54 protein-coding genes, 1 tRNA gene and 1 pseudogene (1 of these 56 only partly in view) are annotated in these 55,674 nt (G+C 69.7%); 34 read left to right on the forward strand and 22 right to left on the reverse strand.

All coding sequences use genetic code 11. The features are described 5' to 3' along the window. Positions 1 to 124, forward strand: partial view of an amidase gene (locus tag MKK88_RS30350; protein ID WP_244006845.1) — the 3' end only. It extends 1,268 nt beyond the left edge of the window; 124 of the gene's 1,392 nt are visible here — the last part of the coding sequence; the start codon falls outside the window, past its left edge; the stop codon is at positions 122 to 124. Positions 125 to 165: 41 nt separating this feature from the next. Here MKK88_RS30350 and MKK88_RS30355 read toward each other — a convergent pair whose 3' ends face one another. After that, on the reverse strand, positions 166 to 870 hold the full coding sequence (locus tag MKK88_RS30355; protein ID WP_244006847.1) for a sigma-70 family RNA polymerase sigma factor: 705 nt from the start codon (positions 868 to 870) through the stop codon (positions 166 to 168). A 203-nt stretch (positions 871 to 1,073) separates the two neighbouring features. Here MKK88_RS30355 and nthA point away from each other — a divergent pair, with 203 nt between their 5' ends. The 3 genes from nthA to MKK88_RS30370 are packed head-to-tail and all read left to right on the forward strand — an operon-like array spanning position 1,074 to position 2,712. After that, positions 1,074 to 1,736, forward strand: coding sequence for a nitrile hydratase subunit alpha (gene nthA, locus MKK88_RS30360; protein WP_244006849.1), 663 nt, complete (start codon positions 1,074 to 1,076; stop codon positions 1,734 to 1,736). Further along, positions 1,733 to 2,392, forward strand: a complete 660-nt coding sequence (gene nthB, locus MKK88_RS30365; protein WP_244006851.1) for a nitrile hydratase subunit beta — start codon at positions 1,733 to 1,735, stop codon at positions 2,390 to 2,392. The genes nthA and nthB overlap by 4 nt, the downstream gene beginning before the upstream one ends. Continuing rightward, on the forward strand, positions 2,389 to 2,712 hold the full coding sequence (locus MKK88_RS30370; protein WP_244006853.1) for a nitrile hydratase accessory protein: 324 nt from the start codon (positions 2,389 to 2,391) through the stop codon (positions 2,710 to 2,712). Before nthB ends, MKK88_RS30370 begins: the two co-directional genes overlap by 4 nt. Here MKK88_RS30370 and MKK88_RS30375 read toward each other — a convergent pair. Both MKK88_RS30375 and MKK88_RS30380 read right to left on the reverse strand, forming a co-directional pair. Further along, entirely contained in the window at positions 2,700 to 3,575 is an 876-nt protein-coding gene (locus MKK88_RS30375; RefSeq protein ID WP_244006855.1) for an MBL fold metallo-hydrolase, read from the reverse strand. The two genes, MKK88_RS30370 and MKK88_RS30375, sit on opposite strands and share 13 nt — an antisense overlap. A 55-nt stretch (positions 3,576 to 3,630) precedes the next feature. Next, complete coding sequence (locus MKK88_RS30380; protein ID WP_244006857.1) at positions 3,631 to 4,641, reverse strand: SDR family oxidoreductase; 1,011 nt, start codon at positions 4,639 to 4,641, stop codon at positions 3,631 to 3,633. A 184-nt stretch (positions 4,642 to 4,825) separates the two neighbouring features. Here MKK88_RS30380 and MKK88_RS30385 point away from each other — a divergent pair, with 184 nt between their 5' ends. The 5 genes from MKK88_RS30385 (at position 4,826) to MKK88_RS30405 (ending at position 12,407) form a co-directional block, all read left to right on the forward strand. Beyond that, positions 4,826 to 5,083, forward strand: a complete 258-nt coding sequence (locus tag MKK88_RS30385) for a hypothetical protein (protein WP_244006859.1) — start codon at positions 4,826 to 4,828, stop codon at positions 5,081 to 5,083. Between the two features lie 143 nt (positions 5,084 to 5,226). After that, entirely contained in the window at positions 5,227 to 8,640 is a 3,414-nt protein-coding gene (locus MKK88_RS30390; protein ID WP_244006861.1) for an acyl-[ACP]--phospholipid O-acyltransferase, read from the forward strand. Positions 8,641 to 8,794: 154 nt separating this feature from the next. Then, complete coding sequence (locus MKK88_RS30395) at positions 8,795 to 9,007, forward strand: hypothetical protein (RefSeq protein ID WP_244006862.1); 213 nt, start codon at positions 8,795 to 8,797, stop codon at positions 9,005 to 9,007. A gap of 81 nt (positions 9,008 to 9,088) precedes the next feature. Beyond that, the gene (pbpC, locus tag MKK88_RS30400) at positions 9,089 to 11,221 is read left to right on the forward strand and encodes a penicillin-binding protein 1C (RefSeq protein ID WP_409566732.1); all 2,133 of its coding nucleotides are present in this window, start codon (positions 9,089 to 9,091) and stop codon (positions 11,219 to 11,221) included. Positions 11,222 to 11,363: 142 nt separating this feature from the next. Beyond that, positions 11,364 to 12,407, forward strand: coding sequence for a cytochrome-c peroxidase (locus MKK88_RS30405; protein ID WP_244006868.1), 1,044 nt, complete (start codon positions 11,364 to 11,366; stop codon positions 12,405 to 12,407). A 10-nt stretch (positions 12,408 to 12,417) separates the two neighbouring features. On the opposite strand, the gene MKK88_RS30410 is transcribed toward MKK88_RS30405, so the two are convergent. Together MKK88_RS30410 and MKK88_RS30415 are read right to left on the reverse strand one after the other, a co-directional pair. Then, a complete protein-coding gene (locus MKK88_RS30410) occupies positions 12,418 to 12,861 on the reverse strand; it encodes a hypothetical protein (protein ID WP_244006870.1) in 444 nt (147 codons plus the stop codon). After that, complete coding sequence (locus tag MKK88_RS30415) at positions 12,858 to 13,691, reverse strand: ArsA-related P-loop ATPase (protein WP_244006872.1); 834 nt, start codon at positions 13,689 to 13,691, stop codon at positions 12,858 to 12,860. The genes MKK88_RS30410 and MKK88_RS30415 overlap by 4 nt, the downstream gene beginning before the upstream one ends. Before the next feature lie 964 nt (positions 13,692 to 14,655). On the opposite strand from MKK88_RS30415, the gene MKK88_RS30420 reads away from it, so the two are divergent. After that, positions 14,656 to 15,708 (forward strand): hypothetical protein, encoded by a 1,053-nt coding sequence (locus MKK88_RS30420; protein ID WP_244006874.1) that lies wholly within the window; start codon positions 14,656 to 14,658, stop codon positions 15,706 to 15,708. A 22-nt stretch (positions 15,709 to 15,730) separates the two neighbouring features. On the opposite strand, the gene MKK88_RS30425 is transcribed toward MKK88_RS30420, so the two are convergent. Then, positions 15,731 to 16,435 (reverse strand): MarC family protein, encoded by a 705-nt coding sequence (locus tag MKK88_RS30425; RefSeq protein WP_244006875.1) that lies wholly within the window; start codon positions 16,433 to 16,435, stop codon positions 15,731 to 15,733. A gap of 76 nt (positions 16,436 to 16,511) precedes the next feature. After that, on the reverse strand, positions 16,512 to 17,246 hold the full coding sequence (locus tag MKK88_RS30430; protein WP_244006881.1) for a methyltransferase domain-containing protein: 735 nt from the start codon (positions 17,244 to 17,246) through the stop codon (positions 16,512 to 16,514). A gap of 153 nt (positions 17,247 to 17,399) precedes the next feature. On the opposite strand from MKK88_RS30430, the gene gloB reads away from it, so the two are divergent. From gloB to lpdA, 11 genes are all read left to right on the forward strand, one after another. After that, a complete protein-coding gene (gloB, locus tag MKK88_RS30435; protein ID WP_244006888.1) occupies positions 17,400 to 18,176 on the forward strand; it encodes a hydroxyacylglutathione hydrolase in 777 nt (258 codons plus the stop codon). Between the two features lie 356 nt (positions 18,177 to 18,532). After that, the gene (locus tag MKK88_RS30440; protein ID WP_202131183.1) at positions 18,533 to 19,102 is read left to right on the forward strand and encodes a TetR family transcriptional regulator; all 570 of its coding nucleotides are present in this window, start codon (positions 18,533 to 18,535) and stop codon (positions 19,100 to 19,102) included. A gap of 398 nt (positions 19,103 to 19,500) precedes the next feature. Continuing rightward, on the forward strand, positions 19,501 to 20,463 hold the full coding sequence (gene mdh / locus MKK88_RS30445; RefSeq protein WP_244006895.1) for a malate dehydrogenase: 963 nt from the start codon (positions 19,501 to 19,503) through the stop codon (positions 20,461 to 20,463). Between the two features lie 113 nt (positions 20,464 to 20,576). After that, the gene (gene sucC / locus MKK88_RS30450; protein WP_244006897.1) at positions 20,577 to 21,773 is read left to right on the forward strand and encodes an ADP-forming succinate--CoA ligase subunit beta; all 1,197 of its coding nucleotides are present in this window, start codon (positions 20,577 to 20,579) and stop codon (positions 21,771 to 21,773) included. A gap of 2 nt (positions 21,774 to 21,775) precedes the next feature. Continuing rightward, complete coding sequence (sucD, locus tag MKK88_RS30455; protein WP_244006903.1) at positions 21,776 to 22,660, forward strand: succinate--CoA ligase subunit alpha; 885 nt, start codon at positions 21,776 to 21,778, stop codon at positions 22,658 to 22,660. 171 nt (positions 22,661 to 22,831) lie between these two features. Then, on the forward strand, positions 22,832 to 25,822 hold the full coding sequence (locus MKK88_RS30460; protein WP_244006905.1) for a 2-oxoglutarate dehydrogenase E1 component: 2,991 nt from the start codon (positions 22,832 to 22,834) through the stop codon (positions 25,820 to 25,822). 94 nt (positions 25,823 to 25,916) lie between these two features. Continuing rightward, the gene (gene odhB / locus MKK88_RS30465) at positions 25,917 to 27,230 is read left to right on the forward strand and encodes a 2-oxoglutarate dehydrogenase complex dihydrolipoyllysine-residue succinyltransferase (protein WP_244006907.1); all 1,314 of its coding nucleotides are present in this window, start codon (positions 25,917 to 25,919) and stop codon (positions 27,228 to 27,230) included. Between the two features lie 102 nt (positions 27,231 to 27,332). Beyond that, complete coding sequence (locus MKK88_RS34350; RefSeq protein WP_409566735.1) at positions 27,333 to 27,530, forward strand: DUF4160 domain-containing protein; 198 nt, start codon at positions 27,333 to 27,335, stop codon at positions 27,528 to 27,530. Next, positions 27,527 to 27,841 carry a DUF2442 domain-containing protein gene (locus tag MKK88_RS34175; protein WP_244006909.1) on the forward strand — a complete coding sequence of 105 codons (315 nt, stop codon included), beginning with the start codon at positions 27,527 to 27,529 and terminating at the stop codon, positions 27,839 to 27,841. The genes MKK88_RS34350 and MKK88_RS34175 overlap by 4 nt, the downstream gene beginning before the upstream one ends. Further along, complete coding sequence (locus MKK88_RS30475; RefSeq protein WP_244006910.1) at positions 27,838 to 28,599, forward strand: SDR family oxidoreductase; 762 nt, start codon at positions 27,838 to 27,840, stop codon at positions 28,597 to 28,599. Before MKK88_RS34175 ends, MKK88_RS30475 begins: the two co-directional genes overlap by 4 nt. 61 nt (positions 28,600 to 28,660) lie before the next feature. After that, positions 28,661 to 30,064 (forward strand): dihydrolipoyl dehydrogenase, encoded by a 1,404-nt coding sequence (gene lpdA, locus MKK88_RS30480; protein WP_244006912.1) that lies wholly within the window; start codon positions 28,661 to 28,663, stop codon positions 30,062 to 30,064. 112 nt (positions 30,065 to 30,176) lie between these two features. Here the strand turns inward: lpdA and MKK88_RS30485 are convergent, their stop codons facing one another. Together MKK88_RS30485 and MKK88_RS30490 are read right to left on the reverse strand one after the other, a co-directional pair. Beyond that, complete coding sequence (locus tag MKK88_RS30485; RefSeq protein WP_244006918.1) at positions 30,177 to 31,034, reverse strand: response regulator; 858 nt, start codon at positions 31,032 to 31,034, stop codon at positions 30,177 to 30,179. Between the two features lie 154 nt (positions 31,035 to 31,188). After that, positions 31,189 to 32,157 carry a tyrosine recombinase XerC gene (locus MKK88_RS30490; RefSeq protein WP_244006920.1) on the reverse strand — a complete coding sequence of 323 codons (969 nt, stop codon included), beginning with the start codon at positions 32,155 to 32,157 and terminating at the stop codon, positions 31,189 to 31,191. A gap of 99 nt (positions 32,158 to 32,256) precedes the next feature. Between MKK88_RS30490 and MKK88_RS30495 the strand changes: the two genes are divergently transcribed. After that, complete coding sequence (locus MKK88_RS30495) at positions 32,257 to 32,577, forward strand: YnfA family protein (protein WP_244006922.1); 321 nt, start codon at positions 32,257 to 32,259, stop codon at positions 32,575 to 32,577. 1 nt (position 32,578) lies between these two features. Here the strand turns inward: MKK88_RS30495 and MKK88_RS30500 are convergent, their stop codons facing one another. Next, positions 32,579 to 33,151: a peroxidase-related enzyme gene (locus MKK88_RS30500; protein WP_244006924.1), complete on the reverse strand. Its 573-nt coding sequence runs from the start codon at positions 33,149 to 33,151 to the stop codon at positions 32,579 to 32,581. A gap of 102 nt (positions 33,152 to 33,253) precedes the next feature. Here MKK88_RS30500 and ruvC point away from each other — a divergent pair, with 102 nt between their 5' ends. Then, entirely contained in the window at positions 33,254 to 33,877 is a 624-nt protein-coding gene (gene ruvC / locus MKK88_RS30505; RefSeq protein ID WP_244007009.1) for a crossover junction endodeoxyribonuclease RuvC, read from the forward strand. Between the two features lie 17 nt (positions 33,878 to 33,894). On the opposite strand, the gene MKK88_RS30510 is transcribed toward ruvC, so the two are convergent. Continuing rightward, positions 33,895 to 33,978: transfer RNA gene (locus tag MKK88_RS30510), tRNA-Tyr, on the reverse strand. A 221-nt stretch (positions 33,979 to 34,199) separates the two neighbouring features. Between MKK88_RS30510 and MKK88_RS30515 the strand changes: the two genes are divergently transcribed. The 4 genes from MKK88_RS30515 (at position 34,200) to MKK88_RS30530 (ending at position 37,447) form a co-directional block, all read left to right on the forward strand. Then, positions 34,200 to 36,053, forward strand: a complete 1,854-nt coding sequence (locus MKK88_RS30515; RefSeq protein ID WP_244006926.1) for a DEAD/DEAH box helicase — start codon at positions 34,200 to 34,202, stop codon at positions 36,051 to 36,053. 28 nt (positions 36,054 to 36,081) lie between these two features. Continuing rightward, a complete protein-coding gene (locus MKK88_RS30520) occupies positions 36,082 to 36,420 on the forward strand; it encodes a hypothetical protein (protein ID WP_244006932.1) in 339 nt (112 codons plus the stop codon). Positions 36,421 to 36,776: 356 nt separating this feature from the next. Then, a complete protein-coding gene (locus MKK88_RS30525; RefSeq protein ID WP_244006934.1) occupies positions 36,777 to 36,920 on the forward strand; it encodes a hypothetical protein in 144 nt (47 codons plus the stop codon). Positions 36,921 to 37,033: 113 nt separating this feature from the next. After that, positions 37,034 to 37,447 (forward strand): DUF3597 domain-containing protein, encoded by a 414-nt coding sequence (locus MKK88_RS30530; protein WP_244006937.1) that lies wholly within the window; start codon positions 37,034 to 37,036, stop codon positions 37,445 to 37,447. A gap of 40 nt (positions 37,448 to 37,487) precedes the next feature. Here the strand turns inward: MKK88_RS30530 and MKK88_RS30535 are convergent, their stop codons facing one another. Together MKK88_RS30535 and MKK88_RS30540 are read right to left on the reverse strand one after the other, a co-directional pair. Further along, positions 37,488 to 38,531, reverse strand: a complete 1,044-nt coding sequence (locus MKK88_RS30535; RefSeq protein WP_244007011.1) for a polyamine ABC transporter substrate-binding protein — start codon at positions 38,529 to 38,531, stop codon at positions 37,488 to 37,490. 68 nt (positions 38,532 to 38,599) lie between these two features. Then, the gene (locus MKK88_RS30540; protein WP_244006939.1) at positions 38,600 to 38,956 is read right to left on the reverse strand and encodes a RidA family protein; all 357 of its coding nucleotides are present in this window, start codon (positions 38,954 to 38,956) and stop codon (positions 38,600 to 38,602) included. A gap of 182 nt (positions 38,957 to 39,138) precedes the next feature. On the opposite strand from MKK88_RS30540, the gene MKK88_RS30545 reads away from it, so the two are divergent. Then, complete coding sequence (locus tag MKK88_RS30545) at positions 39,139 to 39,402, forward strand: GlsB/YeaQ/YmgE family stress response membrane protein (RefSeq protein ID WP_238291999.1); 264 nt, start codon at positions 39,139 to 39,141, stop codon at positions 39,400 to 39,402. A gap of 78 nt (positions 39,403 to 39,480) precedes the next feature. Here MKK88_RS30545 and MKK88_RS30550 read toward each other — a convergent pair whose 3' ends face one another. The 3 genes from MKK88_RS30550 to rpsO all read right to left on the reverse strand — a co-directional run bounded on the left by MKK88_RS30550 (position 39,481) and on the right by rpsO (position 42,568). Next, positions 39,481 to 39,702 carry a YgaP-like transmembrane domain gene (locus MKK88_RS30550; RefSeq protein ID WP_244006940.1) on the reverse strand — a complete coding sequence of 74 codons (222 nt, stop codon included), beginning with the start codon at positions 39,700 to 39,702 and terminating at the stop codon, positions 39,481 to 39,483. A gap of 171 nt (positions 39,703 to 39,873) precedes the next feature. Next, positions 39,874 to 42,093 (reverse strand): polyribonucleotide nucleotidyltransferase, encoded by a 2,220-nt coding sequence (gene pnp, locus MKK88_RS30555; RefSeq protein ID WP_244006942.1) that lies wholly within the window; start codon positions 42,091 to 42,093, stop codon positions 39,874 to 39,876. A 205-nt stretch (positions 42,094 to 42,298) separates the two neighbouring features. Further along, entirely contained in the window at positions 42,299 to 42,568 is a 270-nt protein-coding gene (gene rpsO / locus MKK88_RS30560) for a 30S ribosomal protein S15 (protein ID WP_010685305.1), read from the reverse strand. Positions 42,569 to 42,882: 314 nt separating this feature from the next. On the opposite strand from rpsO, the gene MKK88_RS30565 reads away from it, so the two are divergent. From MKK88_RS30565 to MKK88_RS30575, 3 genes are all read left to right on the forward strand, one after another. Then, complete coding sequence (locus tag MKK88_RS30565; protein ID WP_244006943.1) at positions 42,883 to 44,883, forward strand: hypothetical protein; 2,001 nt, start codon at positions 42,883 to 42,885, stop codon at positions 44,881 to 44,883. Further along, entirely contained in the window at positions 44,876 to 45,550 is a 675-nt protein-coding gene (locus tag MKK88_RS30570; protein ID WP_244006945.1) for a hypothetical protein, read from the forward strand. The genes MKK88_RS30565 and MKK88_RS30570 overlap by 8 nt, the downstream gene beginning before the upstream one ends. A gap of 97 nt (positions 45,551 to 45,647) precedes the next feature. Next, positions 45,648 to 47,042, forward strand: a complete 1,395-nt coding sequence (locus MKK88_RS30575; protein WP_244006952.1) for an amino acid permease — start codon at positions 45,648 to 45,650, stop codon at positions 47,040 to 47,042. Here the strand turns inward: MKK88_RS30575 and MKK88_RS30580 are convergent. The 6 genes from MKK88_RS30580 to MKK88_RS30605 form a co-directional block, all read right to left on the reverse strand. Further along, the gene (locus tag MKK88_RS30580; protein ID WP_244006954.1) at positions 47,035 to 47,445 is read right to left on the reverse strand and encodes a flagellar basal body rod protein FlgC; all 411 of its coding nucleotides are present in this window, start codon (positions 47,443 to 47,445) and stop codon (positions 47,035 to 47,037) included. The two genes, MKK88_RS30575 and MKK88_RS30580, sit on opposite strands and share 8 nt — an antisense overlap. Positions 47,446 to 47,625: 180 nt before the next feature. After that, positions 47,626 to 47,808: a hypothetical protein gene (locus MKK88_RS30585; RefSeq protein ID WP_244006961.1), complete on the reverse strand. Its 183-nt coding sequence runs from the start codon at positions 47,806 to 47,808 to the stop codon at positions 47,626 to 47,628. 254 nt (positions 47,809 to 48,062) lie between these two features. Further along, positions 48,063 to 48,371: a DUF1778 domain-containing protein gene (locus MKK88_RS30590; RefSeq protein ID WP_244006963.1), complete on the reverse strand. Its 309-nt coding sequence runs from the start codon at positions 48,369 to 48,371 to the stop codon at positions 48,063 to 48,065. A 177-nt stretch (positions 48,372 to 48,548) separates the two neighbouring features. Further along, positions 48,549 to 49,409: a formyltransferase family protein gene (locus MKK88_RS30595; RefSeq protein WP_244006965.1), complete on the reverse strand. Its 861-nt coding sequence runs from the start codon at positions 49,407 to 49,409 to the stop codon at positions 48,549 to 48,551. Beyond that, positions 49,409 to 50,176 (reverse strand): SDR family NAD(P)-dependent oxidoreductase, encoded by a 768-nt coding sequence (locus tag MKK88_RS30600; protein WP_244006973.1) that lies wholly within the window; start codon positions 50,174 to 50,176, stop codon positions 49,409 to 49,411. Before MKK88_RS30600 ends, MKK88_RS30595 begins: the two co-directional genes overlap by 1 nt. Before the next feature lie 123 nt (positions 50,177 to 50,299). After that, positions 50,300 to 51,607, reverse strand: coding sequence for a capsule biosynthesis protein (locus MKK88_RS30605; protein ID WP_244006975.1), 1,308 nt, complete (start codon positions 51,605 to 51,607; stop codon positions 50,300 to 50,302). A 373-nt stretch (positions 51,608 to 51,980) separates the two neighbouring features. Between MKK88_RS30605 and MKK88_RS30610 the strand changes: the two genes are divergently transcribed. The 3 genes and pseudogenes from MKK88_RS30610 to MKK88_RS30620 form a co-directional block, all read left to right on the forward strand. Further along, on the forward strand, positions 51,981 to 53,477 hold the full coding sequence (locus MKK88_RS30610) for a capsular biosynthesis protein (RefSeq protein ID WP_244006977.1): 1,497 nt from the start codon (positions 51,981 to 51,983) through the stop codon (positions 53,475 to 53,477). A gap of 174 nt (positions 53,478 to 53,651) precedes the next feature. Beyond that, positions 53,652 to 55,142, forward strand: a complete 1,491-nt coding sequence (locus MKK88_RS30615) for an LTA synthase family protein (protein WP_244006979.1) — start codon at positions 53,652 to 53,654, stop codon at positions 55,140 to 55,142. 184 nt (positions 55,143 to 55,326) lie between these two features. Then, positions 55,327 to 55,674: pseudogene (locus tag MKK88_RS30620) on the forward strand (sugar transporter); the annotation flags it as partial.

A 55,674-nucleotide genomic window follows, 5' to 3' on the forward strand; every position in this document is an offset into this window, starting at 1 on the left:
GGCCGACGGCCTGCCGCTCTCGCTGCAGATCGTCTGCCGCGGCTACGACGAGGCGATGGCGCTGCGGATCGGGCAAGCCTACCAGCAGGCCACCGATTGGCACCTGCGCCGGCCGCCGATGTAAGGGCCTGATCCGATTGACGGATCGGGCCGACGGCATCGCCCTCAGGCGGCCGGGACCTGCCCGGCCACCACCGTGCCGAGGGTCCCGAGCAGGGAGGACCGGGCCCGGCTCACCCGGCTCTTGACCGTGCCGACCTGGCAGCCGAGCTTGCTCGCCGCCTCCTCGTAGGTGTGGCCCTCGGCGCCGACCAGCAGCAGCGCCTGCCGCTGCGCCGCCGGCAGGCCTTCGAGGCGCGCCCATACGACCTTGAGGGTGCTGGCATCCTCCTGATCGGCGAGGCTCGTCATCTGGCCCGCATGGGTCCCGTCGACATCCTCGATCTCGCGGCGGGTCTTGCGCAGCTCCGAATAGAACTGGTTGCGCAGGATCGTGAACAGCCACGCCGTGAAGTTCGTGCCGGGACGGAACCGCTCCTGGTTGGCCCAGGCCTTGACGAAGGTCTCCTGAACGAGGTCGTCGGCGCGGGTGACGTCCCCCACCAGCGACAGCGCGAAGGTGCGCAGGGCCGGCAGCGCCTTGATGATGTCGCCGCGGAAGTCGAACGGCACGGTCTGGCCATGGGCGGCAACCGCGATCTCGAACCGCGCGACCAGATCGTTCAGTTGCGTCGGTAGCGGCTCCTGCTCGACGAGCTTGAAGTAGTCGCGGATGGGCAGAGCGAGGTGCTGGCCGATGGCCGTGGCGTAGCCTTTGGCCGTCCGGTTGCCCTCGGCCTCGGTCCGAGGCTTCGCGGCGTCTTCGATCATGAACGTGTCCTGATCTCGAAACTTGTATACTGGAACTGCTCTAACGTCCGTACCGGTGCAAATATGAACCGATACCAAACGCTCCCAGCGGAATTGGGAGACAGGGGCAACGTGGTCATAACGGCCGAGGTTAATCCATCCGACCTTCGGGGCTGGAAGGGACCTGTCCGGCGGTGCAGACTGCGCATCGTGAGGAGAGCGCGATGAGCCACGACCACGCGGAGCACGACCACGCGCACCACGATCATGTGCATCACGGCAGCGAACTCTCGCCGGTCGAGGCGCGGGTGCGGGCGCTGGAATCGCTGCTGACCGAGAAGGGCTATGTCGATCCCGCCGCCCTCGACGCGCTGGTCGAACTCTACGAGACCAAGGTCGGCCCGCATCTGGGCGCCCGGGTGGTGGCCCGGGCCTGGGTCGATCCGGTGTTCCGATCGCGGCTGCTGACGGACGCCACGCCGGCGATCGCCGAGCTCGGGATCGGCGGCCGCGGCGGCGAGCACATGGTTGTGGTCGAGAACACCCCGGAGACGCACAACCTCGTCGTCTGCACCCTGTGCTCCTGCTATCCCTGGCCGGTGCTCGGCCTGCCGCCGGTCTGGTACAAGGCGCCGCCCTACCGGGCCCGGGCGGTGATCGACCCGCGCGGCGTGCTCGCCGAGTTCGGTGTGACCCTCCCGGAGACCACCCGCATCACGGTGTGGGATTCGACCGCCGAGACCCGCTACATGGTCCTGCCGATGCGCCCCGCGGGCACCGAGGGCTTCTCCGAAGAGGCTTTGGCCCCCCTCGTCACGCGCGATTCCATGATCGGCACCGGGCTTGCCACGGCGCTGCCGATCGAACCCGCGGAGATGCCGGTATGAACGGGGCCCAGGATCTCGGCGGCGCGCACGGCTTCGGGCCGGTGGCGCCGGAGCCGGACGAGCCGGTGTTCCACGCCGCCTGGGAACGGCGCGTCTTCGCGATGGCGCTCGCCATGGGCTATACCGGCGCCTGGAACCTCGACGGCAGCCGCGCCGCCCGCGAGTCGCTGCCGCCGTCGGAGTATCTCGCGTCGAGCTATTACGCGATCTGGCTCAAGGCTCTGGAGAAACAGGTCGCCGCCACCGGGCTGGCGACGCCCGCCGAGATGGAGGCCGGCCGGGCCATGGAGCCGGCCAAGCCGGTGGGGCGGATCCTGGCTCGCGAAGGCCTGGAGGAGCGCTTCCGGGCCGGCTTCCCGAGCAGCCGCGCGACCGACGCCCCGGCCCGCTTCGCGCTCGGCGATGCGGTCCTGGCCCGCAACATCCACCCGACCACCCACACGCGGCTGCCGCGCTACGTCCGCGGCAAGCGCGGACGGATCGTGCGGGTCGACGGGGCTTTCGTGTTTCCCGACACCAACGCCTATCAGGCGGGCGAGAACCCGGTCTGGCTCTACACGGTCGCGTTCACCGCGCAGGAATTGTGGGGCGAGAGCGGCGATCCCGGCGGGACCGTCACGGTGGCGGCCTTCGAACCCTATCTGGAGCCTGCGTGACCCAGCCGTCGCCGAGCCCGTTCGCGGCCCCGTGGGAGGCCCAGGTCTTCGCCCTGGTGGTGAGCCTGCGTGAGGCCGGGCTGTTCACGTGGTCGGAATGGGCGGAGCGCCTCGGCCAGGGGATCCGCCCGGCGGATGCCCCCGAGCGCGCCGCCGATTACGGCGCATGGCTCGCCACCCTGGAGGGGATTTTGGCCGAACGCGGCGTGGCCGGAGCCGACAGCGTCGCGGCGCGCACGGAGGCGTTCCAGCGGGCTGCCGCGGCGACGCCGCACGGCGAGCCGATCCGCCTCGAGAACGACCCGCTCTACCGGCCCTGAACCCGCAGGCTCTCGAGCGGCACCGGGGCGGCGTGCGCGCGCCCGGCCATCAGCTGATCGAGGAGCGCCAGCACCTCCGGCCGCCCGCAATTGGCGGCCGGCTCGAACGGCGTCCAGGTCTGCACGAAATCGAGGCGCTCGAACACGTCCCGGTAGCGGCGCAACTCGCTCGGGGTGAGCGGCACGCCGCGCACGAAGGCCTTGTGGGCCGAGATCGTGGTGGCGCGGCGGACATCCGCCGGGTCGAGCTCGAATTTCAGCGCGTCACCGCAGAAGCAGATTTTCCGCGCCCGGTCGTACAGAACCGTGTGGCCGTCGAAATGGCCCGCCGTGCGGTGCAGCTCCAGGCCCGGCAGCGGCTCCAAGAAATCGTCGTAGGGCCAGCTCACCTGCAGCGCCGCGCTCCACGTGAAGTCGGCCGCGGGCAGGCAGAGCTCCGGGTCGAACCGATCCTGCAGCTGCGTCAGCGCCCCGTAGGAATGGGGATGCGAGGCCGAGAGCACCGTCATCCCGCCGAGCCGTTCGATCTGATCGAGGGCGGCCTCGCTGAAGACCGGGCAGGCCTCGAACCCCATGTTCCCGTGCCCAGTCTGGATCAGGTAGCCGGACGGCCCGATGCCCGAGACCGGCTCGTTCCAGAACCGCCAGACGCCCGGCTCCAGCTCCTGCCAGTGACACGGGAAGGCGTCCTGCGCCTCCCGGGTGGTGCGGAAGCGCCAGCCGTCCTGCGGCACGACGTGACGGGCGTCGAGGCACATGGGACAAGCGGCCGGCGCCTCGAAATGGCGCTGCCAGAACCCGCAATTGTCGCAGGTATAGGCGGGCAGCTTCAGGGCGCCCGCGAAGGGCAGATAGCCGGGCATTTCTTCGGACCTTCTTCGGGGCGGCTGTAGCAGGCTGTGCGATCGGGCGCAGCCGTCAAGTCCGATGAGGCAGCCGGCGCGCGGAGCGGGCGGCATGGACGGTGCCGGCGAGGCCGATCAGCGCGAGCCCCGCGAGACCGCCGACCACGAGATCCCGGGTACGGCTCGTGACGAACTCGGCCCGGCTCGCCTTGGTCCGCCCGGAGAACCGGCCGTCGATCCCGACGGGGCCGGGTACGGGCTCGAACAGGTTCCCCTTCATCTCGGGAATGGTCTCGTCGGAGAGCTGGGCCGACCACATGGAGGCGGCCTTGCGGTCGGCGAGGGCCGGCGCCAGAGCCTGCGCGGCCGCCATCATCATCGACGAGCGCCCGACCCAGACCTCCCGGCGCGGGTTCTCGACGGCGTACACGATCGCCTCGGCGCAGAGCTGCGGATCGAAGACCGGGTCCGGGGCGTATTGCCGGTGCCCGGTCCGGTTGCGCGCCCAGTTGAACTGGGGGGTGTTGACCGCCGGAAGGTAGATCACGCTGAGGCTGACATTGACGCGGTCGTGCAGCAATTCGCAGCGCAGGGCGTCGGTGAAGCCCGAGACCGCGAACTTCGCCGCGCAGTAGGGCGCCTGCAGCGGGGCGGCCCGGACCGCAAGGCCGGACGAGACCTGGATGATCGCGCCCCGGTTGCGCCGCTTCATGAAGCGCAGCGCCGCCAGCGTCCCGTAGACCTGGCTCAGATACGTGGTCTCGGTGACCCGCCGGTACTCGTCCGGGGTGATCTGGTCGGCCGGGTTCACCACGGTCGACATGGCGTTGTTCACCCAGGCGCGGATCGGGCCGAGCTCCCGTTCCACGCGCTCGGCGGCGGCATCGACCGCCTTCGGGTCGGCGACGTCGGCGCTGATCGCCAGCACCGGCTGGCCATAGGCCGACAGCGCCCGCTCGGTGGCTGAGAGACGGTTCTGATCGCGCGCAATCACCGCCACCGACCATCCGCGCTCGGCCAGCGCGTGCGCCGTCGCCAGCCCGATACCGGCCGTACCGCCGGTCACGACCGCAACCCGAGCCATATGCACCTCACACCGTCGCCAAAGATCCGAACGGCAACCCGGGTCGCGGCGGTCGGTTGCGATGCGGCATCGGGCCGGAACGTCACGGGGGGTATCGATTTCCCTGTCCCGCGACGCAACGACCGAGTCCGGCGACTGTTAACTCCGTAGGCTGCGTCATGCCGAACCACCGAGGGTCGAAGTCATGCGCTCCGGACGACATTTCTCCCTGCCGATCGATCCCTGGCCCCAGGCCTCGCTCGCCGAGCGCACGGCGGTCGGGATGGTGCTGACCTTCCTGCTGCTCGTGCCGGCCTGCGCAGCCGGTGCTGTGCTGTTCGTGATCTCGATGATCGCGACGCACATCTACTGGTCCTACGACCTCGGTGCCTCGCTGCGCGGCTTCATGGTCCGGCACGCCCGCATCCCGGGCCGCCGCGGCCGGGTCGTTCGGAAGGTCTGAGACCCGGCCTTTTTCCGGCGCCGCAACGGCGCGGGCCCACATGGCGAGCGATCCGCGCGGCCTTGATCGCTGTGCGTTGGGCACGTTCCGATTTGACCTGACCGTATCGGGTAGGCCAGTCAGGTCCGGAACGAGAGATCGCCATGTTCCGTACCCTGATGACAGCGCGGCGCTTCGCGCCGCTGTTCTGGTGCCAATTCTTCTCGGCGTTCAACGACAATTTCCTGAAGAACGCGCTGGCCTTCCTGATCCTGTTCGGGATCGGCGGTGAGGCGGACGCCCATGCCGGAGTCCTGGTGACGCTGGCGAGCGCCGTGTTCATCGGGCCGTTCTTCATCCTGTCGGGCCTCGGCGGCCAATGGGCCGACCGGTACGACAAGGCCCTGATGGCGCGGCGGCTGAAGTTCGCCGAGATCTTCGCGGCCGGCACCGCGGTGCTCGGCTTCCTGCTGCAATCCGTGCCGGTGCTGTTCGTCGCGCTCGGCCTGTTCGGGACGATCGCAGCCCTGTTCGGCCCGATCAAGTACGGCATCCTGCCGGATCACCTGAAGCGCGAGGAGCTGCCCGCCGGCAACGCCCTGGTGGAGGCGGCAACCTTCCTGGCGATCCTGCTCGGCACGATCGCGGCCGGGGCGGCCTCGGCGATGGGCGGATCCGGCCTCCTGTTCGGAGCCCTGGTGATGGGCTTCGCGATTCTATGCTGGCTCTCGGCCCGGATGATCCCGGCGACCGGGGAGGGGGCGCCGGACCTGCGGGTCGATCCCAACATCGCCCGCTCCACCGCGTCTCTCCTGCGCGACCTCTGGGCCGATACCCGCCTGTGGCGCGGCTCGCTGATCGTCAGCTGGTTCTGGCTGGTCGGCGTGGTGGTGCTCTCGCTCCTGCCGGTTCTGGTGCGCGGTGCCTTCAACGGCACCGAGACCGTGATCACGCTGCTGCTGGCGCTGTTCTCGATCGGCATCGCCCTGGGCTCGGGGCTGGCCTCCTGGCTCGCCAGCGGCCGGATCGTGCTGCTGCCGACGCCGGTCGGCGCCGTGCTGATGGGCCTGTTCGGCCTCGATCTCGCCTGGACGATCGGCCACCTGCCGGCGCCTCCGGCCGAGGCGATCGGCCCCTTCGAGGTCCTGGCGACCGGCCACGGCCTGCGCACCGCCCTCGACTTCCTGGGCCTCGCGGTCTCGGGCGGCCTCTACATCGTCCCGTCCTTCGCGGCCGTGCAGGCCTGGGCCGAGAAGGCGATGCGGGCGCGGATCATCGGCGCCGTCAACGTCATGACGGCGGCCTTCATGGTGGCCGGGACCCTGGCGCTCGCGGCACTCCAGGGGGCGGGCCTCTCGATCGCCAGCCTCCTTGCGATCGTCGCCGTGCTGAACCTGATCGTCGGCGCCATCGTGTTCGCGACCCTGCCGACCAGCCCGTTCCGCGACGCCCTGTCGATCCTGTTCCGGGCCTTCTACCGGCTGGAGGTGCGGGGCTTCGACAACATCGCGGCGGCCGGGCCGAACGCCATCGTGGCCCTCAACCACGTCTCGTTCCTCGACGCGCCGCTGGCCCTGTCGCTCCTCGATCAGGAGCCGGTCTTCGCCGTCGACAGCGGGATCGCGCAGCGCTGGTGGGTGCGGCCGTTCCTGCGCGTCACCAAGGCGATGCCGCTCGACCCGACGCGCCCGCTCGCGACGCGCACGCTGATCAACGCGGTCAAGGGCGGCGAGACCCTGATCATCTTCCCTGAGGGGCGGCTCACCGTCACCGGCAGCCTGATGAAGGTCTATGACGGCGCCGGGCTGATCGCCGACAAATCCGGCGCGATGGTTGTGCCCGTCAAGATCGACGGGCTGGAGCGCACGATCTTCTCGCGCCTGTCGCGCCGCCAGGTCAGCCGGACGTGGTGGCCGAAGGTGATCGTGACGGTGATGCCGCCGGTCCGCCTCACGGTGGACCCGGCTCTCAAAGGCAAGACGCGGCGGCAGGCGGCCGGCGCCGCCCTCTACGGGATCATGTCGGACCTCGTGTTCCGCACCGCCGACATCGACCGGGGCCTGATGGCGGCCTTGATCGAAGCAGGCGACCTCCACGGCTGGCGCCGCAACGCCCTGGAGGATCCGGTCGGCGGTCGGCTGAGCTACGGCCGGCTCGTGATGGGCGCCAACATCCTGGGCCGCAAGCTCATGCCGCTCGCCCCCGTGGGCGGCCGGATCGGCGTGATGCTGCCGAACGCCAACGGTGCCGCGGTAACGCTGTTCGCGCTCGCCTCCGCGGGCCGGGTGCCGGCGATGATCAACTTCTCCGCCGGAGCGGCCAACGTCCTCTCGGCCTGTCGGGCCGCGGAGGTGAGCAGGGTTCTGACCTCGCGGGCCTTCATCGAGAAGGGCCGGCTCGGTCCGCTGATCGAAGCGATCCGCGGCTCGGTTGAACTGATCTATCTGGAGGACGTGCGGGCCGGCATCACGACCGGGGACAAGATCCGCGGATTCCTCAGCCCCCGCCGTCCGCTCGTGGCGCGCCGCGGCGAGGATCCGGGGGCGGTGCTGTTCACCTCAGGCAGCGAGGGCACGCCGAAGGGCGTGGTGCTGGCCAACCGCTGCATGCTCGCCAACGTGGCCCAGGTGGCGGCCCGGATCGACTTCGGGCCGATGGACAAGGTGTTCAACGTCCTGCCGGTGTTCCACGCCTTCGGCCTGACGGCCGGGCTGGTCCTGCCCCTGGTCTCGGGGGTGCCGGTCTACCTCTACCCGTCGCCGCTGCATTATCGGATCGTGCCGGAGTTGATCTACGGCTCGAACAGCACGGTCTTGTTCGGCACCGACACGTTCCTGACGGGCTATGCCCGCTCGGCCCATTCCTACGACCTGCGCTCGCTCCGCTACGTCGTGGCGGGCGCCGAGGCCGTGAAGGAGACCACCCGCAGGACCTGGGCGGAAAAGTTCGGCCTGCGCATCCTCGAAGGTTACGGGGTCACCGAGTGCGGGCCGGTGGTCGCACTCAACACGCCGATGTTCAACCGGTTCGGCACGGTCGGGCGGATCCTGCCGGGCATCGAGACGCGGCTGGAGCCGGTGCCGGGGATCGAGGAGGGCGGGCGCCTCTCCGTGAAGGGTCCCAACATCATGCTCGGCTACGTGCGCGCCGAGAAACCGGGGGTGCTCGAGCCGCCGCCGGGCGGCTGGCACGACACCGGCGACATCGTGGCGATCGACGCGATGGGCTTCGTGACGATCAAGGGCCGGGCCAAGCGCTTCGCCAAGATCGCGGGCGAGATGGTGTCGCTCGCCGGCATCGAGGCGCTGGCGGCCGAACTCTGGCCCGACCGCCTGAGCGCGGTGGCGGCGGTGCCGGACCCGCGCAAGGGCGAGCGCCTGATCCTGTTCACGCAGGCGAAGGACGCGACGCGGTCCGCCTACCAGAGCTTCGCCAGGGGCCGCGGTGCATCCGACGTGGCGATTCCCGCGGAAGTGGTGGTGCTGGAGGGGATCCCGATGCTCGGCACGGGCAAGGTCGATCAGGTGGCCGTGACCAAACTGGCGCTGGAGCGGGCGAAGGAATCCGCCGCCGCTTGAGGGCGCCACCACGGATCGCCCGCGACTCATCATCGAAACGGAGGATGCAACAACCCCTGGTATGCATTCGTATCACGAATACAGTCCCGATTCGGTCCGGTGGCGGGATCGGGCCGGGTGTCGTCGTCGCGGATTGCATCGAGAGGGGCAGATCATGTCCAAGGACAGGCACGTTCCGGCTTGGCTGGCGAGGCGGACGTATTTCAAGCGGCTCGGGCGCTGGGTGAAGCCCGGCAAGACGCACGGGAATGGTCCGGGGCCTGAAAGCGCGGCGGCGCTCGCGTCGAACGTGGTAGCGTTCCCGGTCCGGGCCGATCGGCTGGGCCGGCCGGACTTCGCGGATCGGCGCAGCATCGGCATCGCGTAGCCGCGCACGCACGGTCTTGCCTGTGCCGAGGGAACCGGGAATCCTGTACGCCGGATCGCGTGCCCGGAGCCCGGAGGAGACGTGCCGCAGGACGGGCTCGACACCAATGGACGCGCGCCGCCGGCGCGGCAGGAAGCCCTGCGCCGCAGCCTCATGGCCGCGGGGCTCGGGTTAGGCTTCGTGACGGCCGGTCTCGCCGCGGTCTGGCTCTGTGCCGCGACGCTGCCGCCCCTCGACCTCGCGGCTGCGACGGCACGCTCCACCGTGGTGCTCGATCGGTCCGGGACGCTGCTGCGTTCCTTCGCCACCGCGGACGGGCGCTGGCGCCTGCCGGTCACCGCGGAGGCGGTCGATCCGCGCTTCCGCGCCATGCTGCTCGCCTATGAGGACCGACGCTTCGCGCACCATCCCGGCATCGACCCGGCGGCCCTCCTGCGCGCCGCGGGGCAATGGCTGACGCGGGGGCGCATCGTGTCGGGCGGCTCGACCCTGTCGATGCAGGTCGCCCGCCTGGTCGAGCCACGGCGCGAACGCTCCCTGGGCGCCAAGCTCCGCCAGATGGTGCGGGCCGTGACCCTCGAACGGCGCCTCGGCAAGCCCGGCATGCTCGACCTCTACCTCGCGCTCGCCCCCTATGGCGGCCCGCTGGAGGGCGTCCGGGCGGCGAGCCTCGCGTATTTCGGGCGGGAGCCCGCGCGGCTGACGGCGGCGCAGGCCGCGCTCCTCGTCGCCCTGCCGCAGGCCCCCGAGGCGCGCCGGCCCGACCGCTTCCCGGACCGCGCCCGGGCTGCCCGCGACCGGGTGCTGGACATCGCCAGCGCCCGGGGCCTCCTCACCGAAACGGAGGCCGAGGCCGCCAAGGCGGAGCCGGTCCCGGCCGGGCGCAAACCCTTCCCGATGCGCGCCGCGCACGCCGCGGAGGAGGCCGTGGCGGCCGATCCGGCGAACCCGGCGATCCGCCTCGCCATCGATGCACCGCTGCAGGAGCGGCTGGAGGCGCTGGCGGCCGAGCGCGCCGCCGCGGCCGGCCCAGATCTCTCGGCCGCGATCCTCGTGCTCGACAACCGGGACGGGCGCATCCTCGCTCAGGTGGGCAGCGCGGGCTACCTCGATGTGCGTCGGCGCGGTGCCATCGACATGACCCTGGCGATCCGTTCCCCCGGCTCCGCCCTGAAGCCGTTCGTCTACGCGATGGCGTTCGAGGATGGCTTGGCCCATCCCGAGACGCTGCTGGAGGACCGCCCGACGCGGTTCTCGGCGAGCTACGCCCCGGAGAATTTCGACCTGACCTTCCAGGGCACGGTCACGGCCCGGAGGGCCCTGCAACTGTCGCTCAACGTCCCCGCGGTCGCGCTGATGGAGGCGGTGGGCCCGGCGCGCTTCATCGCAAGGCTGCGCGCGGCGGGCGCCGGAATCCAGCTCCCGCGCGACGCGGCGCCGGGCCTGCCGGTGGCGCTCGGCGGCCTCGGCATCACACTCACCGACCTCGCGCGTCTCTACGCGGGGTTCGCCCGCGGCGGCACGCTGCCCGACCTGCAGCGCCGGGTCGAGTCGGCGCCACCCGGACCCGGGCATCAGGTCACCGGCCCCGTCGCCGCCTGGTATATCGCCGACATCCTGCGCGGCACGCCGCCGCCTGAGAACGCCCTTCCGAACCGCATCGCCTACAAGACCGGCACCTCGTACGGCTACCGCGACGCCTGGGCGGCCGGGTTCGACCGGCGCGTGACCGTGGCGGTCTGGGTCGGCCGGCCGGACGGGGCGGCGGTTCCGGGCCTCGTCGGCCGGATCGTCGCGGCCCCGATCCTGTTCGACGCCTTCGCGCGCCTGGGTGGCGAATCCGAGCCGATTCCCCGGCCCGCCGGCACCCTGATGGCCGGATCCGGCAGCCTGCCGCCGCCGTTGCGGCGGCTCGGTCGCGACGCAGCCGGGGCGCCGGGCCCGACCCTGCGGATCGCCTATCCGCCGGACGGGGCGCGGATCGACCTGGGGCTGACGCCGGGCGGGTCCGGCGGAGGCGCGGCCGGTTCACCGGGGCTGGCCCTCAAGGCGTTGGGCGGGGTGCCGCCCTTGACGTGGCTGATCGACGGTCAGCCCGTCACACAGACACTGCGGCATCGTGCCGAATGGTTTCCCCAAGGGGCCGGCTTCGCGCGTATCTCCATCGTTGATTCAACCGGAGCGAGCGACAGCGTTGCGGTCCGGCTCGAATAGCCGGACACCGCCGATTGCACGGCGGAAGCTTGGCCACGCCGGACTTTTGCATGAGGCTGCACTATCCAGCACCGGAATATTCATGCGGAGATTCATCGGTCATCAACGAATAGGGGTTTAAATACGCCCGGTGAGGTTGATGATGGCGTGGAAGGTTGGCGCCGCGGTCGCGGCGATCCTCGGGTTCGTCGGCATGGGCGTCGGGGTCGGCAGCGGCCCCGATCCGCGTCGCGCCGGCTGGCGTGAGACCTATCGTCCGCCGGCCGAGATTCCGTTCCCCGCCAGCAATCCCTATTCCGCCGCCAAGGCCGAACTCGGCCGGCGCCTGTTCTTCGACCCGATCCTGTCCGGCGACCGGACCCGGTCCTGCGCGACCTGCCACGTCCCGGATCTCGCCTGGGCCGACGGACGCGCCCGGGCGGCGACTCGCCAGCAGGGCGTCATGGATCTGCGCACGCCGACGGTCCTCAACGTCGCGTGGCAGGACGGTCCGCTCGGCTGGGACGGCAAGTTCCCGACACTCGAATCGGTCTCCGCGATGCCGATCACGGCGCCGGGCAACATGAACCTGCCGATGAACGAGGCCCTGGCCCGGCTCTCCGACGACCCCGCCTATGCCGCGGCCTTCGAGGACGCGTTCGCGGATCCGGCCGTCACCCGCGAGCGGCTTGAGGCGGCGCTGGCCACCTTCGAGCGCCTGATCGTCGTCGAGCCAGCTCCGTTCGACCGCTGGATCGCCGGCCAGGAGGACGCGATCACCGAGCCCGCCAAGCGCGGCTTCGACCTGTTCAACGGGCGGGCGGGCTGCGCCGGATGCCATTCCGGCTGGTCGTTCACCGACAACTCATTCCATGACATCGGGGTCGGTTCGGGGACTGAAATCGGCCGCGGGCGCTTCAAGCCGACCTCGGTCGCCCTGCGCTACGCCTTCAAGACGCCGACCCTGCGCGAGGTGAGCCAGCGCGGCCCCTACATGCACGACGGATCGGAGCCGAATCTCGAAGCCGTGATCGCGCTCTACGACCGCGGCGGGATCGACCGCCCGAGCCGGTCCCGGCTGATCAAGCCGCTCCACCTGTCCGCCACGGAGCGCAGCGATCTCCTGGCCTTCCTGGCGACCCTGTCGGCCCGCACGGGGCGCGATCTCATGACCGCGTCGTTCTCGGTCCAGCCGCCGGCGCCCTGACACGGCCGTCTCACCGGCCGAGGTCGGAGCCGCGCGGGAGACGTCCCGAACTGCGCTGCTCGCAGGCCTCCAGCGCCGCGGCAAGCCGGGCTTCGTTCACGGCGGCACCGTTCGAGAGGCTGACCACAGTCGCCAGCGTCCAGGCCCCCGAAAGGACGGCGAGAACCACGGCACCGATCAACCCGTAGGTCATCAGCCTGTTGCGACGCAGATCCTGCGTGACGGTCTGGATCAGGTCGCGGTTGTCGTCGGCGAGCGTGTTCCGCGCCGCCACCAACTCGTTGTACATGTTGGTGATGGCGTTGGTGGACATGTACACGAGGAGCAGGTGGACGACGAAGTCGTCGTCCGTCGTCGTGTTCAAGGCGGCCGCGATCCGCACCGCGAGCTGACGCTCCCAGGGCTGAAGATCGCGGCCGTGGACCGACCGGTAGAACCGCTCGAGGTTGGTCACGGCCGGAGCGCATCCCGCCACAGCTGGTGGAAGTTGCGGCGGAGGCGGCGGCCCTCGACCCGCAGGCGCATCGGCGCCGTATTGGCCAGAGTCTGCCACGTCATGTTCTGCACGCGCAGGGCCTCGATCAGGCGCTCGCCGATCTTCTCGATCTCGATGACCCGGAAGTTCGGCTGCTTGCGCAGCGCCTGCACCAGCTCGGACGATTCGAGATAGTCGAAGTTGGTCGCCTGGGCGGTGTTCTTCGCCAGGATCGCGCGGTCGCACTCGATCAGCATCGGCTTCAGTTCGCGCAGGACGTCGAGGGCGGTCGGATCGACGGCGCCGGCCGCGACGACCACGCTGAGGCGGATATTCGATTCCCGGCAGCTCTCCACGATGATCTCGGCGCAGCGGCGGGTCGTCTCGGTATCGCCGGCCGGGAAATCGACCACCACGAAGCGCTCGGCGGCCTCGATCACGTGCTCGATCATGTCCTGGCACAGGGTCGGGTCGACGCGGCCGGTGCTGTCCTCCGCGCGCAGGCGCTGCCGGAAGCAGCTGATGCCGGCCCGGCGTGGGACGAAGCTGTCGCTGCCGGGGTTGGTCTCCTGCATCAGCGCCGTGTGGAAGTGGCGGTTGGCCGGATCGGTATCGATCGCCAGGACGGGCCCGACCTCGGCGCAGAGGTCGGCGACCTGGAGCGCGATGGTGGTCTTGCCGACGCCGCCCTTGCCGCCCAGGCACAGGACGAGGAGTTTCGCCGATGAGCCCAGGAGGTCGCGCTGGATGCCCTGGATCTCGTCCGGGCTGTACCAGGCCGAAACCTTGGTCTGCGTATCGTCGCTCATGAAGTGTCTCCTTGCTGATGGACCGGGCGGCCGCCGCGCGCCGGGGCGCCCGGGAACCGTCCCGCGGGGCTGTTAGGATGGATGCGGTGCGCCCGGGGCCGCCCCCGAGGGGCGGGACATGGTCAGGGCGCCGTTTCGGTCATCTCCGGGTCCCCGACCATGCGTGGCCGAACGACGGCCGGGTTTGACGATTCGCCCAGAGGGCCAGCGGATCGATGGGGCACCCTGCGTCGCGGTTCGGAAGGTCGCGCGGTCGCTGCGGATCGACCTGTGTGTCGGGCCTCGGAATGGCGTCCCTCCCCACTGCATGCACCCCGTCGCCCGGCCTCTGCCTCGGCGGACGCGCTGCACCGGCATCATCTCCTGAGTTCAGTGCAGACAAGACGCTGCGTGGGCTCACGCAAGATCTAATGCCATGCCTTCACGTCTCCGCAGGCATATCCCCGCTACAGCTTAAACATTAATGAATCAATCTCACCGCAAGTCGCGCAAACGACTTTGAGATCGAGCTCATAATATCTCGTAATAATAAATATCAGATTGTTGAAAAGCCAGAAACATACGAAATTACCAAATGAATAGTTGTATCTGTCGAACAGAAACACCGGATTTCGATCTGCACGGCGCCGAAACCCGGGTCGCATCGCGCGCGTGTCCAACGGATTCTGCATCGGCCCTGCGTTGACCGCGTCAGATGCAGCTCCCGGGGTGGCGTGGACCGTCGACCAGTCATGCAGTCCGAAGCGGACGCTGCCATGAGCCAGGTGGGTTGGGCTTTATGGCGCCAGATGAGGCAGGCCATCGCTTCGATGACGCGCATTCTGATCGCCTTCGACGCTACCTAAGCGCGATCCACAGCGTTAACCTTCCAATCACATTCGTTAACAAAACATTGGCTAAAATCGTACGCATCTATTTAAATCCCTCGGTAACTACGGTGTCGTTGCGCAGCGACGAGGGCTCAATGCCAATACCCAACAAGAAGCTGGCTCCGATCGCCTGCGCCCTCGGCATCACCGGCCCCCTGATCCTCGCCGGGACAAGCGCCGCTGAGGCGCACGTCAAGTGGTTCTGCGCCTATGACGTGGCCGGGCAGCCCCAGGGCCTCGAGCAGGTGCTCTGCCTCAACTTCGAATGGCTCACCGGCCTCGCACTCCTCTGCCTGATGTTCGGGTGCCTGGCCGAGGGCACGCCCCTGGGCGGCGCGCTGCTCAACGCCCTCGACCGCGTGACCACGCGGATCCGCACCGATACCGAGCTTCTGGTCCGCGCCACGCTGGGCTTCTTCCTGGTCTCCCTGTTCGACCTCGGCGGCATCATCCTGACGCCTGAGCTGAAGACCGACGTGACCTGGATCCCGTGGCTGCAGCTCGCGCTGGCCGGGTGCCTGATCTGGCGCCGCACGATGCCGATCACCGGCCTCGGCCTCGTCTTCCTGTTCAGCTACGCGACCGCGCAGTACGGGCTCTTCCACCTCGCCGACTACCCGATCTTCCTCGGCATCGCCGTCTACCTGATCGCCCAGGGTCTCGGCCTGAAGCCCTTCGACATCCGCCCCCTGGACATCGTCCGCTGGGCCGCCGCGATCACGCTGATGTGGGCCTCGATCGAGAAGTGGGCCTATCCGGAATGGCCTGCGCCGCTGCTGGCCGCCAAGCCGCAGATGACCATGGGTGCGACGCCCGAGCTGTTCATGCAGGCCGCCGGCGTGATCGAATTCACCCTCGCCTTCGCGCTGGTCTGGACGCCGCTCGTCCGGCGCTGCGCGGCGATCATCCTGGCGGCGATCTTCGTCTCGGCGATCTTCGAGTTCGGCAAGGTGGACGCGATCGGCCATTCCGGGATCATCGTGGTGCTGCTGGCGATCGCCGCCGACAACGTCCGGGTCCCAGTGCGGGTCCGGCAGGCGCTCCTGGCGCCGGCCTGGTACGGTGCGGCGCTCGCGGCCCTCCTGGCCCTCTACTACGTGGGCCACGCCGCCCTGTTCGGAGACCTCGGGACCATGCCGGTCATCTGACGGTCCTCCTACGACGCCGGTCTCATCGCGCCGCCAGCAGCGGTGCGATGACGTCGGTGAGGCCGTTGATCAGGATCTGTGTGCCGACGCAGAGCAGGAGGAAGGCGAACAGGCGCCCGACCACCCGGGCCCGGGCCGGTCCGATGAGTGCGACGACCCGGTCGGCTGAGGCGTAGAGCAGGGCGACGGTGACGGCGACCACGAGCGCCGCCAGCGTGACCCCGAGATAGAACCCGGCCCGCTCGGCATAAGCCGCCGGCCGGTTCGCCCCCAGCGTGATTGCCACCGCGATCGTACCCGGCCCGGTGGTGAACGGCAGGGTCAGCGGGAAGAAGGCGATCTCCGAGAGGGCAGAGGGTACCGGCTCGGAGGGAGCCGCGGCGCTCCGATCCGCCGAACCCGAGGCCTCGGCCTGCTTGCGCGCCTCGCGCGCCTCGGGCCGGTTGAGCTGGGTCCAGGCCGACGACATCACCACCAGCCCGCCCGCAACGCGCAGGGCCGCCAGGGTGACGCCGAAGAAGTTGAGGATCGGCGTCCCGGCCCAGAGGGCGCCCAGCATCACCAGCGCCGCGTAGACGCCGATCCGGCGCGACAGCAGCACGCGCTCGGCATGGCTGTAAGAGCTCGTCACCTGGGCGAAGATGAAGGCGCCGCCGATCGGGTTCACGATCGCGACCAGGCCCGAGAGGGCGAGCAGGAACTGCTGGACGGTGAAATCGAGGCTCATGGGGACCGGTCCGGGCGGAGCGTTCTCCTAAGACACACCACGGGCGGACGGAATCCGGTTTCCGCGCGGCTCCCGCTCAACCCGGTGCGGGTGCCGGCACCAGCACCCGGGCCGGGGTGAGGCGGCGGGCGCGCCGGACCTGCCGCACCGTGACCGGCCGATAGAGCTGCTTCGTCGCGTCGACGACGTGCAGGCCGGCGAAGGGGAGCGACAGGCCGGTGCCGATCCATTCCCAGGCCGGCCCGGTGCGCAGCATCGGGCGGGAGCGCACCGGCGGCATGTAGAGCGTCTCGGCCCAGTTCACCGGCGAGAACAGCGTGTCGCGCATCAGTCGCCCCAGCTGCGAGCGGCTGTAGGGCTGGCCGTGACCGAAGGGCGTCGCCTCCCGCCGCGCCCAGACCCCCCGCCGATTCGGCACCACGAGGATCATCCGCCCGCCCGGGGTGAGCGTCCGCCAGACCTCCTGGAGCAACTCCGAGGGGCTCTCGACGGCTTCGAGGGCGTGGATCAGGATGATCCGGTCGACTGCGGATTCGGGCAACGGCATCATGGTCGGATCGGCCAGTGCCGTGCAGGATCGGCCGCTCGGCGGCCAGTTCACCACACCCTGGCTGGTCGGCATGAACGCGATGGTGCGCTCGGCGATGCAATGGACCGGTCCGAGATACGGCATCGCATAGCCGATCCCAAGCACCCGGAGGCCCGAGACCGAGCCGAGGAACGCGTGGATCGAGCGACCGACCACGCGATGCGTCGTGCGGCCCAGGGGGCTGGCGTAGAAGGCCCGCAAGCCGTTGACGTCGAGACGCATGGAGAAGAAGGCTACCGACTCGGGAACGGTTACCGTACTCAATGGTGACCCGGGGGCCGCGCGGCAAGCGTCACCGACCCCGCTTGCACGGAACCCGGCCGTGGGACCGCCTGTTCACGACCACAGCGTTTGCGCCCCGAGGAGACGTTCCCGATGGCCGCCGAGACCGAGATCCGCACTTTCCTGTGCCGCAGCGACAATATCGGCGTCCTGATCCGCGATCCCGCCACCGGGGCCTGCGCGGCGATCGACGTGCCGGAGGCCGGCCCGGTGCTGAAGGCCCTCGATGAGACCGGCTGGCAACTCACCGACATCCTCGTCACCCATCGGCACGGCGACCATGTCGAGGGTATCCCGGCGGTGAAGCAGGCAACCGGCGCCCGGGTCGTCGCGCCCGCCAAGGCCGGCGACGCGGTGCCGCTCGTGGATGTCACGGTCCGGGAGGGAGACACCGTGCGGGTCGGGGGCCTCGAAGCGCAGGTCTGGGAGACGCCGGGCCATTGTTCGGACCACATCACCTACTGGTTCGCGGAGGCGGGCTTCGTCTGTGCCGGCGATACGCTGTTCACCCTGGGTTGCGGCCGGGTGATGGAGAGCCCGCCCGAGACCCTCTACCGTTCGCTGCGGCGCTTCGATGACCTGCCCGATTCCACACAGGTCTTTTCCGGCCACGACTACGTACTCTCCAACGCCCGCTTCGCCGTGGCGGCCGAGCCCGACAACGCGGATCTCAGGGCCCGCCTCGCCGAGGCCGAACGGGCGAAGGCGGAGGGCCGCTTTCTCGTGCCCTCGACCCTGGGCGCAGAGCGCGCCACCAACCCGTTCCTGCGTTGCGCAGTCCCGACCCTCGCAAAATCCGTCGATTTGCCACCAGGAAGCGATGCAGAAGCGGTCTTCGTCGCTCTCAGGGCGTGGAAGAACCGCTTCTGACGCAGGTGATAACGAGAAAAATTTGTTGCCTTCTCAAGGCAAACTGACACATAGGAGTGTTTAAGCGGTTTTAATCCGCTCGGTAACCGGGCTCCCGGGGGGAAGCCGTAACGTCAACGCGAAGCGCCGGGACGCTTCAGCCGGTCTGATGGGGGTCCGTCTCGCCCTACCACCTGTCTACTTCCCGCCTTCCTCTTCCGTTTCTCAAACCAGAATCCACTGGGTCCACGGAAGAGTCGCTCACCGTTAAGGCCAAGCTACCGCGCGCGGACGACGCCGAGACCAGCGCGCTCCGTGACGCCGGTGATACGACGAACCCGCAGCGGGCCCGCGCATCGGTCGCGGCCGACGTCAGGTTGCTCGGCATCGCCACCGAGCATCTCTCGCGCCTCGGACCCAAACGCGTGACGGTCGTCGCGGTGGCCGCCGAGGCGGGCATGACCCACGCCAACGTCTATCGCTACTTCCCGTCGAAGGACGCGCTCCTCGACGCGGTGGCGGGGCGCTGGCTCCGGGAGGTCGAGGCCCGGCTCGCGGGCATCGCCGACGCCCCCGACCCGGCCGACGACAAGATCGAGCGCCTGCTGACCGCCTTGGCCACCGTGCAGCGCGACGCGCTGGTCGATGAGCCGAACCTGTTCGCGGTCCATCTCGACGCCACCGTTGCGGCCCGGCCGATCGCCCGGCGGCACCGCGTGCGCCTGCGCAGCCTCGTGGAGCGGGTGGTCGAGGAGGGGATCACCTCCGGGATCTTCTCGGCCCGCGATCGGGAGCGGGCCATCGCCTACATCTTCGACGCGAGCTACCGCTTCACGCATCCGCTGGCGATCCAGCACGATGCCGAGGTGCCGCGCGACCTGATCGAGGCGCGTTTCGGCGCCGTGATCCACGCGATCCAGCGGGTTCTGCGCTCCGGCGTGCTCTGAACCGTCGCATAGCCGATGCATCTGTGAAGGCCCGGACCCTGTGTCCGGGCCTTTGCGTTTCGGAATTGCCGATCGACGACGCAGCGCCGGCGAACCCAAAATGACAGCTTTTCACATCTGTCATCCGAGCTTTGCAGCCCGCTGGCGATTGGGTGCGGTGCACCTAAAACCTTCGCGACGTTGATCTTTCCCGATAGGCACGGCCGCCCGTACGGCCGTCCCGGCCTCAAGGATGAGGTGCCTGCACGCCCCAGATCGGGTTGAAGCGGCGGTGCTTTTCGGCCACACAGCCGCGCAGATTTCACAGCGGCGAATCCGGTCCCGCAACCGGCTGACGAACAGCCCCGGCCTCGCCCGACGCAGCATCGACCTCGACCCGCAGCGGAGACGAATCCGACATGGCGCGCAACAAGATCGCCCTCATCGGCGCCGGCCAGATCGGCGGCACCCTGGCCCTCCTGGCCGGCCTCAAGGATCTCGGGGACGTGGTGCTGTTCGACATCGTCGACGGCGTGCCGCAGGGCAAGGCGCTCGACATCGCCGAGGCCGCCCCGGTCGAGGGGTTCGACGCGACCTACGCGGGCGCGAGCGACTATTCGGCGATCAAGGACGCCGATGTGGTGATCGTCACCGCCGGCGTGCCGCGCAAGCCCGGCATGAGCCGCGACGACCTGATCGGCATCAACCTGAAGGTCATGCAGGCGGTGGGCGAGGGCATCAAGGCCTACGCGCCGGACGCCTTCGTGATCTGCATCACCAACCCGCTCGACGCGATGGTCTGGGCGCTGCAGAAGTTTTCCGGATTGCCGACCAACAAGATCGTCGGCATGGCCGGCGTGCTCGACTCGGCCCGCTTCCGCCACTTCCTCGCGGAGGAGTTCAAGGTCTCGGTCGAGGACGTCACCGCCTTCGTGCTCGGCGGTCACGGCGACGACATGGTGCCGCTGACCCGCTACTCCACGGTCGCGGGCGTGCCGCTGACCGACCTCGTCAAGCTCGGCTGGACCACCCAGGAGAAGCTCGACGCCATGGTCGACCGCACCCGCAAGGGCGGTGGCGAGATCGTCAACCTGCTCAAGACCGGCTCGGCCTTCTACGCGCCCGCCGCCTCCGCCATCGCCATGGCCGAGAGCTACCTGCGCGACAAGAAGCGGGTCCTGCCCTGCGCGGCCTATCTCGACGGCCAGTACGGCGTGACCGGCATGTTCATCGGCGTGCCGATCGTGATCGGTGCCAACGGCGTGGAGCGCGTCCTCGAAGTGACCTTCGATGCCGCCGAGAAGGCGATGTTCGACAAGTCGGTCGCCTCGGTGACGGGCCTGATCGAGGCCTGCAAGGGCGTCGACGCTTCGCTGGCGTAATTCAGAGCGAATAGCGAATAGGGAGGAGCGAACAGGCCCCCGCTGGTCCGCTCGCTTCACTCGAACTATTCGCTACTCGCTACTCCCTATTCGCTCCTCCCTACGAGGTCCCGATGAACATCCACGAATACCAGGCCAAGGCCGTGCTGAAGGAGTTCGGCCTGCCCGTCTCCCGCGGCGTGCCGATCTTCAACCCGTCGGAGGCCGAGGCCGCCGCCAAGGAGCTCGGCGGCCCGGTCTGGGTCGTGAAGAGCCAGATCCACGCGGGCGGCCGCGGCAAGGGGACCTTCAAGGGCGCCCCCGAGGGTGCCAAGGGCGGCGTGCGGGTCACCAAGTCGATCGACGAGGTGACGCAATATGCCGGCGAGATGCTCGGCCAGACCCTGGTGACGATCCAGACCGGCCCGGCCGGCAAGCAGGTGAACCGCCTCTACATCGAGGAAGGCGCCCAGATCGCCGAGGAATTCTACCTCTCCATGCTGGTCGACCGTGTCACCGGCGGGGTCGCCTTCGTGGTCTCCACCGAGGGCGGCATGGATATCGAAGCGGTCGCCCACGACACGCCCGAGAAGATCCACACGATCGCGGTCGATCCGGCCACAGGCGTGATGCCCCATCACGGCCGCGCCGTCGCCAAGGCGCTGGGCCTCACCGGCGCACAGGCCAAGGAGGCCGCGTCGCTGACGGAAAAACTCTACGCGGCGTTCGTGTCGAAGGACATGAGCATGCTGGAGATCAATCCTTTGGTGCTCACGGCCGACGGCCATCTCAAGTGCCTCGATGCTAAGATCTCGTTCGACTCGAACGCCCTCTACCGGCATCCCGACATCGTCGCGCTGCGCGACGAGACCGAGGAGGACGCCAAGGAGATCGAGGCGTCGAAATACGACCTCGCCTATATCGCCCTCGACGGCACGATCGGCTGCATGGTCAATGGCGCCGGCCTCGCCATGGCGACCCTCGACATCATCAAGCTCTACGGCGAGGAGCCGGCGAACTTTTTGGATGTCGGCGGCGGCGCCTCCGAGGAGAAGGTCACGGCGGCGTTCAAGATCATCACCGCCGATCCGAACGTGAAGGGGATCCTCGTCAACATCTTCGGCGGGATCATGAAGTGCGACGTGATCGCCAACGGCGTGATCGCGGCCGTCAAGGCGGTGGGCCTGCAGGTGCCGCTGGTGGTGCGCCTCGAGGGCACCAACGTCGAGCAGGGCAAGGCCATCATCCGCAATTCCGGCCTCAACGTGATCCCGGCGGACGACCTCGACGACGCCGCCCAGAAGATCGTCGCCGCCGTGAAGGGAGCCTGATCATGTCGGTGATGATCGACGCCAACACCAAGGTCATCTGCCAGGGTTTCACCGGCAAGAACGGGACCTTCCACTCCGAGCAGGCCATCGCGTACGGCACCAAGATGGTCGGCGGCACGAGCCCCGGTAAGGGCGGCTCGACCCATCTCGGCCTGCCGGTGTTCGACACGGTGGCGGAGGCCCGCGAGGCCACGGGTGCCGAGGCCTCGGTGGTCTACGTGCCGCCGCCCGGCGCGGCGGACGCGATCTGCGAGGCGATTGCCGCCGAAGTGCCGCTGATCGTCTGCATCACGGAGGGCATTCCGGTGCTCGACATGGTGCGGGTGAAGCGGGCGCTGACGGGCTCGAAGTCGCGCCTCGTCGGGCCGAACTGCCCCGGCATCGTCACGGCGGGCGAGTCGAAGATCGGCATCATGCCGGCCAACATCTTCCGGCCCGGCTCCGTCGGCATCGTCTCCCGCTCGGGCACGCTGACCTACGAGGCGGTGTTCCAGACCTCCAATGCCGGCCTCGGCCAGACCACGGCGGTGGGCATCGGCGGCGACCCGGTGAAGGGCACCGAGTTCATCGACGTGCTGGAGCTGTTCCTGGCCGATCCGAAGACCGAGTCGATCGTGATGATCGGCGAGATCGGCGGCTCGGCCGAGGAAGAGGCCGCGCAGTTCCTGGCGGACGAAGCCAAGCGCGGCCGCAAGAAGCCGATGGTCGGCTTCATCGCGGGCCGCACGGCGCCCCCGGGCCGCCGCATGGGCCATGCCGGCGCGATCATCTCGGGCGGCAAGGGTGGTGCCGAGGACAAGATCGCCGCCATGGAGGCCGCGGGCATCCGCGTGTCGCCGTCGCCGGCCCGGCTGGGATCGACGCTTGTCGAGGTTCTCAAGGGCTGAGGCTCGACACGCCTGCGTTGCGGCCATCGCAGGGCCGCAACGCCCATATCGGGTGTGGTGAAGATTTTAGCGGGGCGGTTACCCGCCTCGCTTCGGTTTGAAGGCGATCCGCCGCGCTGACGGAGAGCCTGAAGGGCAGGGCTCCTGCCCGCGCGACAGGATGGACGCACCATGGCACGCCAGGACGTGAACGAAGCGCTCCTCGAAACCTCGTTCCTCTACGGCGCCAATGCCGCCTACATCGAGGAATTGCAGGCGGCTTACGCCCGCAACCCGGCCTCGGTGGATCCGGAATGGCAGAATTTCTTCAAGGGGCTCGGCGAGGACGAGACGCTTGTCGAGAAGAACGCGGCCGGCGCCTCCTGGGAAAAGCCGAACTGGCCGGTGCCGCTGAACGGCGAGCTGGTCTCGGCGCTGGACGGCAATTGGGGTGCGCTGGAGAAGGCGGTCGGCGACCGGATCGTCGCCCGGGAGGCCAAGGAGGCCAAGCCCGGCAAGCCGCAGGACAGCGTCACCGCGACGACCGGCGTCTCGGTGGAGCAGGCCACCAAGGATTCGGTCCGGGCGATCATGCTGATCCGCTCCTACCGCATGCGCGGCCACCTGCACGCCAAGCTCGACCCGCTGGGCCTCGCGCCGCGCGGCGACCACGAGGAGCTGCACCCGCAGCATTACGGCTTCACCGAGGAGGCCGACTGGGACCGGCCGATCTTCCTCGACAACGTGCTCGGCCTCCAGTTCGGCACGATCCGCGAGATCGTCGACATCCTGGAGCGGACCTACTGCCAGACGCTCGGCGTCGAGTTCATGCACATCTCCGATCCGGCCGAGAAGGCGTGGATCCAGGAGCGCATCGAGGGCAAGGACAAGGAGATTTCCTTCACCCCCGAGGGGCGCCGCGCGATCCTCAACAAGCTGATCGAGGCCGAAGGCTTCGAGAAATTCCTCGATCTCAAGTACACCGGCACCAAGCGCTTCGGTCTCGACGGCGGCGAGTCGATGATCCCGGCGATGGAGCAGATCATCAAGCGCGGCGGCGCGCTTGGCGTGCGCGAGATCGTGCTCGGCATGGCCCATCGCGGCCGGCTCAACGTGCTGACCACCGTGATGGCCAAGCCTTTCCGGGCGGTGTTCCACGAGTTCAAGGGCGGTTCGTCGTCCCCGGCCGAGGTCGAGGGCTCGGGCGACGTGAAGTACCATCTCGGCGCGTCGTCGGACCGCGCCTTCGACGGCAACAACGTCCACCTGTCGCTCACCGCCAACCCGTCGCACCTGGAGATCGTCGATCCGGTGGTGCTCGGTAAGGTCCGTGCCAAGCAGGACCAGTGGGCCAAGCCCAACATCGAGCGCCGCACGGTGCTGCCGCTCCTCATCCACGGCGATGCCGCCTTCGCGGGCCAGGGCGTGGTGGCGGAGTGCTTCGGCCTGTCGGGCCTGAAAGGCCACCGTACCGGCGGCTCGATCCACTTCATCATCAACAACCAGATCGGCTTCACCACCGATCCGCGCTTCTCGCGCTCGTCGCCGTACCCGTCCGACGTTGCCAAGATGGTCGAGGCGCCGATCTTCCACTGCAACGGCGACGACCCCGAGGCCGTTACCTTCGCCGCCAAGGTCGCGGTGGAGTATCGGCAAAAATTCGGCAAGCCGGTCGTGATCGACATGCTGTGCTACCGCCGCTTCGGCCACAACGAGGGCGACGAGCCGGCCTTCACGCAGCCGAAGATGTATCAGCGGATCCGCAAGCATCCGTCGGTGCTGGAGACCTACGGCCGCAAGCTGGTCGAGAACAGCTCCGTCACCCAGGAGGCGCTGGACGCCCGCAAGGCCGAGTTCCGGCAATTGCTCGATACCGAGCTCGATGTCGCTAACAATTACAAAGCCAACAAGGCCGATTGGCTCGACGGCCGCTGGTCCGGCGTGAAGGCGGTCCACGAGGACGTGGACGACCCGCGCCGTGGCCGCACCGCGGTACCGACCGAGACCCTGCAGGAGATCGGGCGGAAGATCACGCAGGTGCCCCCGGGCTTCCACCTGCACCGCACGATCCAGCGCTTCATGGACAACCGCGCCAAGGCGGTGGAAACCGGAACGGGGGTCGATTGGGCGACCGCCGAGGCGCTGGCCTTCGGCGCGACGCTGCTCGACGGCAACCGGGTCCGGCTCTCGGGCCAGGATGTCGAGCGCGGCACCTTCTCGCAGCGCCACGCCGTCGTGATCGATCAGGAGAACGAGCAGCGCTTCACGCCGCTGAACGCGATCCGCGAGGGGCAGGCCTCGATCGAGATCATCAACTCGATGCTCTCCGAGGAGGCGGTTCTGGGCTTCGAGTACGGCTACTCGCTGGCCGAGCCGAACGCCCTGGTGCTGTGGGAGGCGCAGTTCGGCGACTTCGCCAACGGCGCCCAGGTGGTGATCGACCAGTTCATCGCCTCCGGCGAGCGCAAGTGGCTGCGCATGTCCGGCCTCGTGCTGCTGCTGCCGCACGGCTACGAGGGACAGGGGCCTGAGCACTCCTCCGCCCGCCTGGAGCGCTACCTCCAGGCCTGCGCCGAGGACAACATGCAGGTCGCCAACGTCACGACGCCGGCGAACTACTTCCACATCCTGCGCCGGCAGCTGAAGCGGGACTTCCGCAAGCCGCTGATTCTGATGACGCCGAAGTCGCTGCTGCGCCACAAGCGGGCCGTGTCGAACCTTGCCGCCCTGGCGGAGGGCTCGACCTTCCATCGCGTCCTCTGGGACGACGCCGAGGAGGAGGGCGCGCAGAACAAGCTGGTGCGCGACGACAAGATCCGCCGCGTCGTGCTGTGCTCCGGCAAGGTCTATTACGACCTGCTGGAGGAGCGGGAGAAGCGCGGCCTCAACGACATCTACCTGATGCGCGTCGAGCAGCTCTACCCGTTCCCGCTCAAGGCTTTGGCCAACGAGATGGGCCGCTTCCGCAACGCCGACGTGATCTGGTGCCAGGAAGAGCCCAAGAACATGGGCGCCTGGGCCTTCGTCGAGCCCTACCTCGAATGGGTGCTCGGCCAGGCCGGCTCCGCGGTGAAGCGCGCCCGCTACGTCGGCCGTCCGGCCTCGGCCTCGACCGCGGTCGGCCAGATGTCGAAGCACCAGGCGCAGCTCCAGGCCTTCCTCAACGAGGCCCTGGCCGTCTGATCTTTTTGGGAACGCGGCGGCGGCTCACACGGGCCGCCGCCCTTACTGTCCAGGCCGTCCGGCACGGCCCAACCGATCCGGAAGTGCGAGACCCATGGCTACCGACATCCTCGTCCCCACGCTCGGCGAATCCGTCAGCGAGGCCACCATCGGCCGCTGGTTCAAGAAGCCCGGCGACATCGTTGCGGCCGACGAGCCGATCGTCGAGCTCGAGACCGACAAGGTGACCCTGGAGGTCAACGCCCCGGCGGCCGGCCAGCTCGGCGAGATCCTGGTGAAGGACGGCGAGACCGTGGAGCCCGGCGCCCTGCTCGGCTCGATCGTCGAGGCCGGCGCGGGCGCGGCGCCGGCCAAGAAGGCGGCTCCGAAGGCCGCCGAGACCAAGGCCGAGAGCCGGAGCGAGGCCCCGAAGGCCGCATCCCCCGCCAAGGCCGAGGCCCCGGCCCAGGAATCCTCCGCCGGCTACGGCAACCACGGCGAGGCGGGAGCCCCGGCGACCCAGCAGCGCCCGGTCGGCGACAACGGCCCGGCGGTGGCCAAGCTCGCCCGCGAATCCGGGGTCGACCCGTCGGGCGTGAACGGCTCCGGCAAGGATGGCCGCGTCACCAAGGGCGACATGCTCGGCGCCATCGCCAAGGGGCCGTCGGCGGCCCCCGCCAAGGAGGCCCGCCCGACCCTGCCGCGCGCGCCCTCGGCGCCGGACGATGCGTCGCGCGAGGAGCGCGTGCGCATGACGAAGCTGCGCCAGACCATCGCGCGCCGCCTCAAGGACGCCCAGGACACGGCGGCGATGCTGACGACGTTCAACGACGTCGACATGTCGGCCGTGATGGCGATGCGCAGCCAGTACAAGGACATCTTCGAGAAGAAGCACGGCACGAAGCTCGGCTTCATGGGCTTCTTCACCAAGGCGGTGATCGGCGCCCTCAAGGACGTGCCGGCGGTCAACGCCGAGATCGACGGCCAGGATCTCGTCTACAAGAACTACTACCACATCGGCATCGCAGTCGGCACCGATAAGGGCCTCGTCGTGCCGGTGGTGCGCAACGCCGACGACCTCTCCATCGCCGGGATCGAGAAGACCATCGCGGGCTTCGGCAAGAAGGCGCGCGACGGCAAGCTCTCCATCGAGGAGATGCAGGGCGGCACCTTCACGATCACCAACGGCGGCATCTACGGCTCGCTGATGTCGACGCCGATCCTCAACGCGCCGCAATCGGGCATCCTCGGCATGCACCGCATCGAGGAGCGCCCAGTGGTCCGCGCCGGCAAGATCGAGGCGCGGCCGATGATGTACCTCGCCCTGTCGTACGACCATCGCATCGTCGACGGTAAGGAGGCCGTGACCTTCCTGGTGCGGGTCAAGGAGGCGCTGGAGGATCCGGCACGGCTCGTGCTGGATCTGTAAGGAGACACCCCCGATCGCGGCATCGATCGGAAGGCGGCTGATCGATGCCGACCATCGCCATCGTTGAGGGAGTTCGAATCGTGATCTTCCTCCAACGATCATCTGCCTCCGCATCTGCACGCGCTGTTTGCCGGCCAGGAAGCCAAGCTTTCGATCGCCACCGGAGAAGTTCTCAGCGGAACGCTGTCGCGCGCGAAACTGAAGACGATCCAGACGTGGCTGGCTGCCAACCGCGAGGAAGTCGCCTACATCTGGCGGGAGATCAGGGCCGGACGCTACAGCGGGGGGATGATCGCGTGACACAACATCGGATCGCCGCCGTAGAGGCCTTGGATTATCCGACGCTCCGCATCACGTTCGATGACGGTGTCGCAGGTGTTCTCGACCTGTCCAATCTGATCACCGACGGACCTGTCTTCGCGCCGCTGAAGGACGAAGCCTGTTTCCGAGCGGTTGCGGTCGGCGAGCACGGCCGGACCTTCGGGTGGAACCTCGACACTGAGGGACAGGAGATCGATTTCTGTCCCGACGCAGCGCGGATCCGGATCGAGACCCAGATCGTGGAGACGTTGGCAGACCGGTTCGAGAGGGAGCGCATCGCAGCCGCATGAGTGATCCGATCAACGGGCCCAAAGTCGCCATCGTCACCGGCGGCAGCCGCGGCATCGGCCGGGCTGTGTCGCTGCTCCTGGCCGAGCGCGGCTACGCGGTCTGCCTGAGCTACGTCTCGGATGCCGCCGCAGCGCAAGCCGTGGTCGACGCGATCACCGCCAAGGGCGGGCAAGCGCGCGCCGTGAAGGGCGATGTCGGCAGCGAGGCCGACGTGATCGCCCTGTTCCAGGCGGCCGACGGGCTCGGACGCCTCGCGGCTTTGGTCAACAATGCCGGCGTGGTCGACGTGAAGTCCGACGTCGCCGATATGAGCCTCGCCCGGCTCCAGCGGATGATGAACACCAATGTGGTCGGCAGCTTCCTCTGCGCCCGCGAGGCGGTACGGCGGATGTCGACCAAGCGCGGCGGGGCCGGGGGCGCGATCGTCAACCTGTCCTCGGTGGCGGCGCGCCTCGGCGGCCCCGGCCAGTTCGTGGACTATGCCGCCTCCAAGGGCGCGATCGACTCCCTGACCATCGGCCTCGCCCGCGAGGTTGCCGGGGAGGGGATCCGCGTCAACGCGGTGGCGCCCGGCATCATCGCCACCGATATCCACGCCAGCGGCGGCGAGCCCGACCGGGTGGAGCGCCTCGGCCCCGCCGTCCCGATGGGCCGGGCCGGCACCGCCGAGGAGGTCGCCGCGCCGATCGTGTGGCTCCTCTCGGACGAGGCCTCCTACACCACGGGCGCCATCCTCGATATCGGCGGCGGCCGCTGATCCCGACCTGACTTTCCCTGCCCGTCCCGTACGCGGCACGACTGACCGGAAGCGAAGCTCTATGTCCTACGATCTCGTCGTCATCGGCACCGGCCCCGGCGGCTATGTCTGCGCGATCCGCGCGGCGCAGCTCGGCCTGCGCACCGCCGTGGTCGAGAAGCGCGCCACCCATGGCGGCACCTGCCTCAACGTCGGCTGCATCCCGTCGAAGGCGCTGCTTCACGCCTCCGAGGCCTTCGAGGAGGCCAACAAGCACTTCGCCGATCTCGGCATCGATGTCGGCACGCCGAAGCTCGACCTGAAGAAGATGATGTCGTTCAAGGCCGAGGGTGTGGCCGGCAACACCAAGGGCGTCGAGTTCCTGCTCAAGAAGAACAAGGTCGAGACCTTCCACGGCACCGGCCGGATCGCCGGCGCCGGCCGGGTCGAGGTGATCGCCGAGGATGGCGGCAACCAGATGCTCGAGACCAAGAGCATCGTCATCGCCACCGGCTCGGACGTCACGCGCCTGCCGGGCGTCTCCATTGACGAGAAGGTCGTGGTCTCCTCGACCGGCGCCCTCGAACTCGACCGGGTACCGAAGAAGCTCCTCGTCATCGGCGCCGGCGTGATCGGGCTGGAGCTGGGCTCCGTCTGGCGCCGGCTCGGCTCCGAGGTGACCGTGGTCGAGTATCTCGACCGGGTGCTGCCCGGGATGGACGGCGAGGTCGGCAAGCAGTTCCAGCGGATCCTGACCAAGCAGGGCATCGCCTTCAAGCTGTCCACCAAGGTGACGGGCGTCGAGGTCGGCAAGAAGGGCGGGGCCAGCGTCACCGTCGAGCCGGCCGCGGGCGGCGAGGCCGAGACGCTTCAGGCGGACGTGGTGCTCGTGGCGATCGGCCGGGTGCCCTACACGGAGGGTCTGGGCCTCGACACGGTCGGCGTCCAGCGGGACGACAAGGGCCGGATCCAGACGGATTCGCACTACGCCACCAACGTCACCGGCATCTATGCCATCGGCGACGTGATCGCCGGCCCGATGCTCGCCCACAAGGCGGAGGACGAGGGCGTCGCGGTGGCCGAGATGCTGGCCGGTCAGTCGGGCCACGTGAATTACGGCGTGATCCCGAACGTGGTCTACACCTTCCCGGAGGTCGCCTCGGTGGGCAAGACCGAGGAGGAATTGACGAAGGACGGCATCGCCTACAACGCCGGCAAATTCCCCTTCACCGCGAACGGCCGCGCCAAGGCCAACGGCACCACGGACGGCTTCGTGAAGGTGCTGGCCGATGCCAAGACCGACCGGGTGCTCGGCGTTCACATCGTCGGCGCCGATGCCGGCAACCTGATCGCCGAGGTGGCGGTGGCGATGGAGTTCGGCGCCTCGTCCGAGGACATCGCCCGCACCTGCCACGCGCACCCGACGCTGACCGAGGCCGTGAAGGAAGCCGCGCTGGCGGTGAACAAGCGCGCCATCCACGTCTGAAAGCCGGGTTTCCAAAGGGCGAGCCCTTTGGTGGGTTGTCAGGGCAAGGCCCTGACGCGTTCCAGGGCTCTGCCCTGGACCCGCGAAAGGTCTCGACCTTTCGAAACCAGGATCAGGCGATCTTGCGGCGCGGGTTCGGTAGATCCGCGATCCGCAGCAGCGCGCTCGGCGCCGGCGGAGCCGTGAGGGCGTTCAGCAGATACGGCCGGCGCAGGCCAAGGGCGTTGTGCAGGGCGAGGTCGATGTCGCGGGCGTAGAACGGCATCCGCAGCACCGCATCGACACCGAAATAGCGGCCCGCCTGGGCGACCGACTCCAACTCGGCGGTGGTCAGCAGCGTGATGCGGGTGGCCAGACCCAGGGGCTGGATCTGGCAGGCGAGTTCGAGCCCGTCGATGCCGGCGAGCTTCACGTCGATGAAGGCGAAGTCGTAGGCCGCGTGCTTGAGCTGCTTGAGGGCGTGTCGGCCGTCATCGGTCTCGTCGAGTTCGATCGTGAAACCGCTCCGGGCCACGACGCGGCTGATCGCCGAGCGCCCGGCCGGGGACGAGCAGGCCAGCAGCGCCCGCGTCGGCGCCCGGCGGCGCGCGTTGGCGTGGAGCAAGGGCTCGATATGGTTCGGGTCGAGGGGCGTCTTCAGCACCTCATAGGCGCCGAGACTGGTGGCGATCTCCTGCCACTGGGCCAGAACCCGGTTGGCGACCAGAACGAGGCAGGGCGGCTCAGCCCCCGCGCGCCGCGCCACCGCGACCGCTTCGGGTCCGCTCAGATCCTCCAGCTGGAGGCCGACGAAGGCTAGGCTCGGGCGGTGCCGGAGGAGGATGTCGCACAGGGCCTGACCAGAGGTCGCCTCGTGGATCACCGCCCCGGCCTCGAAGCGTCGGACGACCTCACTGAGCACCGCCCGGCGGCCCGCGTCACAATCCGCGATCACGACCTGTGTGGGCGTCCGCGCCTCCGCAAGCTCCATTACGACCGTCCGCGCAGACCCATCCCGTATCGGTCAGACTGGGCGCAGATGGTGACGAAGCCCTTAAAGAAAATGGATATTCACGGGATCTAGCCGCTGAGCTTATCTTTCTAGCGACGAATTGCCGCTAAATGTGAAGCAATTGCAATCTAGATTAGCGTCCAGCGCGCGGATGCGCGGCTGCATAGGCGCTCATCAGCCGGGCGGCGTCGACCTGGGTGTAGAGCTGCGTGGTCGACAGGGAGGCGTGACCAAGCAGTTCCTGGATTGCGCGCAGCTCGCCCTGGCGGGCCAGGAGATGGGTCGCGAAGGAGTGGCGCAGGGCGTGGGGGGTGGCACTCTCCGGCAGGCCGAGGGCGCCTCGGGCGCGGGCGACCGTGTACTGGATGATCCGGGGCGAGAGCGGGCCGCCGCGGGCGCCGACGAACAGGGGGCCCTCCGGCAGCAGCGGCAGCGGGCAGGCGGCGACGTAGTCGGCCACCGCCTGCGCGACGACCGGCAGGATCGGCACCATGCGCTCCTTGCCACCCTTGCCCAGCACGGTGACCTGATCGACGCCCGGCAGCGGGGCATCGCGGCGGGTGAGGCCCAGGGCTTCCGAGATACGCAGGCCGGCGCCGTAGAGCAGGGCCAGCACGGCGGCATCCCGGGCGAGCACCCAGGGTTCGCGCTCCTCGCCGGCACGGATCCCCGTATCGGTGAGCGCTACCGCGGCGGAGACCGGCAGGGGCCGGGGCAGCCGCCGCGGGACTTTTGGCGAGCGCACGCCGCCGAGTGCGGAGACGGTGCCATGACCCTCGCGCTCCAGGAAGCGCGCGAAGGAGCGCAGCCCCGCCAGCATGCGCATCAGCGAGCGCCCCGACACCTCGTCGGCCCGGCGCGCCGCCATGAAGGCGCGGATGTCACGCACCTTCAGGGCGACCAGCATCGGAATGGTCGGCGTGCCCAGTCGCCCCCCGAGATGTTCAAGGAACTGGCGCAGGTCGCGCCCATAGGCCTCGACGGTGTTGGGCGACATCCGCCGCTCGCGCGCCAGCCCGTCGAGCCACGCGAGGACGACGGCGCGCAGGCGCGCATCGCCGGGAAACAGCAGACACTCGTCGGTGGTGTGAGGCGCGCCCATGGTGCCACTCGACCGGATCAGCCTTGCCACAGACTTAACGCCGGCCCCCGGTCCGGCGCAAAGCTCGCGTCGTACGCGGTGCCGTGCCAAGCTTCGCCGATGACCCTCCTCGCCTATGCCGGCGCCGCCCTCGCGGAGATCGCCGGATGCTTCGCGTTCTGGTCGTGGCTCCGGCTCGGGCGCTCGCCTCTGTGGGTGCTGCCGGGCCTCGCCTCGCTCGCGCTGTTCGCCTGCCTGCTGACCCTGGTGGACAGCCCGGCGGCGGGGCGGGCCTTCGCGGCCTATGGCGGCGTCTATATCGCCGCCTCGGTCGCCTGGATGTGCCTCGCGGAGGGCCAGCGGCCGGACCGGTGGGATCTCACGGGGGCCGCAATCTGCCTCGTCGGCACGGCGATCATCCTCTTCGGTCGCCGGCCCTGACTCAGCGGCCCATCGCGTAGAATTCGTCGTTCGGGCGCAGATCCGCCACGCTGGCGATCCGGTTCGACAGGGCGAACAGGGCGGTGATGGACGCGATGTCCCAGATGTCGTCCGGACTGAACCCGTGCGCTGCCAGCGTCGCGTGATCCTCCGCGCCGACAACTTGAGAGCGGGTCGCGACCTTCACGGCGAAATCCAGCATGGCCCGCTGGCGCGGGGTGACGTCGGCCTTGGCGTAGTTCACCGCGATCTGGTCGGCGATCCTTGGATCCTTGGCCCGGACCCGCAGGATCGCTCCGTGGGCGACGACGCAGTACAGGCAGTCGTTGGCCGCGCTGGTCGCCACCACGATCATCTCGCGCTCGGCCTTGGTCAGGCCGCCGGGGCGGTCCATCAGCGCGTCGTGATAGGCCATGAAGGCGCGGAACTCCTCCGGGCGATGCGCCAGCGCCAGGAAGACGTTGGGCACGAAGCCCGCCTTCTCCTGCACCAGGGCGATGCGGGCGCGCAGATCCTCCGGCATATCGGCGAGTTTCGGCACCGGGAAGCGGCTGATTGGGGCGTCCGTGCTCATGATCGTCCTCGCGGGAAACGCAGTTTGGTGAAACCAAGCGTTCACGATACGTACGGCAGCCTCGGGCCGTTCGTCGAGCTGTTCGTCGACCTGTGGAGCATCATGACCAGCCCCGTCCGCATCCTCGGGATCGATCCCGGGCTCCGCCGCACCGGCTGGGGTTTGATCACCGCACAGGGGACCAAGCTCACCTACGGCGCCTGCGGCGTGGTCACCTCGGATGGCGACCTGCCCCTGGCCCTGCGCCTGCGCGAGCTGTTCGAGGGGATCAGCCGCATCGTCGAGGGCCAGCACCCCGACGAGGTCGCCGTGGAGGAGACCTTCGTCAACAAGGACGCGCAGGCGACGCTGAAGCTCGGCCATGCCCGCGCCATGGCGCTGGTGGTGCCGGCGCTCGCCGGGCTGCCGGTGTTCGAATACGCCGCCAACCTGATCAAGAAGACCGTGGCGGGCTCCGGCCATGCCGAGAAGGTGCAGATCCAGGCGATGGTACGGTTCCTGTTGCCGAAGGCCGAGTTCCGCGTGGCCGACGCCGCCGACGCGCTGGCGATTGCCATCACCCATGCCAGCCACCGGGACTCGCATGCCCTGCGCAAGGCGCATCTGCCGGCGGGCAAGCGCCGCAGCCTCACGGGCCAGGCGGCCGCGGGGCAGGGGCTCGAAGGGAAGGGCTTTTCCGCCGCCGCCGCGGCGCGCATCGAGGCGGCGCTGGCGAAACAGGGCTGACGGGATCGGGAAGATCTTGGTGGGGGAAGTAGGACTCGAACCTACGAAGCTTACGCAGCGGATTTACAGTCCGCCCCCTTTGCCGCTCGGGACATTCCCCCAAGGCGGGCGTTTTGGCCCGCGGCGCCCTTATGGTGAGGGGTGGGCCGGGTGTCAACGTGTCTCGTGCACCGATCCGGCAACGGACTGTGCGGAGCCGCTCCGCGGATAGGCGACCCGACCACCCACCCGGAAGAAAACGCGAACGTTCCGCGCCGGAAGGGATTCACAAAGGAATCGCGATCGGCCACTTTGCGTGGATGTCGCCCTGCTTCGCCAGCCATTGACCCGTCCCCCCCCGTCCCTGCGGTCGCACCAGCGCACGCTGATGGCCCTGGTGGCGGCCATGGCGAGCGGGGAGGCGGGCCATATTCGCGATATCCTGGCGGCGGTGACGCCCGGCGGCGGCAAGTCGCTGCTGCCGGTGATCGCCGCGCATCGGCTGATCGCGGCGGGTCTGGTGGAGCGCGTGGTCTGGGTGGTGCCGCGGGACTCGCTGCGCCTCCAGGCCGAGGAGGCTTTCGTCGACCCGCTCTGGCGGGCCACCTTCGGGCATGCCTTGAGCGTCCGCGCCGCCGACAACGAGCGCGATCCCGCCCGGGGCCTCGCCGGCTACATCACCACCTATCAGGCCGTCGCCGCCGCCCCGGCCCTCCACCGCGCGGAGGCGCAGGCGCACCGCACCCTGCTGGTGATCGACGAGGTCCACCACCTGCCGGCGCCCGGCAAGCCGGGGGCGGAGGAGGCCTCCGCCGAGGATGCGGAGGCCGGGGCGTGGTCCCGGGCGATGCTTCCCGTGATGGAGGCGGCTGCTTACCGCCTCTACCTGTCCGGGACGCTGGAGCGAGCCGACGGCAAGCGCATCCTCGGCCTGCCTTACCGCCCGGCCGCGCTGGGGCGCGGGCCCGAACTCGATCTCGACGCCCCGGGCCTCGCGGTGATCGGCTATTCCCGGGCCCAGGCGCTGGCCGAGCGGGCGGTGCTGCCGGTGACCTTCGGGGCGATCGACGGCGAGGCGAGCTGGCTGGAGGGCGGCCGGATTGCCGGGGACAGCCCCCGGGTCGGGCCGCACCGCCTGGGTGCCGGGTCCGTCCGCGTCACCACCCGGCCGGCCCTGTTCACGGCTTTGCGCACCGGCTTCGCCCGGGATCTCCTGAGCGAGGCGTTCCACGCCACGAAGCGCCTGCGCGCCCGCCGCCGGGCCGAGCGCGATCTGCCGCCCGGCGAGCCGGTGCGGGGCCTCGGCAAGCTCCTCGTGGTGGCGCCGGATCAGGCCAGTGCCCGTGCCTATCTGGAAACCCTCCGGGGCTGGATGCCGGCGGGGCAGGGGGCACGCGACGTGCGGCTGGCCACCTCCGGCCAGGGGGATGCCCATGCGGCGCTGGCCGCCTTCCGCCTGACGCCGGAGCCCGCGATCCTCGTGACGGTGGCGATGGCCTATGAGGGGCTCGACGCCCCCGAGGTCGCCGTGGTGGCGGCCCTCACCCATATCCGCTCGCGCCCCTGGCTGGAGCAGATGCTGGCCCGGGCGACCCGGGTCGACCCCCATGCCGGCGCCTACGATACCCAGCAGGCGCTGGTCTTCCATCCCGACGACCCGCTCTTCGCCCGGTTCCGGCTGGAGCTGGAGACCGAGCAGGGCAGCAGCATCCGGCCGCGGCGGGAGCGGCCGGTCAGCGCCGTCGTCCCCGAGCGGACACGGTGGCGCGATGATGACGAGCCCGCCGGGATCACGCCCCTGGAGAGCAACGCGATCGGCCTGCGCTACGCGCTGCTGCGCCCACGGCTCGTCGAGCCCGCCCCGGCCGCACCGGCGCCCGAGTTGCCGTCGGTCACCGAGCGGACATTGCGCCAGCTTCTTGCCGCCGCGGTGGCGGCCCAGGCGGTGGAGGACGAGGCCTCCCTGCGGGTGCCCCGCGGCAGCAACCTCGCCCATCGCTACAATGCCGTCCTCAAGCGCGTGCTCGGCAAGGGTCGGGCGACCATGACCCTGCCCGAGTTGGAGGCCGCGCTCGGCTGGCTTGAACGCAACCGCCTGTCGGACCATCTCGACTGCCTCGACGGTGATGCCCGCTACGCATGGTCCGCCCGCCAGCGCCGGGGCCGCTGGCCGCCGGAGCGCGCCGCTCGACGCTGAGACGGCGGCGGGACGCGAGGAGAGCGCCATGACGCAGTGCCAGCCTACCGCTGAGACGGCCGCCGCCTTCACGGCAACCCTGATCGCGGACGCGCCTCCGGCGACCTGGCCCGCACCGCTGGCCGCGCTCTGGTGGCTGGCCAGAGCCCCGTCCGGACCGGGCTCAACCGGCTGGGAGCAGGCCCACGCCCTCGTGCAGGCGGAACCGGACCGCGATGCGGCCTGGGTGCATGCCCATCTCCACCGCATCGAGGGCGATGCCGTGAATGCGCGCTACTGGTACAGCCGCGCCGGGCGTGGAGAACCGCCCGGGACCGTGGCGGACGAGTACGCCACGCTCGTCTCCACCCTGTTTGATCGGGTCTAGATCCCAGTTTTGTGAGGGATCGAAATCTGGCCTGCCGCCGTTCCTGGCTGCACCCATACGCATGGCCATCAATCATCGACGAAGGAAAGCCCAATAAATCTACTACAAGTTATATTATACGATCATGAGATTGCCCCTGATCATGACACGAATTTCACAGTTGCAGGCGCCTCGGTACTACAACTTCAGATCATCGCCTTGCCGCCCAGAGCAGGATCTCGCAACCCGCCTCCGGCAATTGTCTTAACCCAAATTGACTACGCGTTTTTTTGACTCGCATAAGCACGAAAACTGATTATGGCTACGCGAACCAATTTCGGATTCAGGGGAGTACGCTGGTCGTCGTGATGAGCTTGATGTGTTTGATCAGCGGTGTGGCCCTCGCACGCATCTCACTCCAGGATCCCGCCCGGGCCGCCACTCTGGAGCGCTGGAGCGGCGTGTGCCTCGTGCTCGGCTTGAGCCTGCTCGGCATCGCACTTCACCGCGCTCACGGCTAGAATCCGCGCGGCGGTGATCGAGTCGTGGCGGCCGCGTCGGAACGCCAAGCTGGAACCGCCCGTTAAACGCCCGCCCGGCACGTCAGGCCGGGCCGTATTATCGGAGCGGACTTATGAGCCTCCTCGGCAGCATCGTCGGCAAGATCCTCCACCCGTTCGGCGGCGGGACCGCGGATGCCGCGCCTGCGCCCACAGCCGGCTCGGGCGGCCCCGCGGGTACGAGCACCCCGTCCACACCTTCGGCTCCCGGAACCGCGGGCGGCAGCGAGCCCGTGGACGTCGCGGCGGTGCTCACCAGCCTCGCCGAGAAGAATCCGCAGACGCTCGACTGGCGTCATTCCATCGTCGACCTGATGAAGCTGCTGGGCCTCGATTCGGGCCTGGCCTCGCGCAAGCAGCTCGCCGACGAGCTGCACTACACCGGCGACAAGGACGATTCGGCCACGATGAACATCTGGCTGCACAAGCAGGTGATGCAGAAGCTCGCCGAGAACGGCGGCAAGGTTCCGGACGACCTCAAGCACTAGGGCGCCCGGAGAAGGGGGAGCCGGCGCGCCGGCTCCCCGCTCAGCGCCCGGTCCGGACCCGAGTCCAGAGCCGGGTGACGAAGCGCTGCGTGCGGTCGTCCCAGGCGGTGTTGGTCGAGAGGCGCTGCATCGTCGCCTCGTCCGGGTAGATGCCGGGATTGTTCAGGATCTCGGGCTTCACGAATTTCTTCGCCGCGAGATTGCCGCTCGCATAGGACACGAAGTTGCTGTTGGCCGCCGCCACCTCGGGCCGCATCATGTAGTCGATGAAGGCGAGCGCTTCGGCCGGGTGGGCGGCATCCTTCGGGATCGCGAAGGTATCGAACCACATCAGCGCGCCTTCCTTGGGAACCACGTAGGCGATGTCGATCCCGTTCTTGGCCTCGTCGGCCCGGCGCTTGGCCTGCATCACGTCCCCCGAATAGCCCACCGCCACGCAGATATCGCCGTTGGCGAGCGCTTGGATGTATTCCGACGAGTGGAACTTCCGCACGGTCCCGCGGACCTTGTACAGGGCGTCGGTGACCAGGGTCATGTCGTCCCAGCGCTTGGAATCCGCCTTGGCGCCGAAGGCCGGCAGCATGCTGGGGATCAGGTCCTCCGGGCTGTCGAGCATCATGATCCCGCAATCCTTGAGCCTGTTGGCGGAGGCGGGATTGAGGACGAGATTCCAGGAGTTCACCGCCGCGCCGGCGCCAAGGCGGTCACGCACGGCGGCGACGTTGTAGCCGATCCCGGTGGTGCCCCACATGTAGTCGACAGCGTAGGTGTTGCCTGGATCGTAGGCGGCAAGCCGGCTCGTGACCTCCGGCCAGAGGTTGCCGAGGTTCTTCAGCTTGGACTTGTCGAGGGGCAGGAAGGCGCCGGCCCGGATCAGCCGCTGCAGGTAGGGCCCGGACGGGACGACGAGGTCGTAGCCCGAACGGCCCGCCAGCAGCTTCGTCTCCAGGATCTCGTTGTTGTCGTAGGTGTCGTAGACGACCTTGATGCCGGTCTCCCGGGTGAAGGCTTCGAGCACCTGCGGGTCGATATAGTCCGACCAGTTGTAGATGTTGAGGACCCGCTCCTCCGCGGCCCGGGGCATCGCGGCGGCGCCCAGCGCCGCCAGGACGGCGAGGGAGGCGGCCGCCAGGATGGAGCGGCGGGGAAAGCTCACCGACTCCTCGCGGCCACGACGACGATCTCCACGAGATATTCGGGGGCGGCGAGCTTGGCCTCGACGGTGGCGCGGGCCGGGGGGTTCTCCGGGGACACCCAGGCATCCCAGGCGGCGTTCATCTCCGCGAAGGTCGCGATATCGGCGAGGTAGACGGTGGCCGACAGGATGCGCGCCTTGTCGCTGCCCGCAGCGGCCAGCAGCCGGTCGATCTCGGACAGGATCTGCTGGGTCTGGATCGTCACCCCGGTCCCGACCGTGTCGGAGGCGACCTGCCCGGCGAGGTAGACCATGTCGCCGAAGGTCACGGCCTGCGCCATGCGCTTGCCTGGCTCGATCCGCTGAATGTCCATACCTGTCTCCAAAGCCTCAGAACCGGCGTATCTGCCGCCGTGGCCAGGTGTCCGTAAAGGGCGGCGCGTCCGCGCATCGTGAGGAAGCTGAGGAAATTTGTCGTCTTGTCGCAGGCTGCGGGCAACCGTCGCGGGCTGCGGCGCGTTCTGCCGGCATCGACAATCAAGCACTGGGGTTTGTCATGGGTATCCTCTGGACCATCATCATCGGGTTCCTCGCCGGCGTCATCGCCAAGTTCCTCATGCCGGGGCCGAATGAGCCGGCCGGCTTCATCCTGACCACGATCCTCGGCATCATCGGCGCCTTCGTGGCGACCTTCCTGGGCCAGGCGATCGGCTGGTACGGCCCCAACCAGGGCGCGGGCTTCATCGGCGCCATCGTGGGCGCCGTGGTGGTGCTGTTCATCTACGGCCTGATCGCCGGCCGTCGCACCACGACCTACTGATCTCTCCGGCACGTCCGGAAACGACGAGGGGCGCCCCGCGGGGCGCCCCTTTTTCATGTCCGCGCTTCGGACCGCGGCTCAGAAATGCTCGGAGGCGGCCTTCACGGCGCAATGGCCGGTCGCGCCGCGCACCGCCAGCCCGACGCCGACCACGAGGGCCAGCAGGCTCAGGAGCTTGTTCGGCCGGGGCTGCGCCGCCGCCGCCGCGATGCCGAGGCCCAGCGCCACCGAGACGGCCCGCTCCGTGGTGGACAGATTCTGCTGTCCGCTGAAGATGTCGTGCATCATGTCGTTGGCCATGCGTGGTCTCCTGTTGGGAAGTGGCCGGGGAACGCGGCATCCGGCGCCCCGTTCCCGGCCGAACGGCCGCAGTGGCAACTCGCCGGCGCCATGAAAAAAGCGCGGCCCCGGGGGACCGCGCTCGTTTCGAACGTCCCGCGTCGGCCGGAGCCGACGCGCACCGCTTGATGCTTACTCGCCCGCCTCGCGGCGGCGCTCGCCGCGGTGGCGGCCGCCCTCGCGGGGCTCGCGCGGCTCGTCGCCACGCTCGGACCGATCAGCGTCGCGCTGGGCCTTCACCTTCTCGGTGATGTCCTCGCCGCTCTCCTGATCGACGACCTTCATGGACAGGCGGATCTTGCCGCGGTCGTCCTGGCCCAGGAACTTCACCTTGACCTTGTCGCCTTCCTTGACGACGTCCGTCACCTTGGCGACGCGGTTGGCGGCCAGTTCCGAGATGTGGACGAGGCCGTCCTTGGCGCCGAAGAAGTTCACGAAGGCGCCGAACTCCATGCACTTCACGATCGTGCCGTCGTAGATCACGCCGACCTCCGGCTCCGCCACGATCGAGCGGATCCAGTTGTAGGCCGCCTTGATCGCCTTGCCGTCGGCCGAGGCGATCTTGACGATGCCGGTGTCCTCGATGTTGATCTTGGCGCCGGTCTTCTCGACGATCTCGCGGATCACCTTGCCGCCGGTGCCGATCACGTCGCGGATCTTGTCGGTCGGGATCTGCATCGTCTCGATGCGCGGCGCGTACTCGCCGAGCTCCGGACGGGCTGCGGTCAGGGCCTTGGCCATCTCGGCGAGGATGTGGGCGCGCCCGTCCTTCGCCTGGTCGAGGGCGACCCGCATGATCTCCTCGGTGATGCCGGCGATCTTGATGTCCATCTGGAGCGAGGTCACGCCCTCGTCCGTGCCGGCCACCTTGAAGTCCATGTCGCCGAGGTGATCCTCGTCGCCCAGGATGTCGGACAGCACCGCGAAGCGCTCACCCTCGAGGATGAGGCCCATGGCGATACCGGCCACCGGACGGCGCAGGGGCACGCCGGCATCCATCAGCGACAGCGAGCCGCCGCAGACCGAGGCCATCGAGGACGAGCCGTTGGACTCCGTGATCTCCGACACGACGCGGATCGTGTAGGGGAACTCGTGGGCCGGCGGCAGGACCGGGCGGATCGCCCGCCACGCCAGCTTGCCGTGGCCGATCTCGCGACGGCCCGGGGAGCCCATGCGGCCGGTCTCGCCCACCGAATAGGGAGGGAAGTTGTAGTGGAGCAGGAAGCGCTCCTTGTAGGTGCCGTCGAGCGAGTCGATGAACTGCTCGTCCTCGCCGGTGCCGAGGGTGGCGACCACGAGGGCCTGGGTCTCGCCGCGGGTGAACAGCGAGGAGCCGTGGGCCCGCGGCAGGACGCCGACCTCGGACACGATCGGGCGGACCGTCTTCAGGTCGCGGCCGTCGATGCGGGCGCCGGTGTCGAGCACGTTCCAGCGCACGACCTTCGACTGGGCCTCCTTGAAGGCGGCCTTGACCTTCTCGGCCGGGTACTTCTCGGCGCCCTCGGGGCAGAGGGCGGCCATCACCTTCGCCTTCACGGCGTCGACGGCGGCGTAGCGCTCCTGCTTGACGGTCTTGGTGTAGGCGGCGCGCAGCTCGGTCTCGCAGACCTCGAGGACGGCCTTCTCGACGTCGGCGTTCTCGGGGGCCTTGAAGTCGCGCGGCTCCTTGGCGGCCTTCTCGGCCAGGCGGATGATCGCCTCGATCACCGGCTGGAAGTGCTTGTGGCCGAACATCACGGCGCCGAGCATCACGTCCTCGGAGAGCTCCTTGGCCTCCGACTCGACCATCAGCACCGCGTCCTGGGTGCCGGCGACCACGAGGTCGAGGCTGGACTCTTCCTTGGTCTCGGTGACCAGCGGGTTCAGCCGGTAGCCGCCGTTGATGTAGCCGACGCGGGCGCCGCCGATCGGGCCCATGAACGGCACGCCCGACAGGGTCAGGGCCGCGGAGGCCGCGACCATCGCGACGATGTCGGGATCGTTCTCGAGGTCGTGGGTCAGGACGGTGACGACGACCTGGGTGTCGTTGCGCCAGCCCTCGACGAAGAGGGGGCGGATCGGGCGGTCGATCAGGCGGGAGACCAGGGTCTCCTTCTCGGAGGGACGACCCTCGCGCTTGAAGTAGCCGCCCGGGATCCGGCCGGCCGCGTAGGCCCGCTCCTGGTAGTTCACGGTGAGCGGCATGAAGTCGATGCCGGGCTTCGGCTCCTTCGTGGCGACCACGGTGGCGAGCACCGAGGTCTCGCCGTAGGTTGCGACCACGGCGCCGTCGGCCTGCCGGGCGACCTTGCCGGTCTCGAGGACGAGCTTGCGGTCGCCCCACATCAGCTCTTCGCGTTGAACGTCGAACATTCTATCTCTTCCTTGCCTGCGGCGGGCGTTGGCCCGGCGCCGCCGGGGGCAAGACGGCGAGACACTTCCCGGATGAAGTGTCTCGCGATCCTGCCCCGATGCCGACGCCTCGAAGCGGCCCGCTTGCCGGGCGGCCGGACCCATTCCGACAACCCGCGTGGTGAAACGCGGCCCCGGGCCGGGCCCGGAACCGCGCGAAATGGCCTTAGCGGCGGATGCCGAGACGCTCGATGAGGGCGCGGTAGCGGGCCTCGTCCTTGCGCTTGACGTAGTCGAGCAGCGAGCGGCGCTGCGACACCAGCTTCAGGAGGCCGCGCCGGGAATGGTTGTCCTTGGCGTGGGTCTTGAAATGGCCGGTGAGGTTGGTGATCCGCTCGGTGAGGATCGCCACCTGGACCTCGGGGGAGCCGGTGTCCTTGGCGTCCTTGCGGTGTTCCTTGATGAGCGCGGTCTTGCGCTCTGCCGTGATCGACATCGCATGCCTTTCGGGTTGTGCTGATCGGATGCGGCGCCCCGTCTCGGGCGCGCGCGGGCTCGGCGTTCGGCCGGTGCCGGGATGTCGTCCAGCACGGTCACAGCGCCAAGCGGCTCAAGCCCCGCCCGGAAACCCCGGGCGAGGCCGCGCGATCCATACACGAAACCGGGGGCATTGCCAGCCCCGGGCCCCGGGGCGGGCGATCCGCTGACAGTCGGTCGCACACCCTCGGTCGTTCTATCTCGGGGGCTTTCCCGAGGAAACGGTTAACGCCCCGGTGCTAAGCGGGAGCACGCACGAAACGCGGCCTGGCGATGAACGGCACCCTTTCGGATGCGTGCGGTGTCCTGCTCGCGGCGCTGCTCGGCGTTCCCCTCGTCCTCCTGCCGGGCTACGCGCTGGGCACGATCACCGGCGTGCTCGACATCCGGACGTTGCCGCCGGGCCGGCGCGCCCTGTGCGCGGCCCTCCTGGGCATCGCGCTCCTGCCCGCCCTCGACGCCCTGCTGATCCTGGCGGCCGGTGTCCCCGTGGCGGCCCTGGCGAACGGGGCCCTCGGGCTCGCCGCCCTGCGCCCGGCGCTCCGGGACCTGCGCGGCCCGCTCGACCGGCCGGCCCTGGCGCTCGGCGCGCTCTGGCTCGGGATCGTGACCTATGCGCTGATCGATATCGACACCGGCGCCGCCCTCCACCAGCCGCTCACGGTCATCGACCTCGTCAAGCACGCGGCCCTGACCCGGGCGATCGTCGAGCACGGCCTGCCGCCCGTGGACCCGTTCTTCGCCCGTCCGGAGCGGGCCGGGTACTACTATTACTTCTACACGCTGACCGCTCTGGTGGACTGGGCCGGGGGGCGGCTGGTCGACGGGCGCACCGCCTTCGCGGGGCTCGCCGCCTGGACCGGGATCGCGCTCCTCGGCCTGCTGGACCGGCTGCTCGCCGCCACCGGCCTCGTGCGGGACGTCCCACCCCGGCTGCTGCGCCGGGTGATGCTCGTGCTGCTGCCGGCAGGCGGCTTGGATATCCTCCTCGTCCTCCTGTACCGGGCCACGACGGGGCTCTGGCTTCCGATCCCGGAATGGCTGAACGAGCAGAACGTCAATTGGCCGGCCTCCCTGGTCTGGGTGCCCCATCACGTGGCCGCCGCGATGGCAGGCTGGCTCGGCCTGCTGGTACTGGCCGAGCTTGCCGACCGGACGCAGCCGGACCGGCGGGCGGAGCTTGCCGGCATCCTCACGGCGGGGACGGCCTTCGCGGCCTGCGTTGGTCTCTCGATCTGGGTCTGCCTGGGCATGGTCGTGGCGGCTGCCCTCTGGCTCGCCCTGCTCGGATTCGAGCGACGCGGACGCGACGCGGCCCGGCTTGGCACGGCCGGGCTGATCAGCCTCGTCCTGGGGGCGCCCTACCTGCTCAGCGTCGTGGCGAACCGGTCCGATACCGGCAGCCCGATTCAATTCGGGATCCGGCGCTTCGGCCCCCTGGAGCGGCTCTACGACGAACCGATGCTCAGCCTGCTCGAGGTCGTCCTGCTGCCCGTGAACTATTACGTCGCACTCGGAATCTTCGCGGGAGGCGCACTCCTGTTCTGGCGGGTCGTCCCACGCCGGGAGGCCCATGCCCGCGAGGCGGGGCGCCTGCTGACGCTGGGCACGGCGGTCAGCCTGCTGCTGGGCGGGTTCCTGCGCTCGGCGATCATCAACAACGATCTCGGCAGCCGCGTGATCCTGATCGCGCAGGTCGCGACGTTCGTCTGGACCGCCGTGGCCCTGACGCGAACGGCTGCCCGCACGCGGTTCAGGCTCGCAGGGTCCCTCGGCGCGCTGCTGATCCTCGGATACGCGACCACGCTCTACGGCTTCGGCGGGATGCGCGCCTATCCCGCCGCCCACCACCCGACATTCCTCTTCTTCAACGGGCGCCCGGATATCGATCGCGCCGTGCGGGCGGCCTACGGCTGGGCCGGCACGCACCTGCCCCGGGATCTGATCCTGCAAGCCGCGCCGAGCGCGCCACGGGTGTTCGATTTCGGGCTCTACGGGGTGCAGCCGGTGGCCGTCGCCGACCATGAGGCGCGCCTGTTCGGTGCGGCACCGGAGGCGGTGGCGGCGCGGCTCGCCGCGGTCGCGCCGATCTTCGACGCGAGCCTGACCGGCGCGGAGGTCCGCCGCCGGGCGACCGAGGCCGGGATCGGCGCCCTGGTGGTCACCGAGGCGGATGTGCCCTGGGGCGAGCCCGGTTCCTGGGTCTGGCGTACGCGGACCCTCTACGCGGACCCGCATGTGCGGATCCTGCGCGTCGAGGATCTCGATGACTGATCGTTGTCCTTCCCGGGCCGGACGGGCCCGGCGCTGGATCGGCGCCCAGACGCTGCTGCATGCGGGGGCCCTCGCCATCGGCCTCGGCACCTTCGTGCTGCTGTTCCAGACAGACCTCTGGTCCGGCGTGACGATCCTGTTCTACCGCGGCCTTCTCCTGCTGGTCGTGGGCTTCCTGATCACGCTGGCGGCGACCGTTGCGCTCTCCGGCCTCGGCCGCGGCTGGGGGCTGCGGCGGCGCGACGCCCTCGGGGCCTGCATCCTGTCGCTGTCGCTGAACCTGAGCGGCTTCGTGATCCTGCCCGTCACGGTCGACCGCTCGGTCAGCGTGTTCCTGCTCGGGCAGATGGCGGCGCATCCCGACGAGAGCTTCGACGCGGATCGCGCCCGGGCGGTGTTCGACGCGGTCTATCTCGGCACGTTCCGCCAGATGGAGCGGCGTCTGGCCGAGCAGACGGCCTCGGGCAACGTGGCGCCGACCGCGGACGGCTACGTGATCACGCCGCAGGGCCGCGCCTTCATCCGCTTCGCCGGTGTGGTCGCCACGATCTTCCGGACCGATACCCGGCTGATCGCGGGGGCGTCGGCCCCGGCGGCGCCCGCGCCGACCCTGAGCCTGCACCGGGAGCGGCCGGAACAGGGGCTCGACGTGGAACGCGGGAGGTGATCCATTCCGCGCACCGCCGGGGTGACGAGCCCCGGACAGGCTTCGCGGCGCGCCTCTTGCCCTGCCGTCTGTCGGGCGATCAGGGAGCACGCGCGGGATGGGAGAATCGGCGGTGACCACGGGTGCCGACGGGGCGTCCGGGCAGGACCAGACCCTCGCCCGGAGCCTCACCGCCCCGGGCCTCGTCGCCATCGGGCTCGGCGCCACGATCGGCGCGGGCATCTTCGTGCTCACCGGGACGGCGGCGGCGCAATATGCCGGGCCGGCGCTCAGCCTGTCCTTCGTCCTCGGCGGGATCGCCTGCGGCTTCGTCGGCCTGTGCTACGCCGAGCTGGCGGCCATGATCCCGGAGGCCGGTTCCACCTACACCTACACCCGCGCGAGCCTGGGCCGGTTTCCCGCCTGGATCATCGGCTGGGACCTCGTCCTCGAATTCGCCGTCGCGGCCGCCACGGTGGCGGTGGGATGGTCGGGCTACGCGCAGTCGCTCGCGGCGGATTTCGGCCTGCGCCTGCCGCCGGCGCTCGCCGGGGCGCCGGGCGATGGCGGGATCGTCAACCTGCCGGCCGTCGCCATCGTGCTGCTGCTCACAGCCCTGCTGACCCGCGCCACACGGGAGGCCGCCCTGGTGAACGGGCTGCTGGTCGCCTGCAAGGTCGCGATCATCCTGGCCTTCGTGGGTGTCGGCGCCGTCCATCTCCGACCGGAACTCTGGCACCCCTTCATCCCGGACAATGCCGGACCCTTCGGGGCTTATGGCTGGAGCGGCGTCTTCCGCGGGGCCGCGGTGGTGTTCTTCGCCTTCGTGGGGTTCGAGACGGTGGCGACCGCCGCGGGCGAGTGCCGGGCACCCCAGCGCGACGCGCCGACGGGGCTGATCGGATCACTCCTGATCACCACCGTGCTGTACGTGGCCATGGCGGCCGTGCTCACCGGCCTCGTGCCCTACCGCGACCTCGACGTCGCCGATCCGGTGGCCAAGGCGGTCGACGCCATCGGGCTCTCGGCCTTCGCGACCGTGATCAAGATCGGCGCCCTGATCGGCTTGACCACCTCGGCGCTGACCGCCCTCTACGGGCAGGGCCGAATCTTCTTCGCCATGGCCCGCGACGGGTTCCTTCCAAACGTCTTCTGCCGGGTCCATCCGGTGACGCGGGCGCCCGCCGCCAGCCAGACTGTGATCGGCCTGTTCACCGCCGCGGTGGCGGGCCTCGTGCCGATCGACATCCTGGGCGAGATCGTGAGCATCGGCACGCTGCTCGCCTTCTGCCTCGTCTGCGCGACGGTGCTGATCCTGCGCCGCACGGATCCGGCCCGGCCGCGCCCGTTCCGGGTTCCGGCGGCGCCGCTCACCGCCGGACTCGGTATCCTGTCCTGCCTGGTGCTGATGGCCTCGCTGCCGGCCGAGACCTGGATCCGCCTCGCGCTCTGGCTGGCGATCGGGCTCGCGATCTACGCCGGCTACGGCCGGCGCCATGCCCGGATCAGCTGAGGAGGTCGAGGGTCGCCCGGCTCAGCGAGTCGAGGATGCCCGAGACGCTGAGGTTGGCCTCATAGTTCCGGACGACCGTCTGCAGGTCGGCCGACTCTCGGGCAGCGTTCACGTTCGGCAACTGGACATAGCCCCGGCGGTCGGCGGCGACGTTCGACGGGTCGTAGCGGCTGCGGTACGCGCCGGTGTCGCGCACGATGCGGCCCACCGGGTCGCGCGGATCGTCAGGGACCACGGGGGCGAACACCGCGATCTTGCGGGTGTAGGGCGCGCCGCCCGGCGTCTCGGATGCGGAATCGGCGTTGGCGAGGTTTTCCGAGATCGCCCGGATCCGCCCACCCTGAACCTGCCGGCCCGCGGCCAGGACGTCGGACGCCGCATGGAGGGCGCTGGTATCCGGCATGCGCGGGGCCTCGTCGGCAGCGGGAAGGATAGGAATGATCCTCCCTGGAACAGGCTTAATGGCGGGTTAAACCATACCCCGCGACCGCCCGACCCGTCCTGTCAGCGCATCGATCGCCGTCTCGATCGGCCTGGAGAACGTGTGGGAGCCGATCGGGCATTCCTCAAACTCGGCGTCCGTTCAGAACCTTGCCGCGGCCTCGTCGCGCGCGTGAACGAGGATGGCACGTACCCCGATCGTCTCGGACGCAGCGATGATCCGCAGCAGGGAATCGCGGACCAGATCCTGCCCGAGACCGGTCCCGCGATAGCGCAGATCGCGCGCCAAGCGTCCGATGATCGCGACCGGGACTTGGTTCGGCATGCCCCGGGGGGCGCTTCATCTTACCCGGCAGCGCACCGCCGACCACGCTGCCGCTGGCGATGCAGTCATAGCCAACCCCGTCGCCGCCCTCGCAGACCAGGTAGGTGCGGGCCGTCCGCCCCTCGCTGACGCCTGCCTGCCTCGGATCCAGTCGTTGAGCGCTGGCTGCCCGCAATCAAAGCTGTCGAGGCGATGGCCGGCGGCGAGATGAGCGGGCGCCTTCGACCTGCCCTTGTCGACGGCCCGCGGGCCCGTCACGCCTCCCACGGCGGGCGCCGCTTCATCAGTGCCCCGAGGCGCCCCCCGGCGGGACGCGGATTGTCGAGCGCGTGCGTGAAGGCGTCGTGCTGGTCAGGGGTCAGCACGAAGAGCCGCTGATCAAGGAACACGTTGGTGGCGTGCCGGCGCGCCGTCTCGATCATGACCTCGGTGCGCGTCTTTCCGACGATCGAGGTGGCTGCATCGATCAGGTCGCGGGTCTCCGTCTCGACCCGCAGGTTGATGGTGGAACCGCGGCGCACCGGATCCTGCCGCGCCGCGGGGCGTTCCGTGACATCCGTCATGATCGCTCGCGTCCTGTCCGGGTCATCGCGCCGGGACGCGACCCATGCAGAAAGACAAGCGGTATACACGGCGTCAGCACAGCACGGCGGCGCGCACGGACACCGATCACGGAATGCTGTCCGGCTGTGCGGATGTCAGCAAGAGCGACGGCGTGGCCTCACGTCCGAGAGCGAAAGCTACGCCGCCCGCCCGGACAGGCTCAGCGCCTCCCGCAGATCCCGCCCGTCGGTAAGCCGCAGGCCCCGGCGGCGCAGGGAGGCCAGCATCGCGCGGTCGGGGAACGGGCAATAGGGCAGGATCTCGAAGCTCCGCCCCTCCGGCAGCGTGTCGGTGCGGGCGACCTCGTCGAGCAACCGGTCCAGCATCCCGCGCCCATGGGCGTGGAGCGCCACGGCGGCCCCGGTGGCGGTGGTGCCGGGGGGCAGCGGCACCGCCTCCTGGGACAGGATCGCCCCGGCATCGATCGCGGCGGCGAGCCGGTGCAGGGTCATGCCGAAGCTTCCGGGACCGTCGGAGAGCGCGTGGATCGTCGGCACCGGGCCGCGATGGCGCGGCAGCAATCCGGGATGGCCGTTGATGCCGCCGAGCCGCGCCAGCGCGATCGTCTCCGGCTTCAGGATCTGGTCGAAATGGTAGGTGAGGATCAGGTCGGGCGCCGCCGCGCGCAGTCCCTGGGCCACCTCGGATCCGTTCACATCGTCGATCGTCAGGGTCGGGATGCCGAGGCGGCGGCATAGGGTCTTGAGCGGGGTCGCCTCGGGCGCATCGCCGCTGCCGGAGGCCGCCTGGGTGAGCGGCGCCAGCGCGCGCAGCAGGTCCGGCAGGCCGAAATTAACCGCGAGATAGGGCAGGATGCCGGCGCCCGAGCGCGCGAGGTGCCGCCGGACCTGCCCGATCAGGCCGCCGCTCGACGGCCGCTCGGCGTTGGACAGCCCCACGAACGCGATGTCGGCCCGATGATCGGCGACGAACCGGCGGACCACCCGGGCGTTCGGCAGCGCCTCCAAGACGAAAAGCGCGATCCGGGGCCGGGCCATCAGCGCCGCTTCCGCCGCTGGAACCGGAACGCGTAGAGGCCGGCCTTGCGGACGCCCTCCGGCAAGAGCAGCACGGTCCGGGCGAGCGCCGCGAGGAGGAACGGGAAGGCGATCACGTCGCGGTTGGCCGCGATGCCCTTGGCGATGCGCACGGCCGCGTCCTCGGCGCTGATCTCGAGGGGACGCCAGCCCTTCAGCTCGCCGCCCATCGGGGTCTTCACGTAGCCGGGTGTCACGACGTTGACCTTCACGCCCCGGGGCCCGACCTTCTGGCGCAGGGCGAGGCCGTGGGCGACCAGCGCCGCCTTGGCGCCGCTATAGGCCGGCGCGTCCTGCAGCGGGGCGTAGGCGGCCAGGGACGACAGCAGGACGATCTGCCCGCGCCCGCGCTGGAGCATCAGCGTCAGGGTGGGCAGCACCACGTTCAGTGAGCCCGTGTAGTTGATGTCGGCGGTCTCGAAGGCGACGTCCTCAGCCTCGACCTGCCCCTCCTGGTTGCCGCCGTTCACCGCCGCATTGGCGATGACGAGGTCGAGGGGCGCCTCCGCATCCGCCCGGTGAACCAGCGCCAATGCGGCGGCGCGGTCGCGGGTATCGAGGCGGGCGACCGCGACGACGGCCCCCTTGGCACGGCAATCCCCGGCGACCCGTTCGAGGCGCTCGGCGTTGCGGGCGACGAGGATGAGGCTCACGCCGGTCTGCGCGTAGTGACGCGCCAGCGCAGCGCCGATGCCACTCGACGCGCCGGTAATCAAAATGCGAGGCATGCGGCGGGTTACGCCGGGCGGTGTGGAAAGATCAAGGGTCGGCGGGACTCACCGGCCAGGAAAGCCATTCGATGAAAGCCATCCGATGAAAGCCGACCGGTGCAAGGCGCCAGTCGAAAGGCGTCAGTAGACCGGCGCGAGCTCGCCGTTCCGCTCCGGAGCCTCGCGGATCGCCCGCGCGGCCGCCAGCATCGCGTCGGGTAGGGCCGCCTCCATCCGCGGCACGGAGCCGGCCACGGCCCGGTCGATGGCTTCCTTGGAAAAGAAGCCGCCGTTGACCTGTGTCCGGTGCAGCACGACCCGACGGAAATCCGCCATCAGGCCCAGGTCGGGCGGGGTCGGGTTCTTCCAGAAGCCGTCGAGGTCGCCCTGATGGGTCAGGCCGGCCATGTTGTAGATCGCGGTGCCGACCGAATGGGTCGGGCAGCCCATCTCCAGGGACAGCATCCCCACCGTCGAGTTGACGATGACGACGCCGCGGGCGCCCTTGATCAGGGCCGGCAGGTCGCCGCCGTCGATGAAGTCGAGCCGGTCGCTGACGCCGTGCCGGCGGGCCGAGGCCCGGGCGAATTTGCGCCAGTTGATCAGGCCGCTGTCGAGCGGGTGCAGCTTCACGAGGAGGCGCGTCGGCGCCGCCGAGGCATCCGCGAAGGACTTGATCACCCGGTCCATGAAGCCCTCGACGCCGAGGAACGGCGAGTGGACCCGGATCTGGTAGTCGCTGTCGAGTTGCAGCGGCAGCAGGAAGTAATCGCAGCCGACCGCGCGGTAGATCTCGTCGCAGCGCGCCGCCTCGCGGCGGGTATGGGCGCGCCGGGCGAACTTCTTGATCCAGCCGGCGTATTCGGCGGCGATGTGGGTCGGCCGGTGGCTGCGGAAATGCGGGTAGAGATAGGGGAACAGGACGTTGGCGAGGTTGTAACCGACATCCCAGATGCTGCGGCGGGCCATGTCGCCCGTGGAGGGCATCGCCCGGCCGGGCTGCGGCAGGCGCCGCGCCTGGGCGCGAATCGCGTCGGCGGTGCGAGGCAGGGACGAGAAGCCGTTCACGCCGCCGAGTTCGCAGGTGATCCAGTTCGGACGGATGTAGCCTTCCTCGAACACGTGGACCCGCAATCCGCGATCCTCGGCGATCATCCGCGCCGCCCTGTGGAACGGCCGGCAATCGCCGAACAGCACGATGTCGGTGATGCCCTCGCGGGTCAGGTAGTCTTCGAGATAGATGCCCCAGGCCTCGCGGCGGCCACGGTAATTGTCGGCCGCGCCGTTCCAGAACAGCCAGTCGCCCGGGCAGAGATTGATGCGCCGGACCTGATGGCCCCGCGCGCGCAACGCCTTCCCGAGATCGGAGAAGAACGGCGTGGCGATGCCCTGCAGGAACAGGAAGGTCGCCGGGCGGTCGCGGAGGGCGTCGAGGGCGGGTTGTTGCATTCCGCGGCGCTTCTTCCTTGACCCTGGGACTGACCGAACCGGCCCGGCACGTTGCCGTGAGGTGGCACGAGGCCCCGCGGCCTCGCAATCCAAGGCCGTGCCGCAGCACGGCATTTCCGCACCCGCGTGGCCCGTCTGCAACGGTCGCGGATTTGCGGCTCCGACTCGGATTGAGCGGCCAATCACGGCGACGGTATGTCCAAATCCTTTCAGGCGTATGGCACGGCTGCGGAACCGGCCGGGTTGTCCCCGAAATCCCACACTGTCCATTCCACGCCATCGGCGCGAAAATGCGCTACAGGCGGGCGAGCGTCCCGGTCCTCCCGGTCCTCCCGGTGATGCGGAGCCCGACAACCAGAGATGCGTCGAGATCATGCCCCTTGAACCGCCCCTGTCGCTCTACGCGACCGGCCGGACGATCCGCCGCCTCCGGGCGGAGATCGAGGCTGCGACGGGCCTCGCCTTCGGGCGGGTGCATCCCGGCGCCGCCGGCGTGGCCTGGGGGGCGGGGAGCACGGCGGACCGGCTGCTCAAGCTGACGGGCCGCCGCCGCCTCGTGGTCGCGCCCGGCCCGCTTCTGAGCCCCTACGACGATCCGGAGCGCGGCTTCGCCTCCCTGCGGATCAGCCTCGACGGCAGGCCGCTCGGCGGGGAGGGCGGCGTTCACTACCTCGATCCCTGGACCCGGGCGCCGGTCGACCGGGCGGCCTGCACGGAGCGGGTGGCGTGGCTCCGGGCGCGCTTCGCCGAGAACGACCGGCGGGTGGTCTATGTCGGGATGTCGCGCTGGAAGCGGCCGGCCCTCGACGTGCTCGGGGCTGGCCCCGCCGGACGCCCGGTCCACACCATGACCGCCGAAGCCGCGGTCGCGGCGGCCCAGCGCCACCGGGGTCGCGTCCTCGCCTGGGCGACCCGGGCGCCGGGCCAGCTGGAGGCGGCCTGCGCGGAGGCCGGCCTGCCCCTCGCCCGGGTGGAGGATGGATTCCTGCGCTCGGTCGGCCTCGGCGCGAGCCTCCAACCCGGCGCCTCCATCGTGGTGGACGATCTCGGCATCTACTACGACCCGCGCCGGGAGAGCCGGCTGCAGCGCCTGCTGGCCGAATCGGACTTCACCCCAGATCTCGTCGCCCGGGCGAAGCACCTGCGCGAGGAGGTCGTGGCGCGCCGGCTCAGCAAGTACAATGTCGGGCTCGACGCGGCCGCCCTCGACTGGCCCGCCGGACGCAGGATCGTGCTGGTGCCGGGCCAGGTGGAGGACGACGCCTCGGTCCGGCACGGCTCCCCGCTGGTCCGCTCGAACCGGGCACTGCTGGAGGCTGCACGTCGGCGCAACCCGGACGCGTTCCTGCTCTACAAGCCGCACCCCGACGTGGAGGCCGGCTTCCGCCCCGGCATCATCCCGGAGGCGGAGGCGCTGACGCTCGCCGATCGGATCGTCGCTGGCATCAGCATCGTCGACCTCCTCGACCGGGTGCATCACGTCGAGACCATGACGTCGCTCGCCGGGTTCGAGGCGCTGATCCGCGGCCTGACCGTGGCGACCCATGGCCGGCCGTTCTACGCGGGCTGGGGCCTGTCGGAGGATCTGGCACCGGGGGCCGATCGCGGCCGCCGGCTCGGCCTCGACGAGTTGGTGGCGGGGGCGATGATCCTCTATCCGCGCTACCTCGATCCCGTGGCGATGAAGCCGTGCAGCCCGGAGCAGCTCCTCGACCGCCTGAGCGCGGCCCGGGAGGCGGCACCGCGCAGCGCCCTCTCCATCGGCCGCACCGCCCATTGGGTGATGCGCGCGCGTTACGGCCTGCTCAACCCGATCGTGCGGGCGCTGCGCAGCCGCCGGGGCGTCGGCCGCGAGACCGGTCCACGGTAGGACGTGACATGCCAGCGACATCAAAGCGATAGCGCGTGCTGCTAACGTCGGACGCCAGCGGATCGCCCAGGGGCACCCCCTGTCCCACGAGATCAGGAACGGCCCGCAACACGCTGCTCCCGCACACCTTGTCCCGGCCGCGATGAAGCTGCCCTACGCCGAGTATTTCCAGTCTTGACGACGTTCCTCATCGCCACCGGTCTCGCGCTCGCGCTCTGCCTCGTCCTGGAGGTGGTCGCGGGCGATTCGATCACCCGGGCGAGCCTCGCCCCGCGCGACCTCGCCCTGCGGCTCCTGGGCTACCTGCTGATCCTGCTGTTCTGGTTCGAATTTTCCTGGCGGCCCTGGCTCGCCGGGCTGACCCTGGTGATCTCGGTCACGGCGCTGATCTTCGTCAGCCGGGCCAAGCGCTCGGTCATCGGCGAGCCGCTGCTGTTCAGCGATTTCGCCCTGCTGCCGCAGGTGCCGCGCCACCCGCAGCTCTACTACATTCCACCCCTGTGGCATCCGCGCGTCGCCGTGCCGGTGCTTCTCACGGTCGCGGCGACGGCGCTCTGGTACCGCACCGAGCCGAGCGTGCTGCCGTCCGCCACCCTCCCGCGAATCCTGGCGCTCATCGGTCTGCCGTTGCTGCTCGGCCTTGTGGCCTGGGCCGCGCCGCGACCGCCGCTCGCCCGGCTGGTCACGCGCTGGTTCCCGCAGCCCGATCTCGAAGCGGACGTGGCCCGGGTCGGCCTGCCGGCGAGCCTTCTGGGCTACACCGCCCGGGCCTTCGCGGGCAGTGCGCCCGTGCCCGAGCCGCCCGCGCTCCCCCCCGGCCCGGGGGACGATGTGGTGGTGGTGATCCAGCTCGAATCGTTCATCGATCCGGAGCGCCTGGGCGGCCCCGCCCTACCGGTGATGGAGCTGATCCGCAGCCGGGCCGCGCAGTACGGCCGCCTCCAGGTTCCGGCACACGGCGCCTACACGATGCGCAGCGAGCACGCGGTGCTCACGGGGCGGCCCTCCGAAACCCTCGGCTTCGGCCGCTACGATCCCTACACGTCGCGCAGCGGTGACGAGCCCACGAGCCTCGCCCGGCTGGCCCGCAGCCGCGGTTACGAGACCCTGTTCCTGCACCCGTTCCACCGGGACTTCTTCCGCCGGGCGCAGGTGATGGAGGCCTTCGGCTTCAGCGACCTCGTGATGGAGGAGGCGTTCGGGGCGGCCGAGCGGGTCGGCCCCTATGTCGGCGACGTGGCGCTCGGCGAGCGCCTGCTGGCGGAGGTCGGAGCGCGGCGCACGCCCCTGTTGCTGTTCTGCGTGACCATGGAGAATCACGGGCCCTGGAAGCCCGGCCGGCTCCCCGGCCTCGACGATCCGCAGGCCCAGTACATGCACCACGTCGCCCATACCGGGCAGATGGTGGAGGCGGTCGTGGCCGGGCTCGACCGCTTGGCCCGGGCGCGCGGCCAGACCATGACGCTCTGCGTGTTCGGCGATCACGCCCCCTCGCTGCCCGCCTGCACGCCGGGATTCGGGGGTCGGACGACCGAGTATGCGCTGTTCCGGTTCGGCCGCCCGGCGGCCCCCCCGCGCCGGCTCGACATCGCGGCCGACGCCCTGGGGCGGGCACTGCGTGGCGCCATCGCCACCACGGCTGCGGACAGCGCCGCCGCGACGTGATATGGTCAAGCTTGCCGGCGCGAAGCGTGGCGGTGCCATGCTGGTGACGTATTACTGACGGATGATGCAGCCCTCCGCGAGGGCGATCGTACGGCCGTTAAAGCGATCGCAGCGTTTGGCGATCTAACTGGATATCCCGGTCCAGGCCAGCGATGGCGCGGGACCGGCTGGAGAAGACTCTGTGATGCTGCGTAAGACGGCGCATGTCGCCCTGATGGCCGCCCTGGCGGCCGGATCCGTCGGCGGCTGCACGTACCTGCCTGCGGCGGGTCCGACGGCAAGTGCGATCCAGGCAGGGGCGGAGGTGGCCACCGTCGATGGCGGCCTGCTCGCCCGCTACGAGATCATCGACGTCAACCCCGCGGTCGTCGAGGCCCTGCGCGGCCGCCCTCTCGACAGCCTGCTCGCCTCCTTCGGCGACCACCGCCCCTCCGCCGAGCCGGTCATCGGCATCGGCGACATGGTCTCGGTCTCGATCTGGGAAGCCGGCTCCGGCGGCCTGTTCTCGGGCCCGCTGGTGGCCGACCGCTTC

It is taken from the genome of Methylobacterium sp. E-005, assembly GCF_022829725.1.
Classification (GTDB): domain Bacteria; phylum Pseudomonadota; class Alphaproteobacteria; order Rhizobiales; family Beijerinckiaceae; genus Methylobacterium.

Coding starts and splice junctions, on each gene's coding strand:
- MKK88_RS30355 (WP_244006847.1), bottom strand. CDS start 870: ATGATCGAAGACGCCGCGAAGCCTCGGACCGAGGCCGAGGGCAACCGG.
- nthA (WP_244006849.1), top strand. CDS start 1,074: ATGAGCCACGACCACGCGGAGCACGACCACGCGCACCACGATCATGTG.
- nthB (WP_244006851.1), top strand. CDS start 1,733: ATGAACGGGGCCCAGGATCTCGGCGGCGCGCACGGCTTCGGGCCGGTG.
- MKK88_RS30375 (WP_244006855.1), bottom strand. CDS start 3,575: ATGCCCGGCTATCTGCCCTTCGCGGGCGCCCTGAAGCTGCCCGCCTAT.
- MKK88_RS30380 (WP_244006857.1), bottom strand. CDS start 4,641: ATGGCTCGGGTTGCGGTCGTGACCGGCGGTACGGCCGGTATCGGGCTG.
- MKK88_RS30385 (WP_244006859.1), top strand. CDS start 4,826: ATGCGCTCCGGACGACATTTCTCCCTGCCGATCGATCCCTGGCCCCAG.
- MKK88_RS30390 (WP_244006861.1), top strand. CDS start 5,227: ATGTTCCGTACCCTGATGACAGCGCGGCGCTTCGCGCCGCTGTTCTGG.
- MKK88_RS30395 (WP_244006862.1), top strand. CDS start 8,795: ATGTCCAAGGACAGGCACGTTCCGGCTTGGCTGGCGAGGCGGACGTAT.
- MKK88_RS30405 (WP_244006868.1), top strand. CDS start 11,364: ATGGCGTGGAAGGTTGGCGCCGCGGTCGCGGCGATCCTCGGGTTCGTC.
- MKK88_RS30415 (WP_244006872.1), bottom strand. CDS start 13,691: ATGAGCGACGATACGCAGACCAAGGTTTCGGCCTGGTACAGCCCGGAC.
- MKK88_RS30420 (WP_244006874.1), top strand. CDS start 14,656: ATGCCAATACCCAACAAGAAGCTGGCTCCGATCGCCTGCGCCCTCGGC.
- MKK88_RS30425 (WP_244006875.1), bottom strand. CDS start 16,435: ATGAGCCTCGATTTCACCGTCCAGCAGTTCCTGCTCGCCCTCTCGGGC.
- MKK88_RS30430 (WP_244006881.1), bottom strand. CDS start 17,246: ATGCGTCTCGACGTCAACGGCTTGCGGGCCTTCTACGCCAGCCCCCTG.
- gloB (WP_244006888.1), top strand. CDS start 17,400: ATGGCCGCCGAGACCGAGATCCGCACTTTCCTGTGCCGCAGCGACAAT.
- mdh (WP_244006895.1), top strand. CDS start 19,501: ATGGCGCGCAACAAGATCGCCCTCATCGGCGCCGGCCAGATCGGCGGC.
- sucC (WP_244006897.1), top strand. CDS start 20,577: ATGAACATCCACGAATACCAGGCCAAGGCCGTGCTGAAGGAGTTCGGC.
- sucD (WP_244006903.1), top strand. CDS start 21,776: ATGTCGGTGATGATCGACGCCAACACCAAGGTCATCTGCCAGGGTTTC.
- MKK88_RS30460 (WP_244006905.1), top strand. CDS start 22,832: ATGGCACGCCAGGACGTGAACGAAGCGCTCCTCGAAACCTCGTTCCTC.
- odhB (WP_244006907.1), top strand. CDS start 25,917: ATGGCTACCGACATCCTCGTCCCCACGCTCGGCGAATCCGTCAGCGAG.
- MKK88_RS30475 (WP_244006910.1), top strand. CDS start 27,838: ATGAGTGATCCGATCAACGGGCCCAAAGTCGCCATCGTCACCGGCGGC.
- lpdA (WP_244006912.1), top strand. CDS start 28,661: ATGTCCTACGATCTCGTCGTCATCGGCACCGGCCCCGGCGGCTATGTC.
- MKK88_RS30485 (WP_244006918.1), bottom strand. CDS start 31,034: ATGGAGCTTGCGGAGGCGCGGACGCCCACACAGGTCGTGATCGCGGAT.
- MKK88_RS30490 (WP_244006920.1), bottom strand. CDS start 32,157: ATGGGCGCGCCTCACACCACCGACGAGTGTCTGCTGTTTCCCGGCGAT.
- MKK88_RS30495 (WP_244006922.1), top strand. CDS start 32,257: ATGACCCTCCTCGCCTATGCCGGCGCCGCCCTCGCGGAGATCGCCGGA.
- MKK88_RS30500 (WP_244006924.1), bottom strand. CDS start 33,151: ATGAGCACGGACGCCCCAATCAGCCGCTTCCCGGTGCCGAAACTCGCC.
- ruvC (WP_244007009.1), top strand. CDS start 33,254: ATGACCAGCCCCGTCCGCATCCTCGGGATCGATCCCGGGCTCCGCCGC.
- MKK88_RS30520 (WP_244006932.1), top strand. CDS start 36,082: ATGACGCAGTGCCAGCCTACCGCTGAGACGGCCGCCGCCTTCACGGCA.
- MKK88_RS30525 (WP_244006934.1), top strand. CDS start 36,777: ATGTGTTTGATCAGCGGTGTGGCCCTCGCACGCATCTCACTCCAGGAT.
- MKK88_RS30530 (WP_244006937.1), top strand. CDS start 37,034: ATGAGCCTCCTCGGCAGCATCGTCGGCAAGATCCTCCACCCGTTCGGC.
- MKK88_RS30535 (WP_244007011.1), bottom strand. CDS start 38,531: ATGCCCCGGGCCGCGGAGGAGCGGGTCCTCAACATCTACAACTGGTCG.
- MKK88_RS30540 (WP_244006939.1), bottom strand. CDS start 38,956: ATGGACATTCAGCGGATCGAGCCAGGCAAGCGCATGGCGCAGGCCGTG.
- MKK88_RS30545 (WP_238291999.1), top strand. CDS start 39,139: ATGGGTATCCTCTGGACCATCATCATCGGGTTCCTCGCCGGCGTCATC.
- MKK88_RS30550 (WP_244006940.1), bottom strand. CDS start 39,702: ATGGCCAACGACATGATGCACGACATCTTCAGCGGACAGCAGAATCTG.
- pnp (WP_244006942.1), bottom strand. CDS start 42,093: ATGTTCGACGTTCAACGCGAAGAGCTGATGTGGGGCGACCGCAAGCTC.
- rpsO (WP_010685305.1), bottom strand. CDS start 42,568: ATGTCGATCACGGCAGAGCGCAAGACCGCGCTCATCAAGGAACACCGC.
- MKK88_RS30565 (WP_244006943.1), top strand. CDS start 42,883: ATGAACGGCACCCTTTCGGATGCGTGCGGTGTCCTGCTCGCGGCGCTG.
- MKK88_RS30570 (WP_244006945.1), top strand. CDS start 44,876: ATGACTGATCGTTGTCCTTCCCGGGCCGGACGGGCCCGGCGCTGGATC.
- MKK88_RS30575 (WP_244006952.1), top strand. CDS start 45,648: ATGGGAGAATCGGCGGTGACCACGGGTGCCGACGGGGCGTCCGGGCAG.
- MKK88_RS30580 (WP_244006954.1), bottom strand. CDS start 47,445: ATGCCGGATACCAGCGCCCTCCATGCGGCGTCCGACGTCCTGGCCGCG.
- MKK88_RS30585 (WP_244006961.1), bottom strand. CDS start 47,808: ATGCCGAACCAAGTCCCGGTCGCGATCATCGGACGCTTGGCGCGCGAT.
- MKK88_RS30590 (WP_244006963.1), bottom strand. CDS start 48,371: ATGACGGATGTCACGGAACGCCCCGCGGCGCGGCAGGATCCGGTGCGC.
- MKK88_RS30595 (WP_244006965.1), bottom strand. CDS start 49,409: ATGGCCCGGCCCCGGATCGCGCTTTTCGTCTTGGAGGCGCTGCCGAAC.
- MKK88_RS30600 (WP_244006973.1), bottom strand. CDS start 50,176: ATGCCTCGCATTTTGATTACCGGCGCGTCGAGTGGCATCGGCGCTGCG.
- MKK88_RS30605 (WP_244006975.1), bottom strand. CDS start 51,607: ATGCAACAACCCGCCCTCGACGCCCTCCGCGACCGCCCGGCGACCTTC.
- MKK88_RS30610 (WP_244006977.1), top strand. CDS start 51,981: ATGCCCCTTGAACCGCCCCTGTCGCTCTACGCGACCGGCCGGACGATC.